The following is a 57,446-nucleotide window of genomic DNA, read 5'->3' as shown; positions in this document are numbered from 1 at the left end:
AAGGCAAGCTTTCGGTCTTGACCGTTCTGCGCCAATCCGTCGTCGCCAGTGCTCGATAAGTTCGGCGACGCGACGCGGTCGCCTTCAACAGCCGCAGCGGCAGGCGGACGTCCTTCTCCTCCCTTGGTCGGAGCGAACAAATGGCTAATGCGGGCTGCCTCCGTCTCCTGGTCTCGGCGCTGCTGTTCCGCATCAGCCCCGATCGCCGGCGAGTGGCCTTGGGCAGCAAGGATTGGCCGACCGAGGTCGCCAGGGAGTGGCGGACCAAGCTGCGGTATTGGCTGGCGCGGAACGCCAGCATAATCCTTCGGCAGCGTCGTAAGGCCATCGGCAACATTGTGATGGTCAGTGCTGTAGAGTTCATCGGCCGCCTGGTTTCGGGGACGATTGTTCTGCAGCGACCACAGGACTGCTCCACCAATGACAAAGAGGGCAAGCGCACTCCCTCCGGCCAGGACTTTTCGCGACAACCGTGTCACGCGCGGATGCTCCGCTCTCAGTCGGAAGCTTTTGGACTGCTCCTCTTGTGTCTCCGGCGGATCTGCTTGCTCGTGATCGTTTCCACTCTGGCTGATCATGACGACGGCCTCCCGTCGGTCCTGACAATCCTGACCTTTTGCTGGCGCTCACTGCCGAGCCTCAGTTCAGCTGCTCCAAACAGCCGATCGACGATTAACACGTTACCGTAGGCGCGATAGTTGACGAGCTCGGTCTTCCCGTCAGGGCCGATGACAAAGAGCGGTGGCATCTCTCCCTGGACGATACCTTTAGGGAATTCGACGTAGACCTTGCGGCCATCGTCGTATGCGGCGAGCGGCCGCCAGGGTGGACTGTCCCCTTCAATGGCATAGCGGGAGATACGCTGCCCTGGATCCGGAAGAGGGGGTCTCAGAGCGACTGAACGGGATCGTTCGCGCGCTGTTTCAGGATAGTACCAGGCAACAGACGGCATATATGGCCGCTCGCGGGAGCGGAGCTCAATGAGGTAGGTGCGCCGGTCGGTATTGACAACGAGGTTAGTCTCGATCGATGCGCGGGTCGGCTTGACCAGGATATGGACGCGTCGCGTATCGCCGCTCCCGCTCTCAGTATCGCCTACGACCCAGCGTACGGTATCTCCGGCCGCGATGGGCCCTGATCCCGTCAGTTGCTCTCCCTCCTCGAGCGCGACGTCCGTGATCTGCCCCGGCGCGGCATAGATCTGATAGAGCGCCCCGGGACTGTAGGCGTAGATCTGCGCTGCGTTGAAATATCCCCGCTTCCGCGGTTCGACCCGGGCTGCGCTGTTTGCCGTCTCAACCCGGCTCACAGGGTCGGGCTCTTCCTTCCCTCCTGACTTGCCGCCGAGAGCCGGTTTCCAGAGCGGTGGAACGTGAAGCGGTCGCGACTTGTCATCCAGAGGCGCTGGCGGCGCCGGCGGCGGCGGGATTTCCGCGTCATAGCTGATCTGTGGCGGGATGTAGGTCGCGCACCCACCGAGCGCCGACGAACAAACCAGAAGAGCGGATAGAAATGCTCGCTTCGATGTCACGAGCTCGGACCAAGTCGAATTGCACCTACTGTACACGATAGGACGCTTCGAATAAACGTAAGACGGGGTCTTGGTCACTGACTCAACTCCTTTGACCAGTTGATGGCGCGGACATAGACGCCAAGGGGATTCTTGCGCAGGCGTTCGGCATCGCGCGGCATCTCGATCACGACGGTGAGAATTGCGGTCCAACGCTCGGTCGAACTCAGCGAGCCATTATCGTAGGTGCGCTGGATCCATGCGACCCGAAAGCTTTCTGAAGACGCGCGAATGACGCTCGACACGTCGACGGAGATTTGCGCCTTACCCAGTTTGGCAAAAGGGTCATTGTTGCGCGCGTAGTCGTTGAGCGCAGCGGCGCCGCGATCGGTTGCAAAATCGTATGCCCGGAGCCAGTTTTGGCGCAGAACGATGCCGTCGGCCGGAAGGCCCCTGACATCCTCGATAAAGCGCGCCAGATGGTAGGCGATCTGTGCATCAGTGGGTTGATAGTCGATGTTGGCCGGCGCGACCCTTTGGGCCTGGCCAAGATGGTCGACTTCGACCACCCAGGGCGTGATCGAGCCTTGATTCGACTGCCGGACAAGGCTACCTGCGAGACCGGCTGACAACATCAAGCAGCCGAATGCCATCAGGCGCCAGTTCTTGGCTTGCACGCGCGCTGATCCAATGCGTTCGTCCCAAACTTGAGCTGCTTTCTGATACGGCGTGACCGGTGCGGGCATGCGCCCGTAATGAACGGAAGTTCGTTTGAACATCGATGGTTGCCCCTGGTATCGAGTGATCGGTTTCAAGTCGGGCGATGGAAGGGTTGAGGTGCTGCTGTGCGGCGTAGGTACAGTGGTGCGTCTCAGCGCTCTCCTTCGGACAAATCGACGGAGGAGCCGCTGCCACCGTGATCGCCCGAGCGGACCGCGTGGCCGGCAGCCGAAGCACCATGCCGAATAGTCTCGGCACGCTTCATCCGGCGCGCCCAATCAGGCCGCCCCTCGGCCGAGGTGCTCGCCGCCCGTTCGCCCGCTTGCTCACCTCCGACGGCAGCCGCTGCGCGACGCAAAGGACTCATGGCAGCCGAAGCGCCAGCCTCCGCGACGCCGGCAAGGCCGCCGTTTCGATAGGCGGCTGACGCTCCGCTTAGGACAGCGCCGCCACCGCGCGCGGCGCCTGCAATCGCGCCACTAGCGAGACCAGCACCGGCCGCTACACCAGCACCTGCCGCAACAAGCCCGCCAGCAGCCAAACCCGATCCAATCGCCGCACCGGCGCCGAGCTGCGGTCCGCCAGATACCAGGCCGTTTGCAATACCCGGACCGAAGATGCCGAGGCCCAGCAGGGAGAGCGCCGCGAGCACTAGCGTCATTGCGTCTTCAATGGTCGGCTGAGCACCTCGGAAACCAGAGGTGAACTGCGAGAACAGGGTCGAACCGATGCCCACGATGACAGCTAGGACCAGAACCTTTATCCCCGAAGATATTACATTGCCCAGGACCCGCTCAGCGGCAAAGGCGGTCTTGCCAAACAGACCAAATGGAATGAGCACGAAGCCGGCCAGCGTCGTAAGCTTGAACTCGATCAGAGTGACGAAAAGTTGGATCGCCAAAATGAAGAAGGCGAGCAGCACCACGACCCATGCGAATAAGAGAACGACGATCTGAACGAAATTCTCGAAAAAGCTGATGTAACCCATCAGGTTCGAGATCGAATCGAGCAGTGGTCGGCCGGCATCGAGTCCGACTTGGGCGATCTTTCCCGGCCTCAGGAAATCGGATGCGGATAGGCTTGCACCCGACGCTTTCAGCCCAAGTCCGGCAAAGCTCTCGAAAACGATGCGCGCCAGGTTGTTCCAGTTGCCGATGAGGTAGGCAAAGACGCCCACGAAGAGGGTCTTCTTGACGAGCCGCGCGATGATGTCCTCGTCAGTTCCCCAACTCCAGAACAACGCAGCGAGAGTGATGTCGATCGCGGCGAGTGTCGTCGCGAGATATCCAACGTCACTGCCCAGCAACCCGAATCCGTTATCGATATAACGCGTAAACGTTTCCAAGAACTGGTCGATGATCCCGGTACCCGTCATGGCTTGCTCGCCTCGGGTGTCGCCGGTTGCGGATATGCTTGCGGGATCCGGCTCTGATCCTTTGGGGCGGGCGCCAGCCCTGCGAAGGAATCATTCTGGCCAGGGTCTGCTGGGCCGATTCTTTTGCCAAAGAAGCGACGCCGGTTTTCGTCCCAAATCTGCTTGCAATGCCGATAACCCACTGTGTCCTCTGGAGTGACACCGCGGCAGCGTGCGAGCTCGGAGCTGGCTGCATCGGTCCCTTGCTCCGCCTTCGGTGCCGACCGAGACGCGTCCAGTCCGCGCAGCTGAATCGTGCAGGCGGCGACGGCCACTAGGCCGATTGTCGTAAGCAGCGAAAGCGCCTTGAATGCCTTTACGTCGGTCATCAGTGGAACATCTGTACATTGGAGGATTGATAGCCCTGTCCTGGTGTTAGGAAGCGCTTGAGCTGCTCTCGACCCTGATCCTGGGCCGCGGCGCGCTGCGCCGCTTCGAGGCTCTGCGCCCTGCCCTGCGCCGCCGTGGCCGCCGTGAGATCGGCAAGTTGTTGCGCTTGAAGCGCGAGGATCTGATTGCCAGCCTGCGTTGCCTGCAGCGCGCCGGCGGCCCCCTGGCTTGACGTCACGAGCGCGGATGTCTGGATGCGATTGGTGTCGAGGTTACCAACGATGCCGGCTTGGACGCGAAGCGCGTCTTGCGTCGCGGCATAGGAATTTTGCCATCGCGCTTGAGCGTTGGCGACCAGCAGCTGGTTCGACTGGTTGCTGGTGGCTGGCGCGTAGCTGGTCGAGAAGGCGCGATCGATTTCCTGGACGTCGTAGGCGATGCGCTGAGCCTGCGCCAGCAACTGTTGGGTCCGCTGAATCGAGGATAGAAATTGCTGCAGCGACGAATACGGAAGGTTCGCCAGATTCTTCGCCTGATTGATCAGCATCTGCGCCTCGTTCTGCAACGAGGTGATCTGGTTGTTGATCTGCTGAAGCTCGCGCGCAGCGGTCAGGACATTCTGAACGTAGTTGTTGGGATCGAAAACGATCAGCGCCCGTGCGGGGATCGCAACGCCAAGCGCCAGCGCAGTGACGCCGGCTGCGGCCAATAGGGCAAGACGCCTCATGGCGATTTCTCCAGATTGACGAGATTGGGAATTAGATCTATGGCCCAGGCGACGCCACGGTGCTGGAGCCAGGCCGGCACGAAGCCGTCAGGTCCATGTTCGGCGAAGAGCTGCGCGATGGCAGCTTGGTCTGTCTTGGAAGAGGCCGCGGTGAATGCGAGCGCAACCTCACCAAGCCCGAGTTCGAACATCCGGTTGCCGCGACGGGACTGGCAGTAATAGTCGCGTTTTGGCGTTGCCCGACTCAATAACTCGATCTGGCGGTCATTGAGGCCGAAGCGGCGGTAGATGGCGGTGATTTGCGGTTCGATCGCCCGTTCGTTCGGCAGCAATAAGCGAGTTGGGCAGCTTTCGATGATCGCCGGCGCGATCGCTGAGCCGTCGACATCCGAGAGCGACTGGGTAGCGAAGATGACGGAGGCATTCTTTTTCCGAAGCGTTTTCAGCCACTCCCGGAGCTGCCCCGCGAAATCCTCATCATCGAGGGCAAGCCAACCCTCATCGACCATAAGGAGCGTCGGCCGACCATCGAGACGGTCCCCAATACGATGGAAGAGGTAAGCCAGCACGGCCGGCGCAGCACTCGTTCCGATCAAGCCTTCGGTCTCAAATGCCTGGACCGACGCTTCGCCAAGGCGCTCGAATTCGGCATCGAGCAGGCGCCCCGAGGGACCACCCACGCAATAGGGTTGCAGTGCACGTTTCAGGGAGTTGGATTGGAGGAGGACTGACAGGCCGGTCAGGGTGCGTTCCTGCATCGGCGCCGAGGCGAGAGACGTCAGCGCCGACCACAGATGATCCTTGACCTCCGGGGTGATCTCGATTTTTTCCCGTGCCAGGATCGCGCAGATCCATTCGGTGGCCCATCCGCGCTCTGAGGGATCATCGATCCAAGCCAGCGGCTGCAGCGCGACGGGCCGATCACTTCCGTCAGACAAAGCACCGCCCAAATCATGCCAGTCGCCGCCCATGCCGAGCGCGGCCGCCCTGATCGAACCACCGAAATCGAACGCAAAGATCTGGGAGTTCGGGTAGCGGCGGAATTGCAGTGCCATCAGAGCGAGCAGTACCGACTTGCCGGCCCCCGTCGGTCCGACCACAAGGGTATGGCCGACGTCGCCGACGTGGAGGGAAAATCGGAACGGGGTCGATCCCTCGGTCTTGCCGAACAGGAGGGGCGGCCCCTTGAAGTGCAGATCCCTCGCCTCGCCGGCCCATATGGCGGAAATCGGAATCATATGGGCGAGGTTGAGGGTCGAAACCGGCGGCTGACGCACGTTCGCATAGACATGCCCCGGCAGACTGCCGAGCCAGGCTTCGACGGCGTTCACCGTCTCGATCATGCAGGTGAAATCACGCCCCTGGATTACCTTCTCGACCAGCCGCAGCTTTTCATCGGCGGCATTGGGATCGCGGTCCCAGACAGTGATGGTCGCGGTGACAAAGGCTTGTCCGATCTGATCGGACCCCAGTTCCTGCAACGCTGCGTCAGCATCGAGCGCCTTGTTGTGGGCGTCGGTATCGAGCAGCGTCGACGCCTCGTTGGTCATGACCTCCTTGAGAATGGCGCCAATCGACTTTCGCTTGGCGAACCACTGCCGCCGAATCTTGGTCAGCAGCTTGGTGGCGTCTGTCTTGTCGAGCATGATCGCCCGGGTCGACCAACGATAAGAGAATGGCAGGCGATTCAGGTCGTCTAGGATTCCCGGCGTCGTGGCGCCCGGAAAGCCGACAATTGTTAGGACCCGAAGATTGGCTGAGCCCAACATCGGCTCTAGCCCGCCGGTCAACGGCTGGTCGGCCAAGAGCGCATCGATGTACATGGGAATTTCGGGCACTCGAACCCGATGACGTTTGGTCGAGATCGTCGAGTGCAGATAGGTCAGAGTATCCTGGTCATCGAGCCAGGTGCACTCCGGCATGAACCCTTCGACGAGTTGCAGCACGCGGTTGGTTTGATCGACAAACCCGCGCAGCACCTCGCGCGCGTCGGCTCCAACAGTGCGATCACGCCCCTCGTAAAGCAGTCGTTCTGCCTTGGCGGCTCCTTCCTCGGGGGGCAGATAGAGAAAGGTGAGGAAATAACTGGACTCATAGTGGGCGCCCGCCTCTTCGAACTGAGCTCTGCGCTCGGCGTCGACCAGTGCGGATGCGACATCCGGAAATGTACTCGGAGGATAGGCCCCGGCAAAATGGCGCTGTGCCTCGACGAATACGGCCCAACCTGATCCGAGGCGGCGCAGGGCGTTGTTCAGACGACCGGCGACGGCGACAAGCTCAGCCGGGACCGCGCTGTCGAGGTCGGGGCCACGGAATTTCGCCGTCCGTTGAAACGAACCGTCCTTGTTCAGGATGATTCCCTCGTCGACTATGGCGGCCCACGGCAAGAAGTCCGCAAGACGCGCGTTGGAATGGCGGTATTCGGCAAGGTTCATCATGGTAGAGAGCTCAGGCGTTGAGGTGGCCGGGAATGCGAAGATGTCGGCGCACGACGTCGACAAACGCAGGATCGCGCTTGGCTGCCCAGACGGCGGCCATGTGGCCGATGAACCACAGGACAAGGCCCGCGATCCAGAGCCGAAGCCCGAGCCCCAAGGCTGCAGCAAGCGTACCGTTGACGATCGCGACCGACCGTGGCGCGCCGCCCATCAGGATTGGCTCAGTGAGCGCGCGATGAACGAGCACGACAAAGCCTGTGACTGGTTCATCCATCAGATCACCACGCCGCCGCCGAAGGAGAAGAACGAAAGGAAGAAACTCGAGGCGGCAAACGCGATCGACAGACCGAACACGATCTGGATCAGCCTGCGGAAACCACCCGACGAGTCTCCGAACGCGAGCGTGAGCCCGGTTACGACGATGATGATGACGGCAATGATCTTGGCGACTGGCCCCTCGACCGACTGCAGGATCTGATTGAGTGGCTGCTCCCACGGCATGTTCGATCCGGCAGCCCAGGCCGGTGCCGACGCCAAAAGAAGCATCCCGGACATGGCCAGTGAAGCGGCATCTCGAGGAAAGCGAAATTGCGGACGCATGTCAGTCTCCTGTTGATGAAAGGTCGTAGTCGCCGGCGGGCCCTAGCCCGGTGACGAGAGCAAGCTCAGCGAGGCGACGGTCAGCGCCGCGCCCCGCAAGCACAGCAACGAGGTTGATGGTCTCAGCGATCAGGGCGCGCGGAACCGTGATGACGGCTTCCTGGATGAGTTGCTCGAGCCGCCGCAGGGCACCGAGCGCAGTGCCCGCATGAATAGTGCCGATGCCGCCGGGGTGGCCGGTGCCCCAGGCCTTGAGCAGATCGAGTGCTTCAGCACCGCGAACTTCGCCGACTGGAATCCGGTCAGGACGCAGTCGCAGCGAGGAGCGAACGAGGTCCGATAACGTGGCCACGCCATCTTTGGTACGCAAAGCGACGAGATTGGGCGCTTTGCACTGAAGTTCGCGGGTATCTTCGATCAGCACGACCCGATCAGAAGTCTTTGCCACCTCGGCTAAGAGCGCATTCGTCAATGTTGTCTTGCCGGTCGATGTCCCGCCGGCGACGAGGATGTTCTTGCGTGAGGCGACTGCGCTTTTCAGGATGTTGGCCTGTTCCGATGTCATGATCTCTTTGACGACGTAGTCATCCAGCGTAAACACGGCGACGGCGGGCTTGCGGATAGCAAAGGCCGGTGCTGCAACGACTGGGGGCACGAGCCCTTCGAAGCGTTCGCCGGTCTCAGGCAATTCGGCCGAGACCCGTGGCGCGCCGGCATGCACTTCGGCGCCTACATGGTGCGCAACCAGACGAACAATGCGCTCGCCATCCGCTGCGGACAGAGTTTCGCCTGTATCGGTCAGGCCATGCGACAAACGGTCGATCCACAGCCGCCCATCTGGGTTGAGCATTACCTCGATGATCGATTGATCCTCGAGGTATCCGGCGATCGCTGGGCCAAGAGCACTACGCAGCATTCGCGCACCGCGCGAATTCGCCTCCGATTGAAAGGAATGGATTGCCACCGTTGCCCTCCCCGAATGAGGGCGTCCACAGAGGGGCGCCCAGATGGGGACGATTAGAAAAGGCACCAACGGACTTAGCGCAACAAGCGCTTTCGGTGATCGAAGACTGGCGTAGAAAAAGAAAGATTGAGAGGCGATTTTTTTGACACCTACTCAATCGTATCGGTTCGCTGCGAGTTTGTGCTCACCACTCCGCATCGTCATCCGGGGGCAGGAGGATGGCCGAATTCTGGTACAAGCCAACTGACTCGGCAGGTTCGAAGGTGCTAGCCGACATCTCGAGACAGATTGAACCCACCCATGACGCAAAGGACCGAAACCAAGGCAGCGCGAACCAGAGAAACGTCGCGATCTGCAGCGCTACGTTGAAACCGAACGCTGCTTGATAGGCTTGGACGGGCCTATGGCCATCATTCGCAGACCATTGCTCCAGGATAAGACCTGTTGCGTATTGTGCTAGAAACGCCCAACCAAAGTGCAAGACGTTCAAGGCACCGTTGGCACGACCGGCAAGCTCTGGCGGAAAGTAATCCGCCACCACGGCGAAGCTGACCACAGTTGCCGTTCCTACAATTGCGACAACAGACCAGAGCAAGATAGATGGCAGAGACGCTCGCAGGATCAAGGCACGCTCGGCTGCGATAAATAGTACCGCAGCTATCGCCAATATTGTCTCCGCCCCGATTCCCCTTCGTTTGACGCAATGGACTGTCATACCGAACAACCAGGCACCAGCGCTAAGTACGATCGACATAATGAAGAGCTGTCTGATGAGACTTGCGCGATCAAACCCCTCTACGTCGGTCAGCCATGGCGATGCCCACAATCCCTGCAGAGACCAAGCCGATCCAATGCAAGTCGCCGACAACGGGGCCATTCGCCAAAAGCGCCGATCGCTGAAAACGGAGCTCAGGGTGGCGGAAGCTGTTGATGGGGCTACGCTTCGTTCAGGCACCACAAGATAGATGAGAATGGCCGTCGTACCGGTCGCGACTGCCAGAATCTCAAAGAGCTGCCGCCAGCCCATCGACGTCAGCAGGTGTTCGACGGGAGCCGTCGCGGTCACCGCTCCTAGCGAGCCCAGCATGATCATATAGCCGTTCAGTAAGGCAACTTGTTCCCTAGGGAACCAAAGGATGATCGACTTCAGTCCTGCGGTCAGTGCCGCCGCCACGCCAAGCCCGATCATTGCGCGCGCGATCAAAAGCGACAGGAAGCCGGTCGATACCGCAAACAGTCCGCCGCCGACGGCTGCGAGCAAGAGCAGAACGCTCTGGACGCGACGCGGACCAAAGTGGTCCAACAATATACCGACGGGGATCTGGGCCGCCGCCAGAACAAGAAAATAGATTGACGTAAGCAACCCGAGGTCGGCAGTCCCAAGCCCGGTGTCCGAGCTGAGATGGCTGGCGATCACGGCGTTGATCGTTCGAAACAGATACGAGAGGTAGTACCCAGCTGCAAAAGGGAGAAAAACGCGCGCGATTCGACGCCATGCTGTTGAAATTTGCATGCTGGCCCCTTTGCTCTCAGCTCACCCGAGCCGATAGCGCGTCCAGCTTTTGTCAGTTCGGCTAACTCGCGGTGGTAGTAGGCTGGCGTAGAAAAAGAAGGAGCGGCGAAATGGTCTATCGACATAGGTTCAATCAGGCTCTTAGGCCGATTCCTGACGGCGGATATCTTCTGGAATCTCGCGCAGAAAGCTTTGCCCCTTTTGCATACGACGCCCGAGCGCCTCGACAAATCCTTCAAAGCGCTCCCTTCCCTTTGCTTGAGCGGCCGCTTGCGCATCGTTGGGCAACGGTGGCGTGATCGTCAGCCAAAAACGAATGAAGAGGGCCAAGGTCTCGGCCGTCAGACCAACGTCACGTTCCAGCCTCTGCATCTGACGGGAAAGCCGATCCAAACGGCGGGTAAATGCTGCTTCCCGCCTGTCCGCTCCATCCGGTGACAGAAACGAAGCGACGGCCGCTTCCACGATTGCAGACCGCGAAAGCTTTTTGCGATCGGCAAGATCAGAAATCTGTTTCAGAAGCTCGGGCGGGAAATAGACGTTCATCCGGTCGCGCATATCGCCTCAGAGCTCCATACCGTCATTCGGGTCCATAGCGACTTGACGCGCGACGCCAAGCATCTGCATAAGTCGAGACTGGCGGACTGCATCCTCGTCGTCGTCAAGAACGGCAGCAAATTCCTCTGCCGGCGTCAGTTCGGTCGTTTCCTTGACGATCGCGACGTGATCGGGGAGTTCCGGCTCACGACGGAGCCCGCTGTTCGCCGTGTCTTTCTCGGTCTCCGCGGCCTTGTCAGTTGGACCTCCCGCCGGCTTTAGCGTTCGGAGCGCTGACCACCCGTCCGTTCGCGATGATCGGCTGGCCCTCGCCGGATCAGGCGGCAGTAGAACCCTCTCGGCGAATCGCCGATCCTCGTAGTAGCGGACCTTCTTGGCCCGGATCGGCGGCGTGCCCGCCACCATGACGATCTCGTCCATCGACGGAAGCTGCATGACTTCGCCCGGGGTCAAAAGCGGCCTTGCCGTTTCCTGGCGCGAGACCATGAGGTGACCGAGCCAAGGATTCAACCTGTGCCCGGCGTAGTTCTTCATGGCCCGCATCTCGGTCGCCGTACCCAAGGCGTCGGACACACGTTTGGCCGTCCGCTCGTCGTTGGTCGCGAAGCTGACGCGGACGTGGCAGTTGTCTAGGATGGCGTTGTTAGGCCCATAGGCCTTCTCGATCTGATTGAGCGACTGCGCGATCAAGAAGCTCTTGATGCCGTACCCCGCCATGAAGGCGAGCGCGGACTCGAAAAAATCGAGCCGCCCCAGCGCTGGGAACTCGTCGAGCATCATCAGGACTCGATGCCGGCGGTCGCAGGCGTGCAGGTCCTCGGTTAGGCGACGACCAATCTGGTTCAGCACCAGACGAATCAACGGCTTGGTCCGTGAGATATCGGATGGCGGCACTACGAGATACAACGTTGTAGGGTGGCTATCCGCGATCAGATCGGCGATCCGCCAATCGCAACGGCAGGTCACCTGGGCCACCACTGGATCACGGTACAGCCCGAGGAACGACATCGCCGTGGATAGGACACCAGAACGTTCATTTTCCGACTTATTGAGGAGTTCGCGCGCGGTCGATGCGACCACGGGATGAGCGCCCTGCTCGCCGAGGTGCCGAGCAGTCATCATCGCCTTTAGAGTGGCTTCGATCGGCCGCTTCGGGTCGGAAAGAAAAGCTGCGACGCCGGCCAAGGTCTTGTCTGCCTCGGCATAGAGGACATGGAGTATGGCGCCGACCAGAAGCGAATGACTGGTCTTCTCCCAATGGTTCCGCTTGTCGAGCGAGCCTTCGGGGTCGACCAGGACGTCCGCGACGTTCTGGACGTCGCGAACCTCCCATTCCCCGCGCCGGACTTCGAGGAGCGGGTTGTAGGTCGAGGACCTTGGATTGGTGGGATCGAACAACAGGACGCGGCCATGCCGCGAGCGAAAGCCCGCGGTCAGTTGCCAGTTCTCGCCCTTGATGTCGTGGACGATAGCCGAGCCCGCCCATGCCAGCAATGAGGGAACGACGAGGCCGACACCTTTGCCCGACCGGGTCGGTGCAAAACACAGTACGTGCTCCGGTCCGTCATGGCGGAGGTAGTCGCGGTCGAGTTTGCCAAGCACAACGCCATCCGGACCGAGAAGACCGGCCGCTCGAACCTCGTCGCCATTAGCCCAGCGCGCCGAACCATAGGTTTCGACGTTCTTGGCTTCACGCGCGCGCCACACCGACATGCCGATCGCCACCGCGATCGAAACGAAGGTTCCTGACGCCGCGATGAAGGCTCCCTCGACAAAGATTTGAGGCGCGTAGGCGTCGTAGACGAACCACCACCAGAAGAAGACCGGCGGGTAATAGATCTTGAAGCCTAATAGTTCGAACCAGGGTCGCCCAAGCTCCGGTTGCCAAGCGAGCCGCCAGGCTGTCCACTCGGTGGCTCCCCAGATGGCCAACAAAACGATCAGACCGACAACGATTACCTGTCCCCAGAGGATTTTGGTTCCGGACATCCCGAACGCCCTTCCGCAACTGAATTGGAGAGATTGCTAGAGGCCGAGGTCGCGCTTGCGGCCAAGGCCCCATTCGATGCCGCCGCCGTCCTTCACGACGCCGGTGACGTGCTGGCCGAGCCGCTTTTCGAGTTCACGTGACCAGGGCACGAGCGCGAAGCCGAGCCCATTATCGATCATGGCGAATCGTCCCGAGGTAAGTGTCAGCCGCTGGCGATACGTGCCGGCCACATGCTCCCCGGAAGCGGCGTTCACATGAGGCAAGCCGGTGTCGGCCGAGACCCGTGCGGCCACGTCCTCCAACTCGCGCCGGCGCAACGTATTAAGGAGATCGCGCTGCAGAATGATGCGTTGGCCCTGCCGCCGCGCCAGGCCCTCCTGGATCAGATGCTCGGTTCGGGCTTCCATGGCGTCACGGGTCTCGCGGCCGAATCCGCCCATGGCGAGCGGCATGGGCTCGCGTTCGACGAGCCGGTGGTCGAGCCAGGTCGCGCCCTTGGCGGTGACCTGCGCCCCAAGATCGATATCGGAACGGGGCGCGAGCACCAGGGTGGGACGCGGATCGCCGGCTTGACCGAAGCGTCGGACTTCGACGATGCCGCCGACCGGTGGCGCATGTTCGAAGGCCTCGAGCCCTCGAAAGCGCACGTGGTGAGCGCGTCCGTCTGTTCCATCGATCGTGGCGTAGGCCTCGCCGGTCAGTTCGTCGTGCAATCCACGATCGACCAGTCGTCCGATAATCTGGGATGTCGGCTGTCCACCGTCGATGACGAAGTCGGCAACGCCGCGCGCTTCCCCGCGCTCGGTAAAGGCACGGTGCATGGTCTTGATGATATCGCCGCGCAGGCCGAGGTCGCGCAAGCTACGCTCGGCCTCGAGCCCTACCATCCATTCCGCAGGTGCGGCGGATGCGGCCAGGCCCATCTTCTCCAGGTGTTGAAGGCGAGCGACCATCAGGCGCCGGATCTCGGGGTCGGACTTGCCGGGCTTCTCTGGGCGAAGATCGATAGTGCCGGTCTCGTCTGCAGTCAGCCGGATCTCCCGATCGAGCCGCGTCCATCGTTCCGCCGTGACTTCCCTCTCCAGCGAATTGCGGATCTCATGCTCCGGTTTTGGCCCCAGTTCGATGGCGACCAGTTCCTCGGCGCGTGAACGCAGTCCCCTGCTGATGTAGTCGCGGGAGATCACTAGATCCGCCCCTTCCTCATCTACTCCCCGAACGAGAATATGAACGTGAGGGTTATCGGTATTCCAATGATCGACAGCCACCCAATCGAGCCGCGTGCCTAGATCGGTCTCCATCTGCGTGGCGAGATCGCGGGTAAAGGCGCGCAGGTCGTTCATGTCGCCGGCATCCTCCGGTGAGACGATGAATCTGAAATGATGCCGGTCGTCCTTGCATCGTTCCGCGAAAGCCGCGCTATCGGCGCGGTCGGTGCCCGCATCGAACATCTCGGCGCGCTCACCACCCCGAGTCACGCCGTCGCGCTTCAGATATGAGAGGTGGGCGGTCAGTGGTGCTGAACGGAAGGCGCGCCCTTTATGCCGAACCACGCGTGCCTTCACCACAGCGCGCCGCGTCGGGCTGAACAATCTGGCGCGGCTGAAGGCGAGGCGCCCGCGGCCAAACGTCGAGCGCCCATAGGCCGCCGAACGCCTGCCGGCCATAGCCTGCGCTGGGGTGTGCCCTGCTTTCTTCGCCGCCCGCAGCACCTGGTTGATGAAACTCTTCGGCTTCGGCGCGCGCGTGCTGCGAATGCGCCCAGGCCGAATACGCAGGTCGCTATCGGCTGCGGTCACAGGCGGTCCTCCAGGTGGGCGAAAGCGCCTACAGTGCCGAGATTGTCCTTGATTGCATTGTTAAAGATGCAAGGCGCGGCACGCGCCGCGACCGACCGGCACGCTAGAACCCAAGCCATGTCAATGGCTTGCGGTTCGACCGGCGAGCCCCTTTTATCTCGCCTTCCTAATCGGGCGTTCAAAGTCAACTCATTCCTACGCTTTTCTCCGACTCTTCGCACTTCAGCCATGACAGGGCTCCCTGCATCGACAACGGACAGACGTCACTACACCGCGCTTGCGATCCCATTCACCGGGCGAGGTCCATGCGTTCCTTCGCGTTCAGCACTTGGACCGTCGCATGCTCTCCATCAGGTTGGTAAACAGGGCTATCCAAGCAGTCCGACGCTCTCGTCCCCGAGCGGAGGGCGCACCAAGCCTGGACGGCTGTGGATGTATGCCCACGATCAACGGAGCTTGGCTGGACCTGAGCCGCCGGCTGCAGTTTATGTGTTCGCGTCCGACCGCAAGGCGGAGCGCCCGGCTACGCATCTGGCGCACTTCAAGGGCCTTCTGCACATCGACGGATACGCGGGATTCGGTCGGCTGACTGACGCCGGAAACGTCATCCTCGCCGCGTGTTGGGCGCACACCGGGCACAAGTTCTACGAAGTTGCGCAGTCCGAGGACATGCCCGTCTCGCACGAGGCCCTGCGGCGCATCGCTAGCCTCTATGCCCTCGAAGCGCAGCTGCGTGGTCAATCGCCGGCGCATCGGCTGGCGATGCGGCGCGCATTCGCCAAGCCGGTCATTGACAGCCTTCGCTTCTAGCTGGAGGTGCAGCTTCCTCAACTGCCCGGCCGCAGCAATCTCGGAGAAGCGATCGGTTATGCACTGTCGCACTGGGATGGATTGACCCGCTTCCTCCATGAGTACTGCATCGAACTTGACACGAAGCCCGTCGACCGCGCGATTTGACCGGTGGCGTTCGGAGGCAAGAACAATCTCTTCGGCGAGAGCGATGGCGCTGGGGTATGATGGCGTTATAGAGATGACCCAGTCTTCCCGAAACGGGGAAGATATCAAGCTGCTCTGCGAGGCCATTGCGGCGCTTCGTGAGTTGCTTTCACGCACGCAAGACGCGACGGACGAGTCGTTTGACGACGGCCATTCGGTTGATATTTGGAAGAGCGAGGAACTCCGTGCCGCAACAGATCGGGCTGAAGCAGTGATCGCGAAGGCGGAAGCTGCCATGGCTGCGTCCCGCACAGAGTAGGAGTTCTCTGGCTCGGAGCGTTGCCACGTAAGGCCGTTAGGCACGTCAAGACCCGACGTCATGTGCGGCCCCTGGACGCATACCGTCGTGTTGCAACCAGTCCCTGCTCTCAGACTGTTTTCCTCGCTGAACCACGCGATCGCCTCCCATGCTGCACAGCTGATCATCGCGCTGTTCCCGAGTTCGACCGGGCGACAAACACGTCAGTGGCCGTGGGGACCATCTGCAAAACATCTCGCGACGAGATTGCAGTCGTTGCGCCGGTCGAGGACAGGAACGCCGGCTTCCGATCGCCCGCCTTGACTGGGTCAATTCGCCCGACGAACAGCGTCGCAGCTGCTGACGGCTGCTGGCTCGCGGCCCAAGTCGCTGGCAGTTCGATGCCGAGCAGATTTGCAAGCTTGGCCACGTATACTCGCGTTTCGTCTGACAAAGGACCGCCCGCGAGATGCCCGTCGTAGCAAGTTGGGCCCGCGTTGTACGCGGCGAACGCCCCGGGCGAACCATAGCGGTCAAGCAGTTCGCCGAGATACGCCGTGCCGGCCAGAATGTTGTTGCGCGGATCGTAGGGATCGCTTCCGAGATGATAGCGTTCGCGAAGTTCCGCCCAGGTCGCCGGCATAATCTGCATCAGGCCGATTGCGCCCTTTGGGGACTTCGCGTGTACGTCACCAGCGCTTTCGATGCTAATGACTGAACTGATCAAGTTCTCCGGAACTGCAAAGCGTTTTGACGCTTCGTAGACGAAAGCTGCAAACGGGTTGCTCGTCCGAGAGACCGCTCGAACCGCAGTCGATCCATTCTCGGTCTGACCAACACTATGCGACGCAGTCAAAATGAGCAGCAGTGGCACGACAGCCCAAACGCGCATCCCCAGTCGAATCAAAGATGCCATGTTCGCTTCCGTCCAGTGTAAAGCTGCTTCGCGGCGGCCGTTGGACCGCCCTTGACTCCCGCACCCATCGGCTTTGCGGAGATTGACCGGCAGGGAGGAATGGTCCGCCAATCGATCGATCAGAGGAATGGCGTGGCGCCGTGAACCCCGCAAGATCAGTCCTCCCATGTCCACACCGGGATGGCACGGCCGATCACGGCCGAGGCCGGAAGAAGCCCAAAATATCGACCGTCGAGGGAGTCGACCGACTGCCAATTCATGACAAACAGCTCGCCGTCTCTGACGACGCGGCAACCCTGCCATTTCGGCAGCGGCCGGCCGCGTCCGTCGCGATCCCGCGCCTCGCCCACTGCAATGTCGTCGACCGAAATTGCGGGTCCGCTTCTGCAGACCGTCTGCCCGGGCAGAGCCAAGACTCGCTTAAGCATAGGGACGCCGAGCGGCAGATAGCCGTTGAAGTCGAGAAAGGTCGCAAGCGGTTCCGGCGGCTGAACGGCGACCAGCTCCGTGACAAAGAAGCGCTTCGCTGGTCGCAAGCCATAGAGACCGATCGGCACGCTTGCCGATGCATTCCAAATGTAGATCGGCAGCGGCTCCAGGGCGATCGTCGCGACGACAGCGGAAGCTACGGCAAACGTCGTGGTCAGCGTCCATAGACGGTCCGTCATCGCATCACCCTTTGACGATGTAGCCAAGCCTGGTGGCGGCCCTTCGTGTAGGGACGCGGGTTTTCGTTGACGGACAGGCGATTGTGAACGTGATGCCAATGATCGGGCGCTACATCAGCCGGATCGATGCTCAGCGCATCGATCGCGTCGATCATCTGCAGCGCCCGTTCGACTTTAGGCCAGCCGGAGAGCCGCAGCAAAATCTCTCCGCCGGGCTTTACATAGGGCACTGTCGAGCAGCGCTGTCCTGCTGCGACCGCGCGCAAGATGTCGATCCGCGAAATGACCGTGCCAAAGTCGTTGGAAGTCCAACGGACGAAGGCAAAGATGCCGCCGGCTGCGAATGACAGGATGCGCCGGTGGCGATCAAGCTTCCGTTCCTTGACAATGCGACCGAAACGAACGCGGTTTTCAATACGCTTTTCGAGCCACAGCACTTCCACTTCGGTGAGATCGCTCATGCCGCCGCTCCTTGAATCTCGAACCGAGGATCGTATGCTTTCGGCTGGGTGAAGCGCGTCCGAAGGAGAGCAGAACTGGCCATCCGGCGCGGCGCAAGATCGCCAGGAAGCGTGCGAAACAGGTCGCGCGGCTCACGCTCGGAGCGGCCGTAGTGCGCTGGGGATTTGCTGACGGGCATGGCTTAGCGCCGCTCTTTACCCGCATAGGGAATTGGCGCATGCCGCTTTGCGGGCAGTACGGTGCCGGCACCGGGATCGGAGGTCGATTTCTTTCTGCCCAGTTTGGCCCAGGCTGTCAGGTCGGCTACTGAGTAGACCACACGCCCGCCGATCTTGTGGTATTCGGGACCGGTTCCGTACGTTCGATGTTTTTCCAACGTGCGGCCGGACAAACTCAGAAAGCGCGCGGCTTCGGACGTGCGAAGGTACCGCGGCGGTTTATCCGTGTTCAGGTCGGACATCTGAAAAGCTCCGTGATCGTCTGGAGCGCGAGCTAGGTTCGCCGCGCATCGACGGCCACAATCGCGGAGCAGCAGTGATTATGGGGATGCCGAAGATGACGGGGTCATTTTCGATACCCTCACGGAAGACGTATTGGTTCTCGCGCTCGGACCGCAGAAGCTTGCGACGAGATGCACAATCAGCCTCGAAATGTCTGCGAGCAGATCGCATATCGCGACATCGCATAGCTATCCGGCGTCTCGACCAAGAAGCAGATCAGCGTCGAATTCAACCAGAAAGAATTCCTCGACATCCGGCGGGCGAAGGAACAGCTTGAGTCGATCAAGGTCTGGGTCCAAGACCGCAGCCGGATGACGATCAAGCAAATCGGCAACGAGTTCCGAGGCGCCGGTATGGCCCGAAGCAGTTTTGCATCGGACCACTTCAAGCTAGTTGAGCCGGAACGGGAGCATTGGAACGTTGACCGGACCGTCTAATATGCGTCGGCCTACAGGAAGGATCTCGCCAAGGAGCTTGACGGTGTCGTCTGGCAACTTGCGCAGCTCACTCGTGAAGGCCAGCGCGGCGTTGAGACAGACAGGACCGTGTTGCCCCCAGCTGGAAATTCGGCAGCGGCGATATCTCCGGCGGCGGCCGTCGAGAACAGCGATTTTCGTCATCGGCCTGGCGATCCCCAAGATCTGGCTCCGCGACAACGAGCCGGAGCCGGCATCGGAAGACAATGCGAAAAGGAAGTGAGCAGCGCGATCGCTGGCGGAGGGAACGCAAGATGTTGCGGCGGTTTCGCAAGTCTCACAGTTCAAGGCCACGTTCTGCGAGCACATTGTGCATGACCTCGCGTTTGATCTCGCCGGCGACCTCGTTTCGAACCTGGGCGCCGAGCACGCGCTCGGCATCCGCATCGCCTAGCAGACCATGCTCGGCCAATCGCTGATCGAGCCGGCTCTCAAACTCCTCGCCCATGGCTTCGATCAACCGGTCTTGCATCGCTTCATATCGGTCCGGAGCGATGCGCCTCAGCACCGTCTCCCAGGGTTGCCAGCGGGCTGCCATGTAGTCGTTGAGCTGGTCCGCTTCCTGCTCCCGGACCAGGTCTAGCGCCCGCGCCGCATCGTCCTGGCTTACGTCAGAGACCGCCAGGAAGCTCATGTCGGGCGCGACGTGACTGAGCTCCAGCGGCTCGCGCAGCAGATGTTGGTAGGCCAGGTAGACTTCGACGTCGTCCACATTCGGATGGTCGCCGGCGAGCAGGTTGACCCTATCGCGCGCGATCTCGTCCAGCGCCTCCAAGCGGAACGCAATACGGCCGCGCTGAATCAGTTCGCCAAGCCGATCGTCATATACTCCCTCCTCGACGTCAGCGTTGAGGCGCGCAGTCTGCATGCCGTTCCAGTGCAAGGTAACACGATCGTCGCAAGTCTCGTTGGCCTCGGAAGCCTGTGCAAAAAACTGCTCGCGCAATCTCGGATTGGCCGCCGCCTGCCGCAGATCATCAGCCACTGCCTGCCGAAACTCGTCATTGCCGTAGTTCACGTTCCCTCGCAGCCTCCCCAGGAACCGTGCGTAGTCCTGGGCGCCTGCCTCATCCGCAAAGTGCTGCCATTCGGCCAGCGTCGCCGGGTCCTCGGCGAGCCAGTGCGCGGCAGCCTCATACAAAGACTGCTGAGCAAGCTGCGGTGGCGTTCCGACCGCCGCCAGATTAGCGAGGACATCGTCCGGCAGTGGGTTATCCTCCAACTCGAGGGTCTCCAAATGCGGGTAATTGAGACCAAGATGCGGTGCACTCTCGACGAGACCCTCAGGCAGGCTGGTCAGCTGGTTACCGCTAAGATTGAGCGATTGAAGCGTGCTGGGAAGGGTCGCCGGCAGGTTCGCCAATTGATTGCGGCTGACATCGAGTTCAATGAGACCCCATGGGAGAGATTCGGGGAGCTCGGTCAGCTGATTTCCACTAACCGCGAGCGAGGTGAGACGGCTCGGGAGAGCGTCGGGCAGGCTACTGAGTCGGTTGTCGTTTGCATTCAGCATCTCGAGCCCAGCCGGAAGGTTGGCGGGCAGACTGGTCAAGCTGTTATCGGCCACCTCTAGCCAGGAGAGGGTTGCCGGAAGAGCGTCCGGCAAACCCGTCAACCGGTTATGGCTAATGAGAAGATGCTGGAGACCGGGTGGGAGCATAGCGGGCAGGCTGCTTAGCTCGTTGTGCCTGGCGTACAGTTCCTGCAACCTTGGCGGCAGGGCAGTGGGCAAGGCGGTCAGGGACAGAGACGACAAATCTAGCGAATGCGAGCTCGTGTTGTCCGAAGCCCTAATTCGCATGCGCCCCTGTCGTCGGTTCTCGGCATCGCCCTGCCCCTCTTCGGCAACCCAGTTGTCCAGGATCCCCGCGCGCACGGAGGCGGGGGTCCGATACCCCGTCAAGACTTCGAACAAATTTGCCACGGCACGGTTGAAGCCGGCGAGGTAGCTTTCCTGCTCCTCTTCTTCAAAAGTGTCCGGATCTGAACGTGTGCTCCGCTGTGTCTGTCCTGTATCCATCAACTTTCTCCGCCTTTAGAAACTAAAGAGTACGCCTGCCACTTCGTCAGGCTCCGAAGGAGGTCGCTGCGCGCCAACGCAATAATTATTCGGGCGAGTGCCACGTGCGCTGCAGCGCCCACTCCTGGTCGAGGTGGTACAGCGTCACGCGAATCCCACAGCGGCCAATAGATCGAGTGCAGGACCCCTAACGTGGGAGCGTTCCGTCCTTTGCAGGCCTACCTGTCGATCAGCTGACGAGTATTGCCGTCGGGGCGACCCGTTCGCTCAACCGTTGGCACCGCTGGTGATCGAAGCCTTGCGATGATGGCCGTTTGCTTAACGGCTGGTCATATGCAACGCCGAATTTGACGCTTGATGGCGATTTCGACGTAAGGGCAATATGTGACTTTAAATCTGCGTCGGAAACGCCACGATTACAAATGACAGGAGGATCTGGCCGAGCGAGCGAGTTTATGCGCCCGTTACGACGGCGCCATCAAACCGCGGCGATGTCTCAGCAAGCGTCGCCATGCTCGGACAATTTGCTGAGCATTGGGATCGAACCGGGAGATCGGCTCGAAAGGCGCCGCGGCTTCGTACGCCGCCTCTCGCCAGCCGCGACGCGCCCCGCCGCCGATTCCAGTCAAAAACAACATGCTCTCTAAGCTCAGCCGACGCGTGTTCAATGGGGCGCCGGAAGCAGCCTCTTTACTCCCAGGATGCTTCCCCTGTCTCGGGGCTTGAGGAGCCCCGATTAATGGCAGTGCTGTAAAACGCAACGGCAATAACACCGTAGGTGTTCTTCGCAGCTTTGGCCGCCGGCTCTTCGGAACGATCAAAGGGCGGTGGCCGTGCGGCTCAACGAGGAGCCGCATGGCGACGACGCGCGCAAGTTAATCGGGCCGGTAGCGCTCACCTGCACCGCCCGGAGCCGCGCCAAGCTCGCAAGAGTCGCTGGAGCAAGCTATGGTCCATTAACAAGTCCAATACCGGAGCTGTGTGGACGGGCTCCTAGCGTGCGATTGTCGCTCGGCATCTACATTCCCGGGTGATGAATGAGCCAAACGTCATTGGGGCCTCCAGGCCCCAAGCGGGCGGTGTAACGCTCGCCTCGAAGGTCGTATTCTTTTACCGGCTGCGTCTCGTCCGGCAAGAGGCCCCAGCGGCCGAGCTTCGAGAGCATCGTGTCCGGCGCGGGTTGGGTGCCGTGCGAAAAATTCTCGGGAACGGCGAATGATGCAGCATAAATCTCGCGGGCCGCGGGGGGCGTCCTCTCAGCCCTGGAGGACGCCGGAGCGGCATGCTCCATCGAACGTCCAAGCAGCGCTAGTGAGGCTCGATTCGCAGGCTGCGCGCTGGGCTGCGGAACGTGTTCCGGTCGAGATCCGAGAGGAATGGCAGCGCCTGGCGCATTGAGTGGGGTGCTTCGCCTCATCGCCGCCGCGGGCACGAATAGCGCCGTGTAGCGGTCATTGTGAACGATAAAGCTGTTGGGTCGGCTGTCCTGGCTCGGCGGGATGCTGCTACCGTCAAGCGCCGCCGACGCGTGCTGGTCGCCGTGCCGGAAGTTGAAGCGACGAACGACCGCTCCTAAATTCGGGGTCTGCTGATGGCGCGCGGTTGGCTCGAGAGACGATGATGGGCCGGCGTCTTCCACCATCGCCCACAGCTGATCCTGATCGTAACCTTCCTCAGGAAGGACCAATGGCGAGCCGACCGCTGGCCCGAGAGGCGACGGTGCTCCGGCGCTTTCCATCAGCACACGAGCCATTGAAGTGCCCGGCTCGCTCAGCTGGCGCTCAATGGCATCCAGTTCCGCATGGCTTAGCGTCCTCTGCCTCTTCGCAGGCCTCAGGTGCCCGCTGTAATCCTCACCCATGAGGGCCGCGTGACTTGAAGGGGGGGCGCTCCCGGTCAGCTCGTTCGGAGCCGGCTGGTATCCGTCGCTCCAATTGAAGTGACGAACGGCTAGTCCGGGATCCGGTGTTTGGTGATCGTGCGCGGTTGGCTTGAGAGACGATGCTAGGACGGCTTCGCCGATCATCCCTCGCGGCGAATCCTGATCGTGACCTTCCGCAGTCAGCCCGCTCGGCCAACTCGAAGCTCCCCGCGCGCTGTGCTGCGCAGCGACGTGCCCGACGCTTCTGGTGACTGCGTCTTCGGGATGAGGACCGCCGGCCCCAAGTTCCAACGCCTCGGTGAGTCTACGGTCTTCGCCAGGCAGATGAGGATAGTAGCGATCTGGAGAAACAGGAACCCCTGCGACGGCAGTGGTATCAAGCTGCGGCACTTCATCCAGGTACGGCTCAAACTCCGCTTGCTGCTGTTGCGGTTGTGTCACCGCAGCGTTGTAAGCAGCGAAATCCCGGTCGAACGGGTTGATGCTGTTAAATGGGTCCATATCCCCTCCGTTTGAGTCGGTTCGCAATCCTAAGCAGGTTCACTCTCTGGTTCTCCCTTTATTGGGATCAGCTGTCGACAAGCTGACGCGCTTAGAATTCCGACTTGGCTGTGATCGTCTCTGGAGTGCCGTTTGGACTTAGAGAGCATGTTGTTTTTGACTGGAATCGGGGTTCCCGGAGCGGGCGATTTCTGATTCAAGCTCCATGCTGGAGTGCGGAGGCCAGCACGGATGATGCGCCCCTATTCGAAAGACATCCGTGAACGCGCCTTGGCTCGCGCTGACGCGGGCGAGATGGTTCGGTCGATCGCAGAGGCGCTACAGAGCCCCTCGTACGCGCCAGACCACCGTATCTTCTTGCCGCCCTACAGCCCTGACCGCAACCCGATCGAGCACGTCTTCGCCAAACTCAAACATCTCGTGCGAGCCGCAGAGCCTCGTGACGTGGAGGCAACCTGGCGGAAGGTTGGTGAACTCCTCGATCTTCTCCCAGGAGGAGTGCACCAACTACTTCAAAAACCCAGGCTATGCTTCCGTGTAAATACATCATGCTCTAGCCGGCTCGAAGTGAAGGGTCACCGCGAGCAAGCACAGTCAAGCGCGTCCACGTCGTGCCGCCTACGCAAAGCGCGCCGAGGTAAGCGAAGGCCTCACGCCAGGCCAGCGACGGCACTGCGATCTGCGACAGCGCGAGAACCACATTGTAGCCGGCGATGGCAGCTGGGACAGCGAATATGGTCGCGATCATGACGCGCCGGGCCACGGATCGGCTACCAGCGAAGGTGATCTCACCGACGGCAAATGTCAGCACGCCAGCGGCAATTGCGACGAGCAGCGCGCCGATGACGCTGGCGCCACCATGGAACGCTATCATCCCGAAATTAAGTGCGACGAAAAACGGCAAGGCATACACTGCCAGCGCGAAAACCGCCCAGCAGAACAAACCGATGCCGAGTGCGTTGAGAACAAGCCCAAGGGCGGGCATGGTGGCGGCTCCAATTGCATGGATTTGCAAGTCGCGCCTTCCACCACCACCACGGCGCGACTTCGGATATAAGGTCTGAACGAGGCGGAGTTGCGGCGCGTACAACTCCGCTTTGATGGTTTGGAGGCGAGACGACGGCGCTCACGCGCCGCCGAATCTCCAAACGGGGATGCCGAAACGCCTCGCCTTGTCGGCGAGGTTGTCCTGGATCCCTGTACCCGGAAAGTGCATGACGCCGATCGGCAGCAGTTCGAGCATGGCGTCATTGCGCTTGAAGGGAGCCGCCTTGGCATGCTTTGTCCAGTCGGGCTTGAAGACGATCTGGGGTACCTTGCGGGTGGTCGCCCATTTGGAGGCGATCAATTCGGCGCCTTTGGGCGAGCCGCCATGGAGCAGGACCATGTCGGGATGCTTGGCGCGAACCTTGTCGAGGCGATCCCAGATGAGGCGGTGGTCGTTGAAGTCCAGCCCGCCGGTGAGTGCGATCTTCACTCCCGGCGGCAACATGTCCTCGCTCTCGGTACGACGCTTGGCGGCGATAAAGTCGCGGGAGTCGATCATCGCTGCGGTGAGCGTGCGGTGGTTGACCAGCGAGCCCGACCGAGGACGCCACGACGAGCCGGTGTGGACCTCAAATCGTTCGATCGCCTGATCGCGAAAGATTTCCAAGCAATTTCGGCGCTCGATCAGCGTGATGCCCTCGGCCATCAGGCGCTCAAGCTCGACCGATCGCACCTCCGACCCGTTCTGCTCCCGTTGGCTCTTGTGCTGAGCTTGTTCATTGTCGTCGAGCTGACGTTCAATGCGGTCGACGGCACGATGGAACAGGTTGACCGTCGACCAAAGGAGTTCGTCGAGGTCCGGCTCTAGCCGCGTATCGCTCAGCGTGGCGACCAGGGCGTCGAACATATCGACGATGGCACCGGCGATCGTTTTCGCCTCGGGAAGGGGTCTTGGATCTGGCTGGTCGTCGAAGGGACGATAGCCGAAGAGCTGCAATTCGCTCAGGACGTGGTCGGTTGGAGACGCCGCCTGCGCCGGTTCGATGTCGTCGTGGTCGGTCATGGGAAGAGGTCCTTTGCCGGATTGGCCGCGCCCATCGCGGCCTTCGTGGCGATCACTCAGACGGCGGGCGGAACGGGCCAGAACCCGGAGCGGCTTGTCCGCCGAAGCCCGCTAGGGCGCAGGCGGAAGCGGAGGGCCGAAGCGGCAGCGGAGGATGGCGAAGGCCGGCTATTTTGCTTCGCGATGCAAAGCGCGCCGGTCGGATCGCTGGCGTGCCTTCTCATCGCCTGCGCGCGGCGGAAAATAGCCGGACGCAGCCATTGCCGGCCCGAACCGCTTGGCGTCCGATCGCCCTCTAGAAGGCCGTGGTCGCGTGCCCTTCCGGCATTGGCCCAATCTACCACCGATCCATCGCGATCGATCGAACGATGTCGGCTTTTTCCGCGGCCGGCGGGAGCGAATGCAAGAAGCGAACGACATCTTCTGGTACGAGTTGAAGCCGCAACGCTGCTCGGAGCGCTTCAGGGCCTAAGATGTGCAGATCTTCATTGAAGTCGCCCAGCCGAGGCGACAACGCGATCGCTTCAACGCCGGCATCTTCCGCGCGCTGGGTAAGGTTAGCTTGTACGGCATCTCCGGCGGCATCGGCGTCGCGGGCGATATAGAGCCGACGTAGCCCAGACGGCAGCAACATGGCCGAGAGGTGATTGGCCGACAGCGCCGCTGTCATCGGCAGGCTCGGCAGGAGGTAACGCAGCGACAGCATGGTCTCGATACCCTCGCCGGCAGCGAGCACGTCGTCCGCCAGGCCGAAACGAACGGCATTGCCGAGCAGGTCACCCATGGCCCGTCGTGGCGTGTCGACAGGGGCCTTGCCGAGCCGGACGCGATCAAATCCGTCAGGATCGAGCCAGGTGCGATGCACGCCGGAGATCCGCCCGGCGAGGTTCGTGACGCAGGCGATCATCGCTGGCCATGTTTCGGTCGGCAAATGATCGTCCGGTCGATAGTAGCAACGTGGGTGGAAGCGCAAGCTGCCACCATGGTGGATGCGGGCTATTCCGCGACGTTGCAAATAAGCTTCGACCACAGTCCCGTCGATTGGGCTGGACATGGCAAAAAGGCGACGGGCGGCTTGCTGCGATCCGGCCAGCACGGCTGGACCCACCCGTTCCGGGGTAGGTTGCCGCTCGGAACGAGGTAGCTTCAGAAAGCGTCTCGCCTCCTCGGCCACCTCGCGAAAGTCTCGCAAGGCCAGACTTTCGCGGATGACGTCGAGGAGGTCACCATGTTCTCCGGTCGCGGCATCGGTCCATTTGCCGGCGGGTCCCTTCGGCGATTCCTGGAGCCGTACGAACAACGAACGGCCCGGCGTGTTGCGGACGTCGCCGACCACCCAGTACCGTCCGGCCTTTCAATTACCCATAATTGTTGCCTCGATTGCGGCTCCAAGTTCGATGTCGTTCAGCCGCGATAGTCCGCGCCAGATCACGGTGTTTCCTGGAGGCGGATCGTTGGCTCGGGCCAAGTATCCTCCGAGCCGCGCGATCTTGACGACATAGTGCGAGAGCGTGCTTCGTCGAGAGCAATCACCACCCCTGTCTTTCACCAAATGATCAAGAAGCCTGATTTCGGGATCTGTCAGCGCCATTTGCGGTACGGCATTCGGCGAGGAGCGATTGAGCATCGTCATCCAGAAGACGCGCCAACTCACAATGCAGAAGACCGCGATCAGATTGACCAGACGCTCAGCAGTTCGCAATTTTGAGTCCTCTGCTTTGCAGCCCGATTTGAGGATCTTATGGAAGACTTCGATCTTCCATCTCAAGGCGTACCATTCGATTTTATTGATGGCGTCCTTGCGCGATTGGACCGGGAGATCGGTGAGGAGCTTCCACTCGATTTTCTTTCGCCGTTTCGGCCTTCCCCGCTCTTGGGCATGGATCACGGTCAGAGTGAGTGCGGGATATTTCGTCTGTTTGCCAATCGGCGGCAGGACTCGTATCTTGCGGTACCTGATCTCAAGAACGGCGTCGTCGGGATCGCCTTTGTCGTCCTTGACCTTGATCCGATGTAGACCCTTGATCGTAACCTCGTCCATTTCGTCGGCAATTGTATGATTGCCGTCCCCGGCGAGCCGATCAACACAGGTTCGCACCAGGAAATGTGTTCCAGCCTCCTCGGCCAGGCAAAACAGCTCATAGATGTCGCTCTCGCGATCACCAATATGAACGCATCGTCCAGGGGCAGCGAGAAGGTCGGTTGATTGCCGTAAATTCTCGAGCCAGCGGATGCTCTCCTTCTGCTCAATCGGCACCCGTGTCGGATTGATCTTTCGCTTCAGCGCCGTCGTCCCCTTGAACTTCTTGCGGGTCCAGAACTTGATTGCCGACAGTCCGAGGGGAAGCCCCTCGGTCGTCACGGCGAGACTCGAATGCATCAGGATGCCGCACTGCGTGCGTCCTGCCGTCTTGCCCGTAAAGCCGATCAGATCCGGCTTCTCGCGCTTGAAGCTGAATTCCGTCGTGTCATGGAGGATGAGGATCGGTCCCTCCGTCGCCGCTACGCGCCCGCGCGTCGCCTCGAAATGACCGCAAAGAATATCCGCCTCGTTGACCCGTTCATTGGAGAAGAAGCGATAGGCGGCCTTCGTGTTGGCCCAATCCTGACAAACCAGCGGGATGCTTTGACCCATGTCGCTCCCGATTTGTGCGAGCAATTTGCAGAACCGGCGACCAAGCCGCTCATCCTTAAACTCGCATCCCGCAACTTCCCGATCAACCCACGTCTCGATACCGGTCGTCAATCGCTGAGCACGCGCCCCCGCGCGTTCCTTCACCAAGCCCATCGAGCACCCCGCGCTTCCGAATCAGGTGCTCAACAACGAATCACAACAGATTCTACCGATTCAAGATTTCGCCCGCGGCGCCTCGCTCAAATTCGACGTCAAATGTGGGTAATTGAAAGCCGTCCGGCCCGCTTACCATTGGAGAGATAGTGCCTGCATACCGCCTCGGCCTCGCGCGCGAGGCGGCGTGCCAATTCGGAGGCGTCGCGGGGCATCACGCGGCCTCCCGTCCACCGACGCGCGCGACCGGATAGCTGTCGAGCACCTTCGCCAGGACCTCCACACCGCTTGCGTCCGTGGGCACGAACATGCGGAGCTTCCAGGAGATGATCTCCCCGAACAGACCATAAGCCCGCAGGCGATCGCGCATCGTGTCGTTGAGTCCCGACAGTTCGATGCGGGTTGCGCCCATCAATCGGACACGGCGAAGCTGGAGGTCTTCGGCAAGATCGAGGACGATCTGTCCCTCCATCAGCGCGGCAAAGGCAGCGTCCGGCGTCAACGTGGGCGCATCCGCGGCAAGGACGTTCGCGACCCAGGCGGCGGAGACCTTGCGGCCGATGATGCGTTCGCCCGCGTCGGTCTGGAGCCGATAAACTCGGCTTGATTCGTTCGGCAGCCGCTTCCAGATGGGTAACAGCAAGCCGGCCACGACGTGGATCGTACTCTCCGAGAACTCGGGTAGCTCTGCGAGTTCCGCCAGCCAGGCGGCGGCAAAGCGTTCGCGATCCGATTCGGCCCAATGGCTTTCCGCCATCATGTTGAGGGAGACGCTGTGCTGCTCCATCGGCCGTATCAAGCGGATGCGCCGCTCGATCTCGCCGTCGTCGAGCATGAAACTTGGCGCCGGGAGCTGCACGGCCGCACGGGCCGAGCGTTCATTGAACAACGGAATCGCGCGATGATCGGAAAGCCGAGCCAGAGCCTCATCGAGACTTAAGGGATGATTGCGCCAGCGCTGGGTCAGCGTAAGCAGGCGGGTCTGCGCCCCCGTGCCCGGATGGGTGTAGACCGTCCGCCGGTCGCAGACGACAAAGCTCTCGGCGCGGAGCGTTTCCAGCCCAATGTCATAGGTGCCGGAAGCAACCGCGCCCTCGATCCGAGCCATCAAGAGCTGTTCGAAGACGGTGAACAGGACGTTCTGTAAGTCGATGGTGAGCGCCAGCAAACGATTGAGGAAGGTCGTGATCGGCGGCAGCTCATCCCTCAGCCCATTGGCATCGGTCAGTTGCAGGCCGGTCGCATCCTCGAACCTCTCGAGCGAGCAGCCGTCGATCCTGCCGCGAACGAGCAATGTGTAGAGTTGACGCAAGGCATCACGCCCGTACCGGCTTTCGAGATTGTCCTCCGGCCGAAACAGGCCCTGCCCTCCAGTCTGGCGCTGACCGCGTGTGATCGCGCCCAGCGTGTCGAGCCGCCGCGCAATGGTGCTGAGAAAGCGTTTTTCGGCCTTCACATCCGTCGCGATGGGACGAAACAGCGGCGGCTGCGCCTGATTGGTCCGGTTGGTCCGGCCAAGCCCCTGGATCGCGGCATCGGCCTTCCAGCCGGGCTCGAGCAGGTAATGGACCCGCAACCGGCGATTTCGGGCCGACAGTTCGGCATGGTAGCTCCGTCCCGTGCCGCCCGCGTCGGAGAACACGAGGACGCGCTTGACGTCATCCATGAAGGCCGAGGTTTCCGCGAGGTTCGCCGAGCCCGCTCGGCTCTCGACCACCAATCGGCCATGCTTGCGAACGATGCGGCGCGAACGGCCGGTCACTTCGGCGACCATGTCGGTGCCGAAACGCTGGATGACCTGGTCCAACGCCCCAGGAACAGGCGGCAGCGAGGCGAGCTTTTCGATCAAGCGATCGCGGCGCAAGACAGCCTCCCGGCTCTCGACCGGTTGGCCGTCGCGATAGACAGGCCGCGAGCAAGGATTACCCTCTGAATCAGTGAAGGGCTCGTAGAGCTGCACCGGGAAGGAAAAAGCGAGATAGTCGAGGACATACTCGCGGGGCGTAATGTCGACCTGGACGTCGCCCCAGTCTTCGGTCGGAATTTCGGCCAGCCGACGCTCCATCAGCGCCTCGCCCGTTGAGACGATCTGAATCACCGCGGCATGGCCGGCGTCGAGATCACGCTCGATCGATCGGATCAGCGAAGGCGTCTTCATCGAGGTCAACAGATGCCCGAAGAAGCGCTGCTTGGCGCTTTCGAAGGCGGATCGCGCCGCCGATCTGGCCTGTCCGTTCAGCGTTCCGGTTTCGCCGGTGATGTTGGCGGCCCGCATCGCGGCGTCGAGATTGTTATGGATGATGCTGAACGCGTCAGCATAGGCGTCGTAGATGCGAACCTGCTCGGACGTAAGCTGGTGCTCGACGAGCTCGTACTCGACGCCCTCATAAGACAGCGAGCGGGCGGCATAGAGACCGAGCGCCTTTAGGTCACGAGCCAGGACCTCCATGGCCGCCACCCCACCCTCCTCGATCGCCTCGACGAACTCGGCGCGCGTGGCGAACGGGAAGTCCGCGCCGCCCCAGAGCCCGAGGCGTTGCGCATAAGCGAGGTTGTGCACTGTGGTGGCGCCCGTCGCCGACACATAGACCACCCGAGCATTCGGCAAGGCGTGCTGGAGCCTCAGGCCCGCGCGCCCCTGCTGAGAGGCCGCCCGGTCGCCGCGCTCGCCCTTGCCCCCGACCGCATTCTGCATGGCGTGGCTCTCGTCGAAGATGATCACTCCTTCGAAGTCGGAGCCCAACCATTCAACGATCTGGCTGACACGCGAAAGCTTCTCGCCGCGCTCGTCGGTGCGTAGCGTGGCATAGGTTGTAAATAGGATGCCTTCCGAAAGCCGGATCGCCGTCCCCTGGCGAAACCGGGACAGCGGCGTCACCAGCAGGCGCTCCATGCCGAGCGCCGACCAGTCGCGCTGGGCATCTTCGATCAGCTTGTCGGATTTGCTGATCCAGACCGCACGGCGGCGGCCCTTGAGCCAATTGTCGAGCAGGATTCCACCGACCTGACGTCCCTTGCCCGCGCCGGTGCCATCGCCCAAGAACCAGCCACGGCGAAAGCGGATGGCATTCTGAGCGTCCTCGCACGCGGCGGCCACAACATCAAAGGTCGGATCGACGGTCCAGGAGCCTGCCAGGAATTCGGAATGTGCTCCGCCGGCATAAATGACGCTCTCGAGCTGAGCGTCCGACAGAAGTCCATCTGTCACCACACGTGGCGGCAGATGCGGACGGTAGGTCGGCTTCGGTGGCGCGACGGATGCCATTGCCGCGGACTGCACGAGTTTGGTCGGATGTGGATGCGATCCGGAAATCCGGATCGACTGCAATTCGTACTCCTCATAAAGCGCATCGGTCAGTCGGGCGCTTTCCGGCGGAGACCAATCGACTGTCTCGTAGTTGAGCTCTACGCCTCTTGGCGCCACACGTCCCGACGTGGACGGTAGACACGGTACAGCGGCGGCGGTCGATCTCGCCTTCGCTGGACCACAACGAATAAGGTCGCGCCCAACCGGCGTAGTGACGACGGGTAGCCTCGACGGCACATGCCGGGCCACCCAGCCAAATAAGGTGGCGACATCGCTCGCCATGCCCGGTGAAGCGGGAAAGATTTTCGGATCAGGCGCAGGCAGCTTGTCGATCACAAGCAGCCTTGTGTCCGTTTGTGTCCCGTGCTTGGCGTAGACGGCGCCGTCAATGGCGGCAGAAAACGCAACCCGCCCGCGTTCCTGGAGACGAACAAAGGCTTCCGTCCATGCCGGATTATCCGGCGCAAGGCTCTTGCCGACGATGACGACAAGACGGCCGCCGTCGCAAAGGCGCGCCAAGGCTGAGGTGATGTGCCGGAGAGCTGCGTCCGGCATCGGTCGTTCGACATTCGCCACAGCCGAGAACGGCGGGTTCATCAAGACGACGCTCGGGGCAACCCTCGCCTCAAGGTGATCATCGATCTGGGCGGCGTCAAAGCGGGTGACCTTAACGTTGGTGAACAGCTGATCGAGCAATGTCGCGCGCGGCTCGGCCAACTCGTTCAACACCAGGGCGCCGCCCGAAAGCTCGGCAAAGATCGCAAGCAAGCCTGTCCCTGCCGAGGGCTCGAGAACGCGATCGGCAGGCGTAACGCCCGCCGCCACAGATGCAACAAGGCCGAGCGGAATCGGCGTCGAGAATTGTTGAAGTGCCTGGCCATCCTCGGAACGCCGCGTATGGGTCGGCAGACAGCTTGCGATCCTTGCGAGCATCGGCAGCATGGCAGCCGTCGAACCCGCCTTGGCGCGCATGGTCGGGCCGAACTTGCGAAGGAATAGAACGGTCGCCGCCTCGCAGGCGTCATAGGCGGTCTTCCAATTCCAGGCACCGGCCGCGTCCGAGCCGGCGAAGGCAGCCTCCATGGCGCTACGCAGGACAGCGGCATCGATGCGACGACCGCGTTCGAGCTCAATCAAGAGCTGCTGTGCAGCGCGGAGAGCCGCAGAGGTTAGACTTGCAGCGGCACGCATCGAGAGCGGCGCGGCGGCAGCGCCGCCGGTGAGAGATTCGGTCATGGCAGGATGTCTTTCGGAGAGCGGGAACGGGTCGAGCCGGCTGGCGCTCTCTCTGGACCGTGCCGGCTCAAACCCGTCTCGGCCGCTCTCTGCCTCTCAGGAGGCAGCCGCGCGCCCTCACGCCGCGCCACCACATTCGGCCGGGCGACAAGACGAAATCACTGCCGGACACGGCGTGGACGGGCGCGGGACGAGACGTGCGAAGGAAGGCGTACGGGACGGCCGGAGCCGTCCCGCGATGAGGCGTCATTCGGCGGCATCGAGCTGTGGTTCAGCCTCGTCGCCACCCTCCTCCTGCCCTTCGTTGGCGAGGAATTCGGGGAGCGAGCCAGCCTCCCCTTCCTGTTCGACTGGCGAGGCGGTGGCGTCGACCGGGCGCAGCAGCTCCGGCAACCAGCCCGAACCCTCGAGAAGACGCTCGGCCTCGCTGGCCATCTCGGACTTCTTCAGGTGATCGATCAATTGCGCGGACGATTCACCTCGCGCCTCCCGCACCGCCTCCAGGATACGCGGCTTGGTGACGCGGCCGAGATAATTGTCAACAGTCGGTCGCCAGCCGGACTGAACCATGTCGAGGCCGACAGCACGCGCCAGCACATCGGCCTGATCGAACCGAGAGCAGACGCCGTGAGCATAGACACGGCCCTGATTGTAACGGTTGGCCGGCTCATGGACGGCGTTGACCGCAAATGACGCACAGTGAGCGAACAGGGATGCCTGTGCGGCACCGTCAAGGGCCGTGAGCGCATCCCAGAGATCGTTCTCGCTCTTGGGCAGCCGGGCCTTCCAGGACTCGTGCCGGGCCTCAACTGCCTTGGCAGATGCGCTTTCCCTGAGCCCGGGGGCTTGAGCGGGAAAGGTCGGCGTACGAAGTCCGATCTCCAGACATGTGTTGGACGATCCGTACCGGTAAAAGGCCGTCAGCACGAAATTGTGCAGCACCGCCTGGAACGCGATTGCCGGATGTTCTGCCAGCGCGTCCCGTAATGCCAACGTACGATGCGCCTTTCGGTGATGAGTCGATCCGGCAACGGCCTTGCCGCATCCTCATCATGCTCCTCCGGCTCGGTCGATGCACCGGCGAGCGAAATCGCCGTGCGCTGGACCGAAGCACCGGGCTCCTGCCCTTCAGTCACCGCTACATCGGTGCCTCGCTCGCCTTCGACACCGGCCGCAGGCTCCTCGTCCTCCGGTCGGACATAACCCCGATTGACAGAAAGCCGTCCTTCGCAATCGATGCTGACGAAGACGCCGGCTCTGGCCATCTGGTCCGGCTCGAAGATGTCCGGCCGGTTGTTGAACGCTTCGAGCGCCTGCTCGAGTTCGCCGAGCCGCGCGTCCACCTCACCGGGCAGTTCGTCAGCGCCTTCAAATCTTGCCTCAAGCGCGTCGTATTCAACCTGGAGAGTATCGAAGCGCGCCTGCTCTTCGGCGGTGAGAGCCGCCGGATCTGCCTCGAGCCGGCGGAGCCCGTGGTCATGGCCGTAGGGAAAGCTGGCGGCGGTCACCTCTATCCACTTCCAGCCTTCGGCGGCGATCGCCTCAGCTTCTGCCCGCAACTTCTCAGCCACGAGACGCTCCAGCAGCGCAACGTCCTCGAGCCAGCCGCCGCCATCTTCTTCGAAGAGATCGCGCAGCACGCCGCCGCCGGCCGCTTCATAAGCGGCGAGGCCGACAAATCGGGCGCGCCTGTCGGAGACCCGCACCGCACGCTCGGTCAGGAGGCGCCTGATCTGATACGGCTCTTCATAACCCGACTTGTTGACGGTCTCCCAGACCTGTTCCTGCCGGCCGTGATCGGCGGTAACCGAGAACGCCATCAACTGTTCGAGCGACATGCCGTCGTCGGCGTAAACCTCGAGCAGCTTCGGGGACACCGCCGCAAGCCGCAGCCGCTGCTTCACCACGTTGACGGATACAAAGAAGATGGCCGCGACATCTTCTTCGGACCGCCCTTGCTCGCGCAGGGTCTGGAATGCGCGAAACTGGTCCAGGGGATGAAGCGCGATGCGGTGCACGTTCTCGGCGAGCGAGTCTTCTTCCGCGGTGATCACGTCAGCCATGTCACTGACGATGCATGGGACCGGCGCGGTCTTCGCCAGACGCTTCTGCTTGACCAGGAGCTCAAGTGCGCGATAGCGGCGACCTCCGGCCGGCACCTCGAACATGCCGGTTTCCCGGCCTTCGTCGTCGAGGACAGGCCGGACGTTGAGACTTTGCAGCAGGGAGCGCCGGGCGATGTCCTCGGCAAGATCCTCGATCGAGATGCCGGCTTTGAGGCGCCGCACATTATTCTGGCTCAAGATGAGTTTGCTGAAGGGAATGTCGCGCGACGACGACAGCTTGATCTTCTGAACGGCCTTTGCCATGTCAGTTTCTCCGAAACGGGCGGCCGGGAGCCTCTCTCTCGGCCTCCAACCCGTTCACGAACATGCCTGCCCCTCTCTCGCTCTCGCTTTCTTGCTGGCGCAATGGCGGTGGTTGGCGGCTGCCGCGCTATCGGAAAACTGAGTTGCCCGAGCTCGGATGCGATCCAGTTCACCTCTCGTTTCAGAAGTCGAGGTCACGTGGGTCGAAGCTGCAAGCGAGTATCGCGACACTTGGCGTGCATCTTTCGGTGCCGCGCCGGTTTTGGCGACGGCGCTACGGTCTCCGAGCCGCCGCGGAATTGCCGGCCCGCGACGGACATCAACGTCTCCCCGAGAGGCAGCGCCATCCCCGAACTGGTGAGCCGGAAGAGCGCAGACAAGCCAAGCCGGAGAACGGAATCCCCGGCTTGGCCGCAATTACGCCACGCGGTCGAGCAACTTCTTGGCCTTGGCCTCCATGTCCAGGCGGACATCCTGATGCGGCCTGTCGCGCGCGACGGCGGTGATGCCCTGCACGAAATCGAAGATGCTTTCAGGCGGGCGGCCTTCCTCCGCCAGCACCGCCTCAATCACCTTGCCTGTCTCGGCCTTGGAGAAGCCGCGGCGGCGCAGAAACTCGGTGCGATCCTCGTCGCTGCGTGCCACGATCCGCTCGCGGGCGGCCTTGATGCCGTTGACAAAGGGCATGGGTGAGGAGTCGGCGAAGTTCAACAGTGCCGGGGCTGCCTCGTGAGCAAAGCGGGAGGCTGCGTATTTGGAATGGCGGATGGTCATCTCCTCGAAATCTTCCACGCCCCACAGATTGCGATTCTGACAAACCGCACGAAGATAGAAGCTCGCCATGCCGAGCGTCTTCGCGCCAACTTCCGAGTTCCAGCAATAGAAGCCTCGGAAATAGAGGTCGGGCGAGCCGTCCCGGAGACGACCGGCCTCGATGGGATTCAGATCATCGACCAGAAACAGGAAAACGTCCCTGTCCGACGCGTAGAGGGTCGTCGTGTCCTTGGAAATGTCGACGCGGGGATTGTAGATGCCACTTGACCAGTCGAGCGCACCAGGCACCTTCCACCGTGTATCGCCTGTGCCATTGCCAGCGATGCGTTGTACGGCCTCAACCAGCTCGTGGTCGTAGATCCGGCCATAGTCGGGACCGGTGACAGCGCGAAGCTCGATGCGGCTACCCTCGGTCTCGAGCGTTTTGATCTGCTCGACCCGATTGTCGGTCAGGCCATATTGCAGGTTGATTGCTGCGAGTGCCGCGGGGAGCTGCCGCAGGTAGGTGGCCGGAGCGCCAACCTGGCTTGCAAGCTGGCCGAAGCTCCAGTGGGTCGGGGCGAGCGGCGTGTCCAAGCCGGGCAGCATCAAGGCCAGGCGCTCAGGATCGGCACGGTTTGCCTCGACATGGATGAGCGCGCTTTCGACCACGCGCGTCCGGCTGCGGTCCGCGCGATCGCGCACCGTGCAGGCCAGTTCGTTGAGCGACAGATAGCGCTCATCCGCCGGACGACAGAACCACTCCGAGGACACCCGACCAATGCGCTCGCCGCGGCTCACATCCACTCTGTAACCGAAACTGGCGTTGCGGCTGGCATCAACAATCTGCGTATTCATGGGAGCAATCTCCATGACGGGCGCCGGAAGACTCTCCTCCGACCCTCAACCCGTCATGGCCAAGGCCGCTCCCCTCTGCCTCTCCTGTATCATCGGTCGCCAACGGCAACGTCCAAGACGCGCGACCAAGGCCTTCTACCAAGACCCTTGACCAAGACCCTTGACCAAGACCCTTGACCAAGACCCGCGACGGCGGCATCCGCCGCGTCGCAGCTTCCGTCAGGGATGGAAGCCCGAAGGGTGAAAACCCGGCGCAAGCCGGGGTTTCAGCGCCAGCCGACAGCCCGGTCCCGCAGGGAGGCGGCAATAACTCAGCCAACGCTTGACAAGACATTTTGAACACGAGTGGCCAAAAGTCTGACGTCCCTGGCAGATTGTTGCGGACGCGATGCCGTATCGAATTCTGCCCGGAGTTCGCGAACTGGAGTTCGGTATCGACGGCATCGACATAGGAGATTTTGTCCGCCGTGGGCAGATTGAGTTCGGGTCCCAACAGCCATTTATAGAGAAACCAGATGCGACGCGTGTAGAGCCCGATCGGCGTCTGCTTCACAAGCTCCGCAATCTCCTCCCGCACGGCGAGGAAAAGCCGCTTCAGGATGGCGAGCTCTATTGCTTCGTTCTTGAGCGCAAAAGTCAGATTTCTCTCAAGGGTCGCGGCAGGCGCATGACGCGGCGTGTAGATGCGCCATCTTCTCACAGTCGAGCGCGAGCGGCCGGCTGTTTGCGCTTTTGCAATTCGAGGACGAGAAGGTTCTTGCCCAAAGCCAGGCCCGCCTTCGCCGACTCGCTCCGCCTCGCAGAAGGCCGCGCTTATGCGCGCACAGGCGGCGACGAACGCCCCCGTGTTTGAGGCCGCTAAGACGCGCGCAAAACCTGGGCGGGGCGCCGGCGCCGGAGGAGCCGGCCCAGATCGATCCGTGCAACCTATCCAACAGCGAGATATTCTCGCTGGCTCGCGCAGAAAAACGAACCCCGCCCAATAGTCTGAGCGGGGCTCTGAAGGATCGAGGCTCACTCGCCGTTCTTGCGCGGGCGCGACCACAGCAGCGTGTAGCCCTCGCCGCCTTCGTCGTCGAACAGGTTCGCGTAGATCGGTGCGTTGAACGAGGGGTCGTCGAGCTTGAGCGAGAGGTAATCGCGGCCCTCTTCGGAGCGCTTCGACCAGGCTGCGCCGATCTCGGCCCGGCCTACATAGATTCGGTGGCTCGGAGCGTTGTCGTTGGAGCGGTTGGTCTCGGCGACGATGCGGACGCCCTTTGCCTGCAGGCTCAGGGTGACAATCTCGCCCTGGAAATCGTTGCCCAGCTTCTTGAAAGAACCGATGTTAGCCATGTCACTTCTCCTGTTGTGTTTCGAGCCCGCGACCACCGCGGCCTCGATGGCGATCTAAAGGCCGAGGACGATCGGCGACGCACCCGTTCGGGCCGGAGCGCAGCGGAGGACGGCGTTGAGGCGACTTTCTTGTCTCGCGAGGAATGGGCGAAGCCCAGGGGAAGAAAGTCGCATCAACGGCGTTGCGGCTCAGACGATCGAGGCGAAGCCGGTCTTCGGCCAGATCAAGCCATCAAAGAGGCCACGTGCGTCCGCGTGCTGAAGCGCAATTTCAAGGAGAAGATTGGCCAATTTCGGTTCAGCTGCACAAGATGTTGGAACGATTCAGCGAAGAAATAGAAACGATCTGCTGCAAAGGGCGGTATCGTCCGTGAACGAACATCGAGAGCGCGCAATCCGCCACCGCGACGAGTGGGCTAGGCCGAGATTGCTGCAGCCTGGTCGAAGCGCACCGAAGAGGCGGATTTGCTTCTCGTTCTCGTCATCTTGACCCCGCATTCAACGAACCGATCTACCCGAACTTGTTCGACGAGGAAGGAGACGAATGATCATCCCTCGCGTGTGGCGGCCGTGAGAATGGTTGAGACGGCTCCGCCAAGTCTAGCCGGCTCGAACGGACGGCTCACCGCAAGCAAGCACAGTCAAGCGCGTCCGCGTCCTGCCGCCAACACGAAACGCGCCGAGGCAAGCGAAGGCAGCCCGGCAAGCATTGCGATCTGGGGCAGGCAAAACATCTGCCTCTCGATGGCCATCTTCCGTTGGACGGTTTCGAATTCCGAGCATGAGCAGCTCGCCATTGCCCAGACCAACGAAAATCCACGTTGCCAGAGAAATTAGGCCTATTAGCCAGCGCGCTGAAAGACGCTTTCGTCAAGCCGCTTGAGCGACAGGCCCAGACCTGCACGATCCCGGAAGAGCAGCCTGATACCACATAAAAAACGGCCCCGGGAACGGCGGACTGATAGTCAAACTGCAGAAATCGCTTGAACCTCACGCCACGTCAGGGCGTAGCCTGGAAACCGTCGGCAGATCCTGATGACGCGAAGCATCGGATCGGGACGTCACACAACCAAATGACAGAGCTGGTTCGGCGTCATCGTGAGTATTGCGCCGTTCGTACCCCTCAACGCGAAGCGAACGGCGCAGCCGCATTAAGCCAAAATCGCTCCCTCGCAAGCAATTCGATCCAGGAGACATGGATGAAATTAGCGAAGACCTCTGTAATCGCATGCGGCATTTCCGCTTTCCTCGCATACTCCGTCATTGTGCAAAGCCTCGCCACCGACGCCAGGGCTCGCAAAGGCATGCAAGACAGGAGCGTACAGAGCGGCATGAGTGATGATGACGATTCTTTGCCCAAACTCAGGACCGCGGGCGGGAAAGTGGGCAGGAAATCGACCAAGGGCGCGAAGAGTGCAGCCGGCGGCAACGCACCGGACAAGGAGACTGATTGATCCGCAACCAGCAGCACACCGGTGGGTGGGAAGCGACTGACGCGAGGCCGTGTCCGGGTAACCCTCCACTCGCACCCGCTGGCCGGAGGTTCAGCCGCACCAAGATGAACTGTGACGGTCGTCGATCTTCAAGGAATACGACAAGGACGAAGGTTCAGCCATTTAACTCGCGCGTTTGCCGTGGCCGCCCGACGGAAGCCATGAAACTAACCCTGATCAATAGCAGCGCAACGGCCGCAATGCTCAACTGCCCGATCGAAGAGGAGCAGTTGCAAAGGCTGAACGGTGACCCGATGCGATCGTTGTGCACGATAGCATTGGGTACTGCCCTCCGATCTCGTACGACCGCGTCAGGTTACCGACATTCATGTTCGGAAGCCGCCCGAGGAGTTGGCTGGCGCGGCGTGAAAAAGCACAACTTTTTGGTCTCTCGTCGGTTCTTCACGGTCTGGCACGCCGGTTGCTGAGTGATGCACGGCTTGGTTGCTCAATCACGACCTCCTGAGGCCCAAGCCGCTTCGTAGCGCAACTCGTGCGGGCGGATCTCCCGCCGCCCGCACGTTTTTCATGGCTTCGACCTGGCGCCGCGCTTCATGAGCTTATGTTTGCCCCGTGAGGAGGCTGCGCGCGCCCGTCTGGCACGCGAGTTGCTCGGAGGAATACGGCTTGGCCCTCATGTATCGCGCCCCCCAGAGATGGCCAAGCTTCCACCCAGACTAGCGCGGGTGGTCCCCCAAGCCGCTCGCGCGACTTTCCATTCGCCGCGGGTCTGCCGAGATCGGGCCCGGCGAAACGCTGTGGAGATTATCGGCATGATCCGTGGAGAGCTTTAGAATCGCTAAAGCAAGCCGCTCATAGACCAGCCACTCACAGTTGCTCACGGAAACGCGTTGTGATGGAGAACGGAGTGGACGTCCGATGCATCTTAAGTATTCAATACCGTGGGCGCAGCAGCAGCATTAGCGATCGGCGCGCACGATGCTCTCGATGTTGCGCCGAACGTCGGCATCATGCTTGGCGCATTATTGATTGTCGCCTTTCCGGCATCGGTGATCGCTAGCCTTTTAAGTTGCTGTCAAACCGAACGGCGCGATGACAGAACCGGTTGATGATCGCCTATTACTCTTAGATTTCTGCCGGCTCGACCGACATGGCTCCGCCGGCGCAGCGCTATGCCCCCCGGCAGGAGCCTTCGTTCCGAGATCTCACGATGCGCGGCTCTCGTGACTGTCCGACACCAGGGCTATTTGTCGCGGTCTTCCGCTCAGCCGCGACCGAAGGTGGGAGTTTCATCTCCAGGAGCTGCGCGCGCGACATACCAAACCGGCCAGGAGATCCGATGGTGACGCCGAGCGCGGCGAAGCACGGCGGGTCACTCCCGAAAAATGATTCCAGAAGCGCCGTGTCGATCACGTCGTTTTGGACTGCTGCCATGGTCACTTTCGTTGGCGAGTACCTTTGGAGGAACCGGCTGAGACGCAGCAGGACGGCAGGAAGTCCTTCCACATTCGCCTCAGCCGGATCCGACAAAAACATGGGTGCGGCACTGCCGCTTTCGCAAGTGCCTGGAAGGCCTTGAAACGATACGCCCCCCTTCTAATTTTATGGGTAGCCACGCAGTAATTGCACGGCACAATCGGGCGCCTGCTACGGGGCGCGTGCAGGCACCCGGCAAGCGTCCTGGGTGCTCTTATCCATGTTGCTCAAAAGGAGGATATGGCTATGACCACGCTTGATCTCGCTCCCCTGTGGCGATCGACGGTTGGATTCGATCGTCTGTTCGACCTTCTCGCGGACTCCGGCCGATGGACCGGCGCGGACAATTACCCGCCCTACGACATCGAACGTGTCGGTGAGGACCACTACCAAATCACGCTGGCTCTTGCCGGCTTCCCGCCTGACACGGTCTCCATCACGGCCGGGCAGAACACACTGACCGTTGAGGGTCGCAAGGCCGACAAAAGCGGCCATCAATATCTCTATCAAGGCATCTCTGCGCGCCCGTTCCGACAGATCTTCAATCTGGCCGAGTACGTGCAAGTGAAGGGCGCCTGGTTCGAGAATGGCATGCTCAAGATCGATCTGGTTCGGGAGGTTCCCGAGGCGATGAAACCGCGCCAGATTGCGATCAACACAGGTGCTGATCACCAGAAAGATGAGAACAAGCATGCGGCGTAACACCGCCTGCTCACAATTGAATTTTGCGGCGAGGCTTTATCGCGTCGCGAATTTTGGAACAAAGAAGGAGAAAATCCATGGCTATCACCGATCTGCCCCCCTGGGGCCGCGGTCGTGATCTGACCACCCGTCGCTCCGAAAACTACAATCCGGTTCTAACCCTGCACCGGGAGATGAACCGGCTATTCGATGACGCCTTCCGCGGCTTCGATGTCGCGCCATTTGGCGGCAGCTTTCTCGAGCAGTCGATGAATTGGCCGAGCATCGAGGTCAACGAGAGTAACCAGGACGTGAAAGTCACGGCGGAGTTGCCAGGTCTCGACGAGAAAGACGTCCAGATCGAGCTCGCCAATGGCGTTCTCTCGATCAAGGGAGAGAAGAAGACTGAGACGGAAGACAAGGATCGCAGGTTCAGCGAGCGGTACTACGGCAGGTTTGAACGGCGCATCCCGATCGAAGACGTGGACCAGGACAAGATCTCTGCTGCGTTCAAGAACGGAGTTCTGACTGTCACCATGCCAAAGCTGCCGCAAGCAGAATCCAAGGTGAAGCGTATTGCGATCAACTCGAAATGACACAAATCGATGGGAGCGGTCTCCGCTCCCGTCCTATTTCCAATAAGAGCGGGCGGGGGTGTGCCCGACCATGGACACAAAGCGGAAATCCAGTTTTGCAGGCGCTGCGGATGTTGTTGCGCATGCAAAGATCGCGGCTCAACACATCGAGGAACTGAAAGTCGCCTGTGCGAATGGAGATAAGAGCGCGGCCCGCCGTTCGCTGCGCCAGGCTATCAGCGAACTCGAGCTGGCGCGCGCTATGGTGCGGACCGGTATTGATTGAGTCCGCGCGGATTTGGCGCTGCGTCCGAGTCAAGCAGACGGCTGGTGCGTAGCATCGCTTCCAGCTTGGCTGAGAGTTCCTGGGAGAAAAACGGCTTGCTGAGGAGCAGACTGTCGTTCATGTGTTTGCTAGGCTTTTCGATGAGATCTGGATAGCCACTGCAGTACACGATCGGCAAGCCCGGCTGCTGCCGTTGAAGCTCAAGTCCGACGTTGAGTCCAGAAACGTCGGGCATCGCCAGATCAATAATCGCCACATCGATTGCTTGATGAGAAAGGGTCGACAGCGCGGCATCCAGATTATCAGCCGCAATCGCCTGGTATCCGAGATCGTCAAGCATGTTCCGTGACGTTTCGCGGACGCTCGCGTCGTCGTCCACAGCAAGGATGTACTCCCGTGCGCCCATGCAAGGAGTGCCCAATTGGCTCATACAACTGCACTGGTCGATATTCGCACGGCAAACCCGTAGACCTGCGACAACCCAAGTTCCGTTCCCTTGTCGGGCTCCTTGGACCGGGCGGTCCTTGGAACAGGTAAAGGCCAGCATAGTTGCCAGCCCATAGTACCGAGATAGGTAGGCCCGGCAGGCGACCGCGGCCGCTCGCGGTGCTCTCACAAGGCGGTCCGAATTGATGCCAACCCTCCCCATGACTGCGGCCGGTCATGCCGCCCTTAACGACGAACTGGCCGACCGCACTAGAATCAAGCGGCCTCATCTTGCCGAGCGCATTCAGCAAGCGATTGCCGACGAGCCCAACCTTATTGAGAATTCGGAATATCAGGCTGCGTTGGGCGAGCAAAGGCTCAACGAAGCTCGCATAGCCGAGTTAGAAAGCAAGCTTGCACGTGCAGAAATCATCGAAGTGTCAAAGCTCTCCGGCGAGACCATCAAATTCGGCGCGACGGTCACACTGACGGACCAGGATACGGGCGAGGAGCGAATTTGCCAAATCGTTGGCGAGCCGGAAGCCGACCCGGCAAAAGGCAAGATCTCGTTCAGTTCCCCGCTCGCACGGGCGTTGATAGGCAGGTCCAAAGGGTCAGTCGTAGCCGTCCAGACGCCAGGCGGTGACAAGAGTTACAAAGTTGAGCAAGTAAGATGGCTGCCCTAAAAGCAGAGGGGCTGGGCTTTTGAGCCAATACGTCTGCCAGAGCATGAATTTGGCAGTCGACCGGCCAGATTGTCTTGAACCTTTTGCATCAATGCAGCAGGCGAGTGGATGTGCTGCTTGCCTGGTCAGGCGGAGCAACTTTCACGACGGCGGAACTGGTTTGACCGCCCCGCACGATGGTGAGCTTCACATCTTGACCGACACGCGCCAGGCCGATCTTGTTACGAAGTTGCGACGCGCTGCGGATCCGACGGTCGTCTGCCATGACAACAATATCGTCCTTCCGCAAGCCGGCCCTTGCAGCCGGAGAGTCTGCCGCGACCTCTGCGATCACCGCGCCTTCGTTGCGCCCTTGTTTGGTCGACGGTTGGAGTTCGCGCAGTGAAACGCCAATGCGGCCTCGCTCAACGTGTCCCTTATCTACAATCTGCTCCATAACGATCCGGGCCATATTCGCGGGAATTGCAAAACCGATCCCGACATTCCCTCCGCCCGGCGAAATGATCGCGGAGTTGATGCCGACCAATTCGCCGCGGAGATTCACCAATGCGCCGCCGGAATTTCCCGGATTGATCGCAGCGTCGGTCTGGATGAAGTCCTCAAAGCCTTCCTTGCTCAAGCCAGTGCGACCCAGCGCACTGACCAGGCCGGACGTGACGGTCTGGCCGAGTCCAAAGGGATTGCCGATCGCGAGCACGAAATCTCCGACCTCAAGCGCATCACTGTCGCCGAAAGGAAGCGCCTGAAGGCCGGCAGGGTCTTGGATCTGCAGCACTGCAACGTCAGTTGGCGCATCGCGCCCGATTACCTTCGCAGTTAACTGCCGGCCGTCCTTGGTCGTGATCCGAACGACCGAGGCGCCTTCGACAACATGATTGTTGGTCAACACATAGCCGCGCCTGGCATCGACGATGACTCCCGAACCGGTCGAATTGATTTCCTTCTCGACCTGCTTGGGAATGTCGAAAAACTCACGAAAGAACGGGTCGCGGTAAAGCGGATTGTCCTCACGGACACGGCCGTGCACGGAAATATTAACAACCGCGGGTGTCACCTGTCGAACTACCGGCGCCAATGTTGGCACAGAACCACCCGTCTTCAGGTCCGGCACTTGGGATATAGCCGGTGAAGCCCCGAATAGCGCCACAACCAGAAGCCATGCCAATATTGTTCGCTGACCCAACATTCCGATCACCCTTGCGTGCTTGTGGGATCGTCAATCTGAGGCAGACGCGTTCCTTCCAATGCTAGGAGCGGAATTGCCCAGGCTGCTGCGGCATGGCCAAGCAGCACGATCGCTAGAACGGCTTCCGTGACCATCACAGCGCCCTCCGCTGTGCGGCGGCCCAGGGCCGCCGCAGCCGCATGGGGACGCCACCGCCACTGGGCGGATCATCATCGTCGTCTCTGTCGAGTTGCCGCAACGCTGCCAGTATGTCGGCCAACTTCACAGCGTGGCCCATTCCGGGGACCTCCCGCATGCCGGGACAGGATTCCACGGCGTACATATCCGACGCCCACGAGGACAGGATGATTCGCTTCTCAGGCGTCGAGAGCTCAATGTCATTCAGGACTTCCGCCGGAGAAATGTAGCGAGCGGCGGGGTGGAAGAATGGGTGCAGATCGCCGCCGTCGATTTTTACGTTAGTCATGGCTCGCCTCCCTGTTCACTCCTTTCCAGGGGATGGTGCTCGTGATTTGGGTGGCGGCGTAGTCGATGCGCCACCCACGTTGAGATGAGATCGGTCAGGAACGTCCGATGACATCGCCGGTCCACGGATCGAAGCTACCTAAGCTGCCTTCTTCCGCTCAATTTGCGACGAAGCAGCCGTTGCACCGATCTGGATCTTGCGCGGCTTCATCGTCTCCGGAATCTCTCGAACGAGATCAATGGTCAAGAGACCGTCCCGGAAGGATGCCTGCTTGACCCGGACGTACTCGGCCAGACTGAAGACTCTCCGGAACGGTCGCGCCGGAATACCTTGGTAGAGATACCGCCGCGCATCCCCGTCGGACGTCTTGCCTTCGATCGTGAGCGCATTTTGCTCCGCCGTCACGGAGATGTCACTAGCGCCGAAACCTGCTACGGCCAGCGTGATTCGATAGTGATCCTCACCGGACCGCTCGATATTGTATGGCGGATAGCTATCCTCATTCGGCCGGCGCGACATGCCGTCGATGAGGCCAGCCAAGTGATCGAAGCCGACGCTGGTGCGCCACAGTGGCGTAAAATCAAGTGTCCTCATAGCCAAGTCCTCCAAAGAGCAATATGGATACGAAGCAAGGCAGGATCGGAGTTTCGATTATCGTCGAACACCCCCGGTCCAGCCTCGTCGAGCCCGGCCTGGCGCTCGACATACCGCAGTCGCGGTCGAGAAACGAATTAGAACTGACACTCGTGAATTCAAGAGGCCGTGCGCTTTTTTCTGACCGAACCTCGCCTGGCGGGTCAGCGACTACGCGGCCAAGCGATCCGGGTAAGCACCCTGGCGTAGGACATCCATCACTCGCTGCTCTCGCTCAATCCGGGCTTGATAGAGCTGCCGCCTTGCTCGCTCCTGGCAGTTGAGAGCAGGCGCTCGTAGTGACCGATCACCTTCAGACAACCTCGGATGAGGAAGTCGCGGACGGCAAGCTCAACTGTTGCTTGAGGTTGCATCAGAGTTCCCGCGCACGGAATGCCTCGCCGAACTCAGCCCGGACATGAGTGCCGCTCGCTCTTGACGAGATTGCGTAAGGTAGGGAGCGGCCTTCGCGGGCCGCTCTCTGAGGTTCAGCTTGTTGCCGCCAGTCCCGCGGGATGGGGCGACGGTTGCGGCCAGATGCCGGTCGGCGCGGAGGTCGGCGGCAGCAAGATGTCGATCTTCATCGTTGCCGCCGCGGGCTGCCATTTCAGCCACGGCATCGTGTCGAGATACGGGATTGGCGGCAGTGGCAGTCCAGTGAAGGTACCCTGTGTGGCCTCGGCTCCCCGCGGGCTTTCCACGCCGTAAGCACCGAAGGCCGCCAGAGACATTGCGCCGGCTACTACTAAAGCAAGCAGGCTTCGCCGCAGATTGCGGTTGGTCTCCGTCCGGTCGGACAACGTATGGTGATAACTCAGCATCTATACTCCTCCCATCGTTCGAAAACAGATCCAGGCAATGGTGACAAAACTCAGGGAGAACATGAACCAATGGATCGTGTCCTGCCTCATCCTGAGCCGACGACGATTAGGCTTGTTCATGGGACACTCCATCTTTGGAAGCGGTCTTCTCTCCTCTCATCGGTGGAGCCCGGCCTTGATCGGCCGGGCTCGGTTGTTCAGAAGTCCATGGCGGGAGCTGCCGAAGCGGATTCAGCCTTCTTCGGCTTTTCGGCCACGAGTGCCTCGGTGGTGATCAGCAGCGAGGCCACCGACGCAGCGTCCTGCAAGGCGGTGCGCACGACCTTGGCGGGATCGATCACACCGGCTTTCACAAGATCCTCGTACTCGCCAGTTGCCGCGTTGAAGCCCCAGTTGTAACTCTGGTGCTCCAGAAGCTTGCCGACAACCAGTGAGCCGTCTTCGCCGGCGTTCTGCACGATCTGCCGAGCCGGCATCCGGATGGCGCGACGAACGATGTCGATGCCGGCCTTCTGGTCGGCGTTCGCGGTCTTGATGCCGTCGAGCGCTTCGAGGGCACGCAGGAGGGCAACCCCGCCTCCGGGGAGAATCCCCTCCTCCACCGCCGCTCGAGTCGCATGCATCGCGTCGTCGACACGGTCTTTGCGTTCCTTGACTTCGACCTCCGTCGCACCACCCACACGGATCACTGCGACGCCTCCGGCAAGCTTGGCGAGGCGCTCTTGCAGCTTTTCGCGATCATAGTCGGAGGTCGTCTCCTCGATCTGGAGCCTGATTTGCTGGGCGCGCGCCTCGATATCCTTCTTGGCGCCCGCGCCCTCAACAATGGTGGTGTTGTCCTTGTCAATGACGACCTTCTTGGCGCGCCCGAGCATCTTCACTGTGACGTTTTCCAGCTTGATGCCGAGGTCCTCGCTGATGACATTGCCGCCGGTCAGGATCGCGATGTCCTCCAGCATGGCCTTGCGACGATCGCCGAAGCCAGGTGCCTTGACGGCCGCGACCTTCAATCCGCCGCGCAGTCTATTGACGACCAATGTCGCAAGCGCTTCACCTTCGATGTCCTCCGCGATGATCAGGAGCGGCTTACCGGACTGAACGACCTGCTCCAACAGCGGCAGCATGGTCTGCAAGCCGGACAGCTTCTTCTCGTGAATCAGAACGTAGGGATCCTCGAGTTCGACACGCATCTTCTCGGGGTTCGTGACGAAGTAGGGCGAGATGTAGCCGCGGTCGAACTGCATGCCCTCGACCACTTCGAGCTCGGTGTGCAGGCTCTTGGCCTCCTCGACGGTGATCACGCCTTCATTACCGACCTTGTTCATGGCGTCGGCCAGGAAGCGGCCGATCTCGGTATCACCATTGGCGGAGATTGTGCCGACCTGGGCGATCTCGTCATTGGAGGTGATTTTCCTGGCGTGTGATTTGAGGTCGGAAACGACGGCGTCGACAGCCAGGTCAATCCCCCGCTTCAGATCCATTGGGTTCATGCCGGCGGCGACGGATTTGCTGCCCTCCTTGAAGATGGCCTGAGCGAGCACGGTCGCGGTCGTGGTGCCGTCGCCCGCCAGATCGTTGGTCTTCGAGGCGACCTCGCGCACCATCTGCGCGCCCATGTTCTCGAACTTGTCCTCCAGTTCGACCTCTTTGGCGACGGTTACGCCATCTTTGGTGATGCGCGGCGCACCGAACGATTTCTCGATCACGACGTTACGCCCCTTCGGACCGAGTGTGACCTTCACCGCGTTTGCCAGTGTGTCGACGCCCCGCAGCATGCGCTCTCGGGCCTCGGTTGCGAACTTCACGTCCTTGGCAGCCATTTTGATCTCTCCTTTCCTCTATGACTGTCAGCGCGCTAAGCTGCCTTCTTGACGGTCGCTGTCTTGTCGACAACACCCAGAAGGTCGCTTTCCTTCATGATCAGGAATTTCTCGCCGTCGATCTTGACCTCGGTACCAGACCACTTGCCGAACAGGACACGGTCACCGGGCTTGACGTCGAGTTGAATGAGCTGGCCCTGTTCGTTGCGTGCGCCGGGGCCAGTGGCGACAATCTCGCCCTGCTGCGGCTTCTCCTTTGCTGTGTCTGGAATGATGATACCGCCGGCGGTTTTCTCTTCGGCGTCGAGACGTCGCACGAGCACGCGATCGTGCAAGGGACGGAAATGCATGCACATCCTCCTTGGGTAGGTTCAGCGATGTCCAAAACCGGGTCCATAACGGCCCCCGGGCAAAAATCCACCTAGGAGCGAGGGTTCTACTTTCAAGAGGTTGGAAGAAAATTTTTGCGGCGAAAGCCGGATCGTCGATATTGCTCGCGGCTCGTAACCGGAGAGCATTCTCCTGCGTCCGGAAACGCTCAGCGCACCTTGAGAATTGAAACCGTCAAACCGAGACGTTGTCTCGGCTTCAGAACAACTCTGCGCGGCAAATTGGAGCATCGTCGAAAGGAGGGTAACCAGAGATGTGGAGCTTAATGGTACTTGCTGCTCCAATCGGGATGGTGATCTCGCTGCAGGCGAAAGAAGCGGATTCGTCGCGAGCAGTGCGAAGCTCCGAGGCCACCGTTAAGCAGCTTGTCAGTGATCAAAGCGGCCAGCCCCCGGGCAAGAACAAAGTCCGGCGGCCGCAAGGACCGTGATTTCTCGGCGGGAGCCATCGTGCTTGATATCTGCACCGGCTGCTGATTCATCGATCAGCAGCCGGCCAGCAGTTTCTATGTTCTGCTTCTACTATGCGCTCGCTGAAGCAGCCGCAAGCTCCGGAAGGCGTGCGCACAGCGTCGACTTGATACGCTGCAACGCACGCTGCTCGATCTGGCGGATACGCTCACGCGAAATACCGAAGGTATTGGCAAGATCGTCAAGCGTTCTTTGCTCATCTGCCATGTAACGGGCTTCGACAATGGTGCGTTCTCGCGGAGAAAGCGCACACAGCGCCTCCGAGAGTGCGGCCTTCTGCCGTTCTCGGTCTCCGGCCTCCACGAGCAGGGTTTCAGGATCAGGAGATGAATCTGCGACCCTGTCCTGCCACTGTTCGCCTTCCTCGTCACTGAGTTGAACATTCAGCGTCATGTCGCCACGGATCCGCCCGTTCATCTCGACGACGTCGGTTTGCTTGACCTGAAGATGGTCAGAGATCTGCTTCACCTGCTCCGGCGAAAGCTCGCCATCGTCCGGCGTTCCAAGGCGTCTCTTCAACTTTTGAAGGTTAAAGAACAGCTTTTTTTGCGCCGCGGTTGTGCCGAGCTTGACGAGCGACCATGATCGCAGGACGAATTCCTGTACGGACGCCTTGATCCACCAAGCGGCATAAGTCGCCAGGCGAAATCCCTTCTCAGGGTCGAACCGCCTGACGGCCAGCATCAATCCGACGTTGGCTTCCGAGATGAGGTCGGCGATGGGCAATCCATAGCGCCGATATTTCAGCGCGATCTTGGCAGCCAGTCGTAGATGGCTCGTCACCAGACGGTAGGCAGCTTCGCTATCCCCGGCATCCCGAAGACGCCTTGCATACATCACTTCTTCGGAGGCATCTAGCAGCGGGAAGCTACGGATCTCGTGCAGGTACCGGGACAACCCGGCTTCCGAATGGATAGCGGTGAGGGCTGACTTGATTGACATGACTTGCCCTCCTTCATAAGCCGTCGCCGCTCTTGAGTTCTAACGAGCGGCCAGACGGAAGATGCAGCTGCGAGACCCCGCCGAGGCGAGTAAGGCTGATCGGCTGCCAAGCGACAATACGGGTCGTTTTCATATCCAAATCCTCCACGGAGCAAAATGGTACGAGCCGCCGTGTCGCCTGGCTTAGCTGGGCCATGAGGCGCCCAGCGACACTCGGGCCGGCGGCGCCAAAAGAACTACGAAACCAACAGGTTGTTCCTCGTATCAGCTAGCCAATTCGTCGGAAGCCATACTGCCGCTGCCCGATGAGGCGGAGGAGGAGCCCGACGCCTCAGGCGGCTTCCGAGTGCTCAGTCCGTCAAGGGTTCAAACACCTCGTAGACTTGGGACATTCCGAACCTTGGCCGAGACGTATACCTATCGAAGTCGGGTAGCGGTGCGGCACGGCTAAGTTTAAATGGATTGCGCCGCCGGCGAGGCGCTCATCCGCGAGGCCGACGATCTGCTCTGCCAGAGCTGGAACAAAAAGATCTGCGCCGACGGCGGGCCCGGTCGACGCATCGCCGTCGATCGACCAGGCCATCAAGCCGGCTATCCGTGGCTCGAAATCAATTGCTCGCGGTGCAAGACACCGCTCGCGGTCGCGCCTAGCCGCGCTGCGCCACGTTCCGACCACCAACGTGCGCGATCTCGCCGGTCGCCTGCGCTGCGTGAAGTGCAGTACGGCGGGCAAGCGGCCGGCCGCGGAGCTGCTGCAGCTGTGGCGGCGCTGCCCGACCGGAGATGCGACGTGACCGAGCTCACGCGTCGGCGCGACAGAGCCGCAGCCGGGCAGAAATGGAACATCCTCTATAGCGACGTCGTCGTTGGCTCAATCGGGCTGCGCTGAGGCCAAGTTGTCATGTCATCACGAGAGGTAGGACGCTCAGCCGATCAGCAGCCAACTTACGCTGACGATGAGCGCCACAAACGACATTCCAGCGAAGCTGAGAAAAGCCCTATTCAACACCAATCTATGCGATCGAAGCTGGACATGGATCGCCGGCAGCGCCATTCCCGCAGATAAGCACGTCAGCGAGGGTGACTCAGCTTTGGGGGCCTAGAGGCCGGTGCTGAGGCCTGTCACCGTGATGAATCGGGACGTGACCCGAGGCGTGGAAGCTAACACGGCTGTCAGAAGTTGCTAGTTTTTCCCGCGCGATCCGACGAAGCTAGTTTTAGTACGCTCCTGTCCAATTGCCACGCGTCAGGCTAGGAACCATCGCGAGGAGATCAGCGTCTAATTGGCGCTTCTGGTCAGCCAAGGTGCCCCCGACTGCCAGAGGAAAACCCGTATCGTTCGGGTTAGCGGCCCCCGGTGGGGGCCGTTTTCAGTTCGCCGCGAAAGCCGAGTGGTGCTTGTCCAAAGTTGATCGTCACGATTCACATAGTTCAATGCCGCGCGCTCCATCCTTCGAACTAATCGACGCGCTCGTATTTCGCAGATGGTGGATGCAGATGGAATTTACTGGACGCCCGATGCGGGGACGTTTCCTCGTTCGGCAGGGTGGCAACGGATGGATGGTCTACGATAGCGAACTCAAAGGACCGGCGCAGATAGAAAAGAACGGCGCGTTCGCCGAGAAGCTGACAAAAGAGCAGGCTGAGACTTTGGCGAAGCTGTTTACGACTCGCGACAAAAAAGACCCCAGCTCCCGGGGAGAGTGCTGAGGCCGGCAAGTAGTCCCACGTGGTTACTCAACGTCGTTGGACTGCTGCTTGTTCCCCGAAGCGAAACGGCCCCAGCGAGGTGCCAGCCGGGACCGCTCCAAACTGATCGAGAATATGCCCCGGGTCTTCGGGGGCAAGAGCCGGGGTCCTGAAGGCGCTGGCGAAGTCTAGCGGCGTTACGAGGCAGGCCGCGTAAAAGCTGGCGCGCAAGCTGCACGGCGGGCTGTCCGGTCGCTGCCTTGCGAAGCGCCTTTATGGCGAGCGCAGCATGGTCGGCGGCTTCATCGTTTCCAGCCTTTCTAATGTGCTCCAGCGTAGGTAGTCTCACTTGATTTCTGGAGGGCTTGGTTTCGGCAAACCATATTTCGCCGCACGCATCTCTGCCAGATGTCGGTATGCCGAGGCTTGCTTTAACAGCTCTGCCTTGAACGCTCCATTCTGCTCAGTGACCGCTAACTTCTCGAACTCAACGGCGCGTTCCAAGTATTCCGTAAGCATCTTCATGATTGAAAACAATCCCGCGAGCGCCCTGACAGCGAGCTTCGCGCTTCTGAACTAGGTAGTCAATCACATCGACGCGGAGAGTAAATCGAGCTTGTACCTTCAAATTAGTCATTTTAGCTTTCGTTCTGCGACCCAGTCAGACAGGGCGTTTGCCCGAACTAATAGCAGCTGGTCCACTTGTGCGTCGGAGAGGCCGACGACCGCGATCATGTGCTGGACCAGAGGATCTGCGCGGCGGATTTCGGTCGCGAGATCCGACTCGTCCTGGACGTTCGCATTCGCCGCGATCACTACCTTGAGCCGCGGCCCATGTGCCGAGCTCGTCAAAGGCCCGTTTCAAGCCGAGTTCGGTGCAGGAGGACGGCACCGGCGCCGGCGGATTAAGAAATCCAATCACCGCCGGGTCGTCGTCGGCGATCTGCTCGGTCACCATCGGCGCCAGCTGCTCACAGACAAACCATCCAACGATGATACCATCGCTGTTTCGCTCTACAAATCCCATCAGCTTTATCCCTCCAACGGATCGAACCATCCGCGGGTAAAGCAGCGGTAAGACGTGCTCGCATTGGATGATCGCGCGGCAATCTGCGCTGATGTATCAATCCAAATGCGCAGATCATTTGCGTTGCCGGAAGTGGTGGTTGATGCTTCCAAACCGTTCCCGCCGACAGAATAGCTAGGTGCGCTGTCGGTAAGGCCGGTTTCGTGCGTTCATTAAAAGGTGTTTTGCGTGGGATTCCCCGCAATGATGTTCACCAGAGTTTGCATCCTAACGCCGGTCGGACAACTGGCGAGCGAAAAGGTCCGCAACGTCGTCCCGACAGTCGCGTTTATATCCGGCGCTGAACCAGGTCAGAAACATTTTCTACCTCGCTGCAAAAGTCGCCGCATGACCTGATGGTCGACATAGCTCTCGAATGCCGCTGCGAACTCGACCGTCTCGCCTTCTTCGATCGTTTTGTGATCTCCGGAAATCGCCCCGATGGGATTTATGTGGATCTTCCGGTTCAGGTTCAGAGATTAGGTGGTCGCACAGCTGCGAGCGTTGGCCGAGGGCTAGCGGAGTCCTAATCGTTTCGGGACTGGAATTTAGCCCTTGCTAGCAGCTAGGGCCAATCGAGTTTACTTGGCTTTCGTCGACGTCACGACCGGCAGCACGCGCCTCGATCGTCGCGATATCGGCATCGACCGGCAGCTGGATCGGATCCGTGGTGCGCTTGCCGCGGCCATCGCCATTGCGGCGGCCGTTCTCGTTAAGTGCGGTCAATCGCGCCGATCTCCTCGAGCCAGGGCAAACCGCGACCGTATCCTGCGATAGGTCGCAATCCGCCGCCAGCGACGGGATACCGACGTCGCCCTCGACATACTCCCCGAGCGCGCGAAGCACGCTTTTTGCGGGAGCAAATGAATTCGCGCGCGAGAGTTTCCTCTCGCGCAGCGAGCGACGTATCGCGGGAATTGACAGAAGGCCCGGCCGGAGCCGCGCCTTCTCCTCGTCACCAGCCGTACCAGTAGGGATAAACCGGCCGATAGTAGCGGACGACCCGATACGGGCGGCCGTAGTAGTAGGGTGGCGGGCCGTAGACCGGTCCATAATAGACCGGGGGTGCGGTGGCGGCCGCTAATGTTCCAGCGAACAGCCCGAGAGCAAGCCCGGGGCCAATACCCGGACCGCCCCAACCATGGTGACGCCAATGGGCCGAAGCCGGCGCAACCGTTCCAATGAGGAGCGTTGCCGCCGCGACGACTGCAAAAGCAAGCTTTCTCATGTCCCTTTCCTCAACTTCTTAAGCGCTTACGCGCTTGCCTCTTATTATGCTCCAATTAGCCGAAGCTTCGGTTCGGCCATACATTGAATTAGAACCGTCCGGGCCGAGTTCAAGTAACCCGTTGACCAAAGAGGGTGAGATCCATGCTGACGTGACGCGAAGACGATCTGGCAAGCCTAGAACGGCGGCGCCTATTCGGGAGGGAGAGCGACGTCAGACCACCGGAGGCTTTCCTTCGGCAGCTCCTTGATCGGCAGGTCAACATCGCTCTTTCCCAGCGTCTCCTTCAGGGAGCTTGTTTGCCGCGCGGTCCAGACCGCATATTCAGTACGCCTTGGTGCGGCGGAATACCTGGTCCAACAATATCCTTTACCTAACGGTCGAAAATTGCGGCGGTCTTCTCCGCGTAGCCGCGCTTGTGGTCCGGGTCAGGCCCGCGGCCATGTTCTCAAGCTCAAGTGACCAAAAGCTGCTCGTCTCACGCATGATGATTTTATAGCAGCTGTATGACGAAGCCCTCTAAACTCTTGCAATCCACAATGGTGATCAAACCTTTGGCCCATCAGCATCGGCTGCAGTTTCGGCGTCTTGTGAGCAATGAAACGAGCGGCTTGACTTCTGCGCTTCCTCCAGTCGAGAAAAGCTTTCCGGCGCCCGCCGTTAATATGGAGCTGGATACGCTAGCCATCGTATTGATCTCGTGCAGGTGGTTCCCCAAGTGAGCCTTGCTCCGCAGGCGCGCGAGCGGGTTTAATGAAGCCCGGCTTCACAGGCGCACTGCTTCCAACTAAAGCGGGCCCCGCCTGGTTCGCGACCTGGCGAGCGGGTCGCCCCTTTATCGAGCGGCGCACCCGCTGAATGGAAGGCCGGGATCGATCATGACCGGCTCAGAAGCGCGTAAGCGGCACCTACTATAAGTCCACGAAGCCGGCAAAGACGTATTGGCTAGTCCTCGAATGGACAACAGAGGGCTAGAAGATGAGGTCAAGCAACAGCACTGCGCCGGCAATGCTGAGAAAAACGATAATGAGGGTCCAATCGCGGCCTTCTTCCGACATGGTCCCACCTTAGAAACGAACGGCCCCGGCGCACTGGGGAGCACCGAAGCCGTTAAGTAGTCCCACTCCATCGTGGAGAGATAACTTCGCGCGCTACTGCTTGTTCCCGGAAAGAAACGGCCCCAGCGAGAAGGTAGCTGAGGCCGATCCGACGCCAAGCGAATCAAAACAGTACCCAAGACAGCATCAAAGTCGGCAAAGACCTATTGGCCGACAAGAAAGAGCCCCAACTGCGAAGCTGGGGCCAGTGTGAGGCTGGGCGTCTCAGTGCCGGTAGCGGTGCGGCACCGAACAGGCGGCCAATGCCGCGGCATGCGCTTCGTTCCTGTTCACAAAAAGGCCCCAGCATCCGGATCATGCTGGGGCCAGGCCGGATCGCCCGAACCGCTGTCCACCGAGAGGAGGCAGCGGTCGTCGTTTTAGGGCTGAAAGAATACGGAATAAAAAATTGCCTGCTCTATTGCTCGGATAATGCAAACGACGCCGGTTCCGGAATAACCCATGTGAACTCTGGAGAGCGAAAGTGCCGCTTTTTCCTGCCCCTTCACGGGATTGCCGAAGACAGTTTCACTTGGAGTCTCAGCTCTCTCCAGGCTGAGAACCCCTACCGTGCAAGGCGAGGCCCCGTAGGACCCCACAACGGGCCTCGCTGCGGATTGGTTATGTGACGGTGGGCCGGCAAGCTGTAGCAACTCGACTTGACGTACCCAAGCCAAACTTGGCTCTTGGTTTTGCGTGGAGTTGCGTTATGCGCTGGTCCCGTTGGACACCCTCGATAGCGCCAAGCATGGTCGCCAGCACGCACACATCCGTCTCTCTGCCAGTGATGATGACCGTATCGATGCCATCGCTGCATAGCTGCTGGTGAAGATCGCAGCCTGTCCACGGCGAACAAACATGTTTGTCGAAGTTGCGGGCCGCGGGAGCGAACTTCGCGAGGTCGGGTACCAATTCCACCATCTGGCCCGATGATGTCGATTGTCATCGATCCCCAGCGTTCGTAGTAGTGCCGCCACGTACACGCGCCCTGGCCCGGCTTGCGGGCAGGAATAAAGCGAGTGAACAAGGTTTTCTCGGGACGAGCAGCTGTTGCGGCGAGGATATTCGGGAGGACGCGCGGGAGCCAGGGCATCTTCCAGTCGGTGGCTTCAGCGAACATTACTGCATATCAACGCAGATATGAACCGCGCTCTCACCGGGCGGCCCGTACCAAACTTCATCGTCCTTCGCCATTGTCTCAAAATCCCGGAAAGCGAGCCCCAACGGAGCGAGACCCGGTTAGTTCCTGCGTGCTCGAGGGTTGTAGCCAGCGACTCGCCGGGCCCGGTAGCAAGTGGACGTTGCGTGACAGATCTTAGCAAAGATATCGACGTGGTCCGGGCTATCGGAGCGGTCGCGACCATACTTGAGGACGCCAGCAAGGCAACCGATCCGGGTGGGCATGACGACGTTCACCGAATCGACGGGCTCCCGCGAAATGTGCAATTCGTCTATATCTTGGGATGCGAGAAGATAAGCGCGCGGAAGACGTAGTTCTTGCACTGGAGAAGCATCGCACCCAAAAAAAGCGCGTGGGCCCCGCTCCTGAGATCGCCGGAATACCGCGCGCCTTCGGCTACGCCGACAATTCCTTACCAACAGCGGCAGCTGAATTGCCGACCTTTTCTATCGCTTTCCTTCTATCGCTTTCCGCAACTCTTCTGGACTTGCCTGCAATGCTTGACCGGACAATGCCGTACGTCCGGGTCACGCATGTTTATCCTACGCGGTCCGGCTAGAACTTCTGAGTTAGGCCAGACATTCGCACCTCAGTGGTGCATTGCAGGAATAATGATGATCGGAAGCGGTATGCGATGAACCAGAGAAGCGCCCCTTTTCCGAAACCCACAATTTCCGCCTCACGTTTGTGAATGGCGCCCGGGTAAAAACCCGACCTCGAAATCGTTGTTCGTGCAGCCGGACAACCAAGTCAGCCACAGTCAGTGCCGCCGAATGCTGAGAAGCCCCTTCCAGAGCTTCTTGCTCCTGACTCCCTAACGCATGACGCGCGCTCAGCCGAGGGTCCGCCATTGTCCTAATTGGAACCGGGTTTCCCGCCAATTGTTGTTGTGCGCCACTTAAGAGGAGCAGCGCATGGCTAGGAAGCCGAAGAAGCTGGAAGACCTTTTCCACGAG

The 57,446-nt window shown here is 60.8% G+C and carries 50 protein-coding genes and 5 pseudogenes (2 of these 55 cut by a window edge); 13 read left to right on the top strand and 42 right to left on the bottom strand.

Translation table 11 applies throughout. From position 1 onward, the window contains the following. From ACVWYP_RS16040 to ACVWYP_RS15975, 14 genes are all read right to left on the bottom strand, one after another. Positions 1-578, bottom strand: partial view of a TrbI/VirB10 family protein gene (locus ACVWYP_RS16040; protein ID WP_038379346.1) — the start only. 634 nt of this gene lie to the left of the window's left edge; 578 of the gene's 1,212 nt are visible here — the first part of the coding sequence; it begins with the start codon at positions 576-578; its stop codon lies beyond the left edge, outside the window. Further along, the gene (trbG, locus tag ACVWYP_RS16035) at positions 575-1,609 is read right to left on the bottom strand and encodes a P-type conjugative transfer protein TrbG (protein WP_028344502.1); all 1,035 of its coding nucleotides are present in this window, start codon (positions 1,607-1,609) and stop codon (positions 575-577) included. Before trbG ends, ACVWYP_RS16040 begins: the two co-directional genes overlap by 4 nt. Beyond that, positions 1,606-2,289, bottom strand: a complete 684-nt coding sequence (gene trbF, locus ACVWYP_RS16030) for a conjugal transfer protein TrbF (protein ID WP_038379344.1) — start codon at positions 2,287-2,289, stop codon at positions 1,606-1,608. The genes trbG and trbF overlap by 4 nt, the downstream gene beginning before the upstream one ends. A gap of 92 nt (positions 2,290-2,381) precedes the next feature. After that, positions 2,382-3,605 (bottom strand): P-type conjugative transfer protein TrbL, encoded by a 1,224-nt coding sequence (gene trbL / locus ACVWYP_RS16025; protein WP_028343873.1) that lies wholly within the window; start codon positions 3,603-3,605, stop codon positions 2,382-2,384. Further along, positions 3,602-3,973 carry a putative entry exclusion protein TrbK-alt gene (gene trbK-alt, locus ACVWYP_RS16020; protein WP_016845887.1) on the bottom strand — a complete coding sequence of 124 codons (372 nt, stop codon included), beginning with the start codon at positions 3,971-3,973 and terminating at the stop codon, positions 3,602-3,604. Before trbK-alt ends, trbL begins: the two co-directional genes overlap by 4 nt. Beyond that, on the bottom strand, positions 3,973-4,701 hold the full coding sequence (trbJ, locus tag ACVWYP_RS16015; RefSeq protein WP_026192416.1) for a P-type conjugative transfer protein TrbJ: 729 nt from the start codon (positions 4,699-4,701) through the stop codon (positions 3,973-3,975). The genes trbK-alt and trbJ overlap by 1 nt, the downstream gene beginning before the upstream one ends. Beyond that, positions 4,698-7,139, bottom strand: coding sequence for a conjugal transfer protein TrbE (gene trbE / locus ACVWYP_RS16010; protein ID WP_028343872.1), 2,442 nt, complete (start codon positions 7,137-7,139; stop codon positions 4,698-4,700). The genes trbJ and trbE overlap by 4 nt, the downstream gene beginning before the upstream one ends. A 10-nt stretch (positions 7,140-7,149) precedes the next feature. Then, positions 7,150-7,413 (bottom strand): VirB3 family type IV secretion system protein, encoded by a 264-nt coding sequence (locus tag ACVWYP_RS16005; protein ID WP_018270310.1) that lies wholly within the window; start codon positions 7,411-7,413, stop codon positions 7,150-7,152. Continuing rightward, entirely contained in the window at positions 7,413-7,694 is a 282-nt protein-coding gene (locus tag ACVWYP_RS16000; protein WP_018270309.1) for a TrbC/VirB2 family protein, read from the bottom strand. The genes ACVWYP_RS16005 and ACVWYP_RS16000 overlap by 1 nt, the downstream gene beginning before the upstream one ends. A 46-nt stretch (positions 7,695-7,740) precedes the next feature. Further along, positions 7,741-8,655 (bottom strand): P-type conjugative transfer ATPase TrbB, encoded by a 915-nt coding sequence (gene trbB / locus ACVWYP_RS15995; protein ID WP_016845878.1) that lies wholly within the window; start codon positions 8,653-8,655, stop codon positions 7,741-7,743. Positions 8,656-8,887: 232 nt separating this feature from the next. Further along, positions 8,888-10,216 carry an MFS transporter gene (locus ACVWYP_RS15990; protein WP_456684115.1) on the bottom strand — a complete coding sequence of 443 codons (1,329 nt, stop codon included), beginning with the start codon at positions 10,214-10,216 and terminating at the stop codon, positions 8,888-8,890. Between the two features lie 141 nt (positions 10,217-10,357). Further along, positions 10,358-10,774 (bottom strand): CopG family transcriptional regulator, encoded by a 417-nt coding sequence (locus ACVWYP_RS15985; protein ID WP_018270307.1) that lies wholly within the window; start codon positions 10,772-10,774, stop codon positions 10,358-10,360. Positions 10,775-10,780: 6 nt separating this feature from the next. After that, positions 10,781-12,763: a conjugal transfer protein TraG gene (locus tag ACVWYP_RS15980; protein WP_028343871.1), complete on the bottom strand. Its 1,983-nt coding sequence runs from the start codon at positions 12,761-12,763 to the stop codon at positions 10,781-10,783. Between the two features lie 36 nt (positions 12,764-12,799). Further along, positions 12,800-14,563, bottom strand: coding sequence for a relaxase/mobilization nuclease domain-containing protein (locus tag ACVWYP_RS15975; protein WP_028343870.1), 1,764 nt, complete (start codon positions 14,561-14,563; stop codon positions 12,800-12,802). A 66-nt stretch (positions 14,564-14,629) separates the two neighbouring features. Between ACVWYP_RS15975 and ACVWYP_RS15970 the strand changes: the two are divergent. Beyond that, positions 14,630-15,520, top strand: a pseudogene (locus ACVWYP_RS15970) (IS66 family transposase). 43 nt (positions 15,521-15,563) lie between these two features. Further along, complete coding sequence (locus ACVWYP_RS15965) at positions 15,564-15,818, top strand: hypothetical protein (RefSeq protein ID WP_016845865.1); 255 nt, start codon at positions 15,564-15,566, stop codon at positions 15,816-15,818. Between the two features lie 163 nt (positions 15,819-15,981). Here the strand turns inward: ACVWYP_RS15965 and ACVWYP_RS15960 are convergent, their stop codons facing one another. The 6 genes from ACVWYP_RS15960 to ACVWYP_RS15935 form a co-directional block, all read right to left on the bottom strand. Next, positions 15,982-16,713, bottom strand: a complete 732-nt coding sequence (locus tag ACVWYP_RS15960; RefSeq protein ID WP_210262968.1) for a lytic transglycosylase domain-containing protein — start codon at positions 16,711-16,713, stop codon at positions 15,982-15,984. Between the two features lie 155 nt (positions 16,714-16,868). Beyond that, the gene (locus ACVWYP_RS15955; protein ID WP_028343868.1) at positions 16,869-17,381 is read right to left on the bottom strand and encodes a S26 family signal peptidase; all 513 of its coding nucleotides are present in this window, start codon (positions 17,379-17,381) and stop codon (positions 16,869-16,871) included. Next, the gene (locus ACVWYP_RS15950; RefSeq protein ID WP_016845862.1) at positions 17,378-17,842 is read right to left on the bottom strand and encodes a DUF2840 domain-containing protein; all 465 of its coding nucleotides are present in this window, start codon (positions 17,840-17,842) and stop codon (positions 17,378-17,380) included. The genes ACVWYP_RS15955 and ACVWYP_RS15950 overlap by 4 nt, the downstream gene beginning before the upstream one ends. Before the next feature lie 182 nt (positions 17,843-18,024). After that, positions 18,025-18,303: a helix-turn-helix transcriptional regulator gene (locus tag ACVWYP_RS15945; protein ID WP_075968518.1), complete on the bottom strand. Its 279-nt coding sequence runs from the start codon at positions 18,301-18,303 to the stop codon at positions 18,025-18,027. A 793-nt stretch (positions 18,304-19,096) separates the two neighbouring features. Further along, positions 19,097-20,839: a T3SS effector NEL-type E3 ubiquitin ligase NopM gene (gene nopM / locus ACVWYP_RS15940; RefSeq protein WP_028343865.1), complete on the bottom strand. Its 1,743-nt coding sequence runs from the start codon at positions 20,837-20,839 to the stop codon at positions 19,097-19,099. Between the two features lie 1,018 nt (positions 20,840-21,857). Then, positions 21,858-23,222: a hypothetical protein gene (locus ACVWYP_RS15935; RefSeq protein WP_016841760.1), complete on the bottom strand. Its 1,365-nt coding sequence runs from the start codon at positions 23,220-23,222 to the stop codon at positions 21,858-21,860. A gap of 354 nt (positions 23,223-23,576) precedes the next feature. Here ACVWYP_RS15935 and ACVWYP_RS15930 point away from each other — a divergent pair. Continuing rightward, a pseudogene (locus ACVWYP_RS15930) lies at positions 23,577-23,763 on the top strand (IS630 family transposase); the annotation flags it as partial. 12 nt (positions 23,764-23,775) lie between these two features. On the opposite strand, the gene ACVWYP_RS15925 reads toward ACVWYP_RS15930, so the two are convergent. The 9 genes and pseudogenes from ACVWYP_RS15925 to ACVWYP_RS15885 all read right to left on the bottom strand — a co-directional run bounded on the left by ACVWYP_RS15925 (position 23,776) and on the right by ACVWYP_RS15885 (position 37,918). After that, positions 23,776-24,207: a hypothetical protein gene (locus ACVWYP_RS15925; protein WP_018270293.1), complete on the bottom strand. Its 432-nt coding sequence runs from the start codon at positions 24,205-24,207 to the stop codon at positions 23,776-23,778. Positions 24,208-24,348: 141 nt separating this feature from the next. Beyond that, a complete protein-coding gene (locus tag ACVWYP_RS15920; RefSeq protein ID WP_028343864.1) occupies positions 24,349-25,272 on the bottom strand; it encodes a DUF2493 domain-containing protein in 924 nt (307 codons plus the stop codon). Between the two features lie 337 nt (positions 25,273-25,609). Next, positions 25,610-26,626: pseudogene (locus ACVWYP_RS15915) on the bottom strand (DUF7146 domain-containing protein); the annotation flags it as partial. After that, positions 26,627-28,060, bottom strand: coding sequence for an IS4 family transposase (locus ACVWYP_RS15910; RefSeq protein ID WP_304497169.1), 1,434 nt, complete (start codon positions 28,058-28,060; stop codon positions 26,627-26,629). 214 nt (positions 28,061-28,274) lie between these two features. Further along, entirely contained in the window at positions 28,275-32,603 is a 4,329-nt protein-coding gene (locus tag ACVWYP_RS15905) for a strawberry notch-like NTP hydrolase domain-containing protein (RefSeq protein WP_028343863.1), read from the bottom strand. 246 nt (positions 32,604-32,849) lie between these two features. Beyond that, positions 32,850-34,972, bottom strand: a pseudogene (locus ACVWYP_RS15900) (ParB/RepB/Spo0J family partition protein). Between the two features lie 417 nt (positions 34,973-35,389). Beyond that, a complete protein-coding gene (locus ACVWYP_RS15895; RefSeq protein WP_028343862.1) occupies positions 35,390-36,583 on the bottom strand; it encodes a hypothetical protein in 1,194 nt (397 codons plus the stop codon). Beyond that, entirely contained in the window at positions 36,564-37,283 is a 720-nt protein-coding gene (locus ACVWYP_RS15890; protein ID WP_028343861.1) for a hypothetical protein, read from the bottom strand. Before ACVWYP_RS15890 ends, ACVWYP_RS15895 begins: the two co-directional genes overlap by 20 nt. A 314-nt stretch (positions 37,284-37,597) precedes the next feature. Next, positions 37,598-37,918 (bottom strand): DUF736 domain-containing protein, encoded by a 321-nt coding sequence (locus ACVWYP_RS15885; protein WP_018270286.1) that lies wholly within the window; start codon positions 37,916-37,918, stop codon positions 37,598-37,600. 576 nt (positions 37,919-38,494) lie between these two features. Between ACVWYP_RS15885 and ACVWYP_RS15880 the strand changes: the two genes are divergently transcribed. From ACVWYP_RS15880 to ACVWYP_RS15855, 6 genes are all read left to right on the top strand, one after another. Further along, positions 38,495-38,755: a hypothetical protein gene (locus ACVWYP_RS15880; protein WP_155258731.1), complete on the top strand. Its 261-nt coding sequence runs from the start codon at positions 38,495-38,497 to the stop codon at positions 38,753-38,755. A 362-nt stretch (positions 38,756-39,117) separates the two neighbouring features. Continuing rightward, positions 39,118-39,372, top strand: a complete 255-nt coding sequence (locus ACVWYP_RS15875; protein ID WP_016843182.1) for a hypothetical protein — start codon at positions 39,118-39,120, stop codon at positions 39,370-39,372. 941 nt (positions 39,373-40,313) lie between these two features. Next, positions 40,314-40,481, top strand: coding sequence for a hypothetical protein (locus ACVWYP_RS15870; RefSeq protein WP_155258730.1), 168 nt, complete (start codon positions 40,314-40,316; stop codon positions 40,479-40,481). Between the two features lie 613 nt (positions 40,482-41,094). Then, entirely contained in the window at positions 41,095-41,550 is a 456-nt protein-coding gene (locus ACVWYP_RS15865) for an Hsp20 family protein (RefSeq protein ID WP_016843181.1), read from the top strand. 77 nt (positions 41,551-41,627) lie between these two features. After that, positions 41,628-42,125, top strand: a complete 498-nt coding sequence (locus ACVWYP_RS15860) for an Hsp20/alpha crystallin family protein (RefSeq protein ID WP_016843180.1) — start codon at positions 41,628-41,630, stop codon at positions 42,123-42,125. 70 nt (positions 42,126-42,195) lie between these two features. After that, entirely contained in the window at positions 42,196-42,390 is a 195-nt protein-coding gene (locus tag ACVWYP_RS15855; protein ID WP_035633041.1) for a hypothetical protein, read from the top strand. On the opposite strand, the gene ACVWYP_RS15850 is transcribed toward ACVWYP_RS15855, so the two are convergent. Beyond that, the gene (locus tag ACVWYP_RS15850) at positions 42,365-42,796 is read right to left on the bottom strand and encodes a response regulator (RefSeq protein WP_016843179.1); all 432 of its coding nucleotides are present in this window, start codon (positions 42,794-42,796) and stop codon (positions 42,365-42,367) included. The genes ACVWYP_RS15855 and ACVWYP_RS15850 overlap by 26 nt on opposite strands. A 226-nt stretch (positions 42,797-43,022) precedes the next feature. Between ACVWYP_RS15850 and greA the strand changes: the two genes are divergently transcribed. Beyond that, a complete protein-coding gene (gene greA, locus ACVWYP_RS15845; protein ID WP_028343859.1) occupies positions 43,023-43,502 on the top strand; it encodes a transcription elongation factor GreA in 480 nt (159 codons plus the stop codon). A gap of 88 nt (positions 43,503-43,590) precedes the next feature. Here the strand turns inward: greA and ACVWYP_RS15840 are convergent, their stop codons facing one another. The 8 genes from ACVWYP_RS15840 to rpoH all read right to left on the bottom strand — a co-directional run bounded on the left by ACVWYP_RS15840 (position 43,591) and on the right by rpoH (position 50,230). Further along, positions 43,591-44,688 carry a trypsin-like peptidase domain-containing protein gene (locus tag ACVWYP_RS15840; protein WP_253592498.1) on the bottom strand — a complete coding sequence of 366 codons (1,098 nt, stop codon included), beginning with the start codon at positions 44,686-44,688 and terminating at the stop codon, positions 43,591-43,593. Between the two features lie 133 nt (positions 44,689-44,821). Further along, positions 44,822-45,154: a hypothetical protein gene (locus tag ACVWYP_RS15835; RefSeq protein ID WP_016843176.1), complete on the bottom strand. Its 333-nt coding sequence runs from the start codon at positions 45,152-45,154 to the stop codon at positions 44,822-44,824. Between the two features lie 138 nt (positions 45,155-45,292). Then, positions 45,293-45,748 carry an Hsp20 family protein gene (locus ACVWYP_RS15830; protein WP_038375292.1) on the bottom strand — a complete coding sequence of 152 codons (456 nt, stop codon included), beginning with the start codon at positions 45,746-45,748 and terminating at the stop codon, positions 45,293-45,295. Between the two features lie 257 nt (positions 45,749-46,005). After that, entirely contained in the window at positions 46,006-46,161 is a 156-nt protein-coding gene (locus tag ACVWYP_RS15825; protein WP_016843174.1) for a hypothetical protein, read from the bottom strand. 114 nt (positions 46,162-46,275) lie between these two features. Continuing rightward, positions 46,276-46,608: a hypothetical protein gene (locus ACVWYP_RS15820; protein WP_129964896.1), complete on the bottom strand. Its 333-nt coding sequence runs from the start codon at positions 46,606-46,608 to the stop codon at positions 46,276-46,278. Positions 46,609-46,805: 197 nt separating this feature from the next. Then, the gene (groL, locus tag ACVWYP_RS15815; protein WP_016843172.1) at positions 46,806-48,428 is read right to left on the bottom strand and encodes a chaperonin GroEL; all 1,623 of its coding nucleotides are present in this window, start codon (positions 48,426-48,428) and stop codon (positions 46,806-46,808) included. Between the two features lie 35 nt (positions 48,429-48,463). Continuing rightward, complete coding sequence (groES, locus tag ACVWYP_RS15810; RefSeq protein WP_038375291.1) at positions 48,464-48,778, bottom strand: co-chaperone GroES; 315 nt, start codon at positions 48,776-48,778, stop codon at positions 48,464-48,466. A gap of 561 nt (positions 48,779-49,339) precedes the next feature. Then, positions 49,340-50,230, bottom strand: coding sequence for an RNA polymerase sigma factor RpoH (gene rpoH, locus ACVWYP_RS15805; RefSeq protein WP_016843170.1), 891 nt, complete (start codon positions 50,228-50,230; stop codon positions 49,340-49,342). A gap of 457 nt (positions 50,231-50,687) precedes the next feature. Here rpoH and ACVWYP_RS15800 point away from each other — a divergent pair, with 457 nt between their 5' ends. Both ACVWYP_RS15800 and ACVWYP_RS15795 read left to right on the top strand, forming a co-directional pair. Beyond that, positions 50,688-51,119 carry a hypothetical protein gene (locus ACVWYP_RS15800; RefSeq protein ID WP_050999402.1) on the top strand — a complete coding sequence of 144 codons (432 nt, stop codon included), beginning with the start codon at positions 50,688-50,690 and terminating at the stop codon, positions 51,117-51,119. A gap of 602 nt (positions 51,120-51,721) precedes the next feature. Continuing rightward, a complete protein-coding gene (locus tag ACVWYP_RS15795; protein WP_051448167.1) occupies positions 51,722-51,940 on the top strand; it encodes a hypothetical protein in 219 nt (72 codons plus the stop codon). A gap of 324 nt (positions 51,941-52,264) precedes the next feature. Here the strand turns inward: ACVWYP_RS15795 and ACVWYP_RS15790 are convergent, their stop codons facing one another. From ACVWYP_RS15790 to ACVWYP_RS15775, 4 genes are all read right to left on the bottom strand, one after another. Beyond that, positions 52,265-52,444, bottom strand: coding sequence for a hypothetical protein (locus ACVWYP_RS15790; RefSeq protein ID WP_016843164.1), 180 nt, complete (start codon positions 52,442-52,444; stop codon positions 52,265-52,267). A 1,099-nt stretch (positions 52,445-53,543) separates the two neighbouring features. After that, entirely contained in the window at positions 53,544-53,711 is a 168-nt protein-coding gene (locus ACVWYP_RS15785) for a hypothetical protein (protein WP_016843161.1), read from the bottom strand. A 229-nt stretch (positions 53,712-53,940) separates the two neighbouring features. Next, the gene (locus ACVWYP_RS15780; protein ID WP_075969288.1) at positions 53,941-54,213 is read right to left on the bottom strand and encodes a hypothetical protein; all 273 of its coding nucleotides are present in this window, start codon (positions 54,211-54,213) and stop codon (positions 53,941-53,943) included. A gap of 1,718 nt (positions 54,214-55,931) precedes the next feature. Beyond that, the gene (locus ACVWYP_RS15775) at positions 55,932-56,231 is read right to left on the bottom strand and encodes a cysteine hydrolase family protein (RefSeq protein ID WP_028344470.1); all 300 of its coding nucleotides are present in this window, start codon (positions 56,229-56,231) and stop codon (positions 55,932-55,934) included. Positions 56,232-57,404: 1,173 nt separating this feature from the next. Here ACVWYP_RS15775 and ACVWYP_RS15770 point away from each other — a divergent pair. Beyond that, a pseudogene (locus ACVWYP_RS15770) lies at positions 57,405-57,446 on the top strand (YciE/YciF ferroxidase family protein); it runs 470 nt beyond the window's last position.

The organism is Bradyrhizobium sp. USDA 3262 (assembly GCF_054060035.1).
This window is presented reverse-complemented; position numbering and strand designations above follow the sequence as displayed.

Coding starts and splice junctions, on each gene's coding strand:
- trbF (WP_038379344.1), bottom strand. CDS start 2,289: ATGTTCAAACGAACTTCCGTTCATTACGGGCGCATGCCCGCACCGGTC.
- trbL (WP_028343873.1), bottom strand. CDS start 3,605: ATGACGGGTACCGGGATCATCGACCAGTTCTTGGAAACGTTTACGCGT.
- trbK-alt (WP_016845887.1), bottom strand. CDS start 3,973: ATGACCGACGTAAAGGCATTCAAGGCGCTTTCGCTGCTTACGACAATC.
- trbJ (WP_026192416.1), bottom strand. CDS start 4,701: ATGAGGCGTCTTGCCCTATTGGCCGCAGCCGGCGTCACTGCGCTGGCG.
- trbE (WP_028343872.1), bottom strand. CDS start 7,139: ATGATGAACCTTGCCGAATACCGCCATTCCAACGCGCGTCTTGCGGAC.
- ACVWYP_RS16005 (WP_018270310.1), bottom strand. CDS start 7,413: ATGGATGAACCAGTCACAGGCTTTGTCGTGCTCGTTCATCGCGCGCTC.
- ACVWYP_RS16000 (WP_018270309.1), bottom strand. CDS start 7,694: ATGTCCGGGATGCTTCTTTTGGCGTCGGCACCGGCCTGGGCTGCCGGA.
- trbB (WP_016845878.1), bottom strand. CDS start 8,655: ATGCTGCGTAGTGCTCTTGGCCCAGCGATCGCCGGATACCTCGAGGAT.
- ACVWYP_RS15990 (WP_456684115.1), bottom strand. CDS start 10,216: ATGCAAATTTCAACAGCATGGCGTCGAATCGCGCGCGTTTTTCTCCCT.
- ACVWYP_RS15985 (WP_018270307.1), bottom strand. CDS start 10,774: ATGCGCGACCGGATGAACGTCTATTTCCCGCCCGAGCTTCTGAAACAG.
- ACVWYP_RS15980 (WP_028343871.1), bottom strand. CDS start 12,763: ATGTCCGGAACCAAAATCCTCTGGGGACAGGTAATCGTTGTCGGTCTG.
- ACVWYP_RS15965 (WP_016845865.1), top strand. CDS start 15,564: ATGGCGCTGGGGTATGATGGCGTTATAGAGATGACCCAGTCTTCCCGA.
- ACVWYP_RS15960 (WP_210262968.1), bottom strand. CDS start 16,713: ATGGCATCTTTGATTCGACTGGGGATGCGCGTTTGGGCTGTCGTGCCA.
- ACVWYP_RS15955 (WP_028343868.1), bottom strand. CDS start 17,381: ATGACGGACCGTCTATGGACGCTGACCACGACGTTTGCCGTAGCTTCC.
- ACVWYP_RS15950 (WP_016845862.1), bottom strand. CDS start 17,842: ATGAGCGATCTCACCGAAGTGGAAGTGCTGTGGCTCGAAAAGCGTATT.
- ACVWYP_RS15945 (WP_075968518.1), bottom strand. CDS start 18,303: ATGTCCGACCTGAACACGGATAAACCGCCGCGGTACCTTCGCACGTCC.
- nopM (WP_028343865.1), bottom strand. CDS start 20,839: ATGGATACAGGACAGACACAGCGGAGCACACGTTCAGATCCGGACACT.
- ACVWYP_RS15935 (WP_016841760.1), bottom strand. CDS start 23,222: ATGGACCCATTTAACAGCATCAACCCGTTCGACCGGGATTTCGCTGCT.
- ACVWYP_RS15925 (WP_018270293.1), bottom strand. CDS start 24,207: ATGCCCGCCCTTGGGCTTGTTCTCAACGCACTCGGCATCGGTTTGTTC.
- ACVWYP_RS15920 (WP_028343864.1), bottom strand. CDS start 25,272: ATGACCGACCACGACGACATCGAACCGGCGCAGGCGGCGTCTCCAACC.
- ACVWYP_RS15910 (WP_304497169.1), bottom strand. CDS start 28,060: ATGGGCTTGGTGAAGGAACGCGCGGGGGCGCGTGCTCAGCGATTGACG.
- ACVWYP_RS15905 (WP_028343863.1), bottom strand. CDS start 32,603: ATGACCGAATCTCTCACCGGCGGCGCTGCCGCCGCGCCGCTCTCGATG.
- ACVWYP_RS15895 (WP_028343862.1), bottom strand. CDS start 36,583: ATGAATACGCAGATTGTTGATGCCAGCCGCAACGCCAGTTTCGGTTAC.
- ACVWYP_RS15885 (WP_018270286.1), bottom strand. CDS start 37,918: ATGGCTAACATCGGTTCTTTCAAGAAGCTGGGCAACGATTTCCAGGGC.
- ACVWYP_RS15880 (WP_155258731.1), top strand. CDS start 38,495: ATGGTTGAGACGGCTCCGCCAAGTCTAGCCGGCTCGAACGGACGGCTC.
- ACVWYP_RS15875 (WP_016843182.1), top strand. CDS start 39,118: ATGAAATTAGCGAAGACCTCTGTAATCGCATGCGGCATTTCCGCTTTC.
- ACVWYP_RS15865 (WP_016843181.1), top strand. CDS start 41,095: ATGACCACGCTTGATCTCGCTCCCCTGTGGCGATCGACGGTTGGATTC.
- ACVWYP_RS15860 (WP_016843180.1), top strand. CDS start 41,628: ATGGCTATCACCGATCTGCCCCCCTGGGGCCGCGGTCGTGATCTGACC.
- ACVWYP_RS15855 (WP_035633041.1), top strand. CDS start 42,196: ATGGACACAAAGCGGAAATCCAGTTTTGCAGGCGCTGCGGATGTTGTT.
- ACVWYP_RS15850 (WP_016843179.1), bottom strand. CDS start 42,796: ATGGGCGCACGGGAGTACATCCTTGCTGTGGACGACGACGCGAGCGTC.
- greA (WP_028343859.1), top strand. CDS start 43,023: ATGCCAACCCTCCCCATGACTGCGGCCGGTCATGCCGCCCTTAACGAC.
- ACVWYP_RS15840 (WP_253592498.1), bottom strand. CDS start 44,688: ATGTTGGGTCAGCGAACAATATTGGCATGGCTTCTGGTTGTGGCGCTA.
- ACVWYP_RS15835 (WP_016843176.1), bottom strand. CDS start 45,154: ATGACTAACGTAAAAATCGACGGCGGCGATCTGCACCCATTCTTCCAC.
- ACVWYP_RS15830 (WP_038375292.1), bottom strand. CDS start 45,748: ATGAGGACACTTGATTTTACGCCACTGTGGCGCACCAGCGTCGGCTTC.
- ACVWYP_RS15825 (WP_016843174.1), bottom strand. CDS start 46,161: ATGCAACCTCAAGCAACAGTTGAGCTTGCCGTCCGCGACTTCCTCATC.
- ACVWYP_RS15820 (WP_129964896.1), bottom strand. CDS start 46,608: ATGCTGAGTTATCACCATACGTTGTCCGACCGGACGGAGACCAACCGC.
- groL (WP_016843172.1), bottom strand. CDS start 48,428: ATGGCTGCCAAGGACGTGAAGTTCGCAACCGAGGCCCGAGAGCGCATG.
- groES (WP_038375291.1), bottom strand. CDS start 48,778: ATGCATTTCCGTCCCTTGCACGATCGCGTGCTCGTGCGACGTCTCGAC.
- rpoH (WP_016843170.1), bottom strand. CDS start 50,230: ATGTCAATCAAGTCAGCCCTCACCGCTATCCATTCGGAAGCCGGGTTG.
- ACVWYP_RS15800 (WP_050999402.1), top strand. CDS start 50,688: ATGGATTGCGCCGCCGGCGAGGCGCTCATCCGCGAGGCCGACGATCTG.
- ACVWYP_RS15795 (WP_051448167.1), top strand. CDS start 51,722: ATGCAGATGGAATTTACTGGACGCCCGATGCGGGGACGTTTCCTCGTT.
- ACVWYP_RS15790 (WP_016843164.1), bottom strand. CDS start 52,444: ATGAAGATGCTTACGGAATACTTGGAACGCGCCGTTGAGTTCGAGAAG.
- ACVWYP_RS15780 (WP_075969288.1), bottom strand. CDS start 54,213: ATGAGAAAGCTTGCTTTTGCAGTCGTCGCGGCGGCAACGCTCCTCATT.
- ACVWYP_RS15775 (WP_028344470.1), bottom strand. CDS start 56,231: ATGGTGGAATTGGTACCCGACCTCGCGAAGTTCGCTCCCGCGGCCCGC.